Annotated in this window: 61 protein-coding genes, 1 tRNA gene and 2 pseudogenes (2 of these 64 only partly in view); 36 read left to right on the forward strand and 28 right to left on the reverse strand. The window is 62.2% G+C overall.

The window, feature by feature from the left end:
• Nucleotides 1-267 carry the 3' portion of a sodium-translocating pyrophosphatase gene (locus AC1DZP_RS29255; RefSeq protein ID WP_095081313.1) on the forward strand. The gene continues 1875 nt to the left of window position 1, outside the view, so 267 of the gene's 2142 nt are visible here — the last part of the coding sequence; its start codon lies off the left edge, out of view; it ends in the stop codon at nt 265-267.
• Between the two features lie 213 nt (nt 268-480).
• Here the strand turns inward: AC1DZP_RS29255 and AC1DZP_RS29260 are convergent, their stop codons facing one another.
• Nucleotides 481-996, reverse strand: a complete 516-nt coding sequence (locus tag AC1DZP_RS29260) for an outer membrane protein assembly factor BamE (protein WP_457152675.1) — start codon at nt 994-996, stop codon at nt 481-483.
• 114 nt (nt 997-1110) lie between these two features.
• Here AC1DZP_RS29260 and AC1DZP_RS29265 point away from each other — a divergent pair, with 114 nt between their 5' ends.
• The 7 genes from AC1DZP_RS29265 to AC1DZP_RS29295 all read left to right on the forward strand — a co-directional run bounded on the left by AC1DZP_RS29265 (nt 1111) and on the right by AC1DZP_RS29295 (nt 5862).
• Nucleotides 1111-1653 (forward strand): ubiquinol-cytochrome C chaperone family protein, encoded by a 543-nt coding sequence (locus AC1DZP_RS29265; RefSeq protein WP_477307204.1) that lies wholly within the window; start codon nt 1111-1113, stop codon nt 1651-1653.
• A gap of 3 nt (nt 1654-1656) precedes the next feature.
• The gene (locus AC1DZP_RS29270) at nt 1657-2205 is read left to right on the forward strand and encodes a YceD family protein (protein WP_477307206.1); all 549 of its coding nucleotides are present in this window, start codon (nt 1657-1659) and stop codon (nt 2203-2205) included.
• Between the two features lie 113 nt (nt 2206-2318).
• Nucleotides 2319-3389, forward strand: a complete 1071-nt coding sequence (gene plsX / locus AC1DZP_RS29275; RefSeq protein ID WP_477307208.1) for a phosphate acyltransferase PlsX — start codon at nt 2319-2321, stop codon at nt 3387-3389.
• Nucleotides 3390-3398: 9 nt separating this feature from the next.
• Complete coding sequence (locus AC1DZP_RS29280) at nt 3399-4370, forward strand: beta-ketoacyl-ACP synthase III (protein ID WP_457155136.1); 972 nt, start codon at nt 3399-3401, stop codon at nt 4368-4370.
• A 103-nt stretch (nt 4371-4473) separates the two neighbouring features.
• Nucleotides 4474-4797, forward strand: coding sequence for an integration host factor subunit alpha (locus AC1DZP_RS29285; protein ID WP_095081181.1), 324 nt, complete (start codon nt 4474-4476; stop codon nt 4795-4797).
• Nucleotides 4798-4928: 131 nt separating this feature from the next.
• Nucleotides 4929-5468, forward strand: coding sequence for a MerR family transcriptional regulator (locus AC1DZP_RS29290; protein ID WP_477307211.1), 540 nt, complete (start codon nt 4929-4931; stop codon nt 5466-5468).
• Between the two features lie 91 nt (nt 5469-5559).
• A complete protein-coding gene (locus AC1DZP_RS29295) occupies nt 5560-5862 on the forward strand; it encodes a hypothetical protein (RefSeq protein WP_477307212.1) in 303 nt (100 codons plus the stop codon).
• Between the two features lie 74 nt (nt 5863-5936).
• Here the strand turns inward: AC1DZP_RS29295 and AC1DZP_RS29300 are convergent, their stop codons facing one another.
• The gene (locus AC1DZP_RS29300; RefSeq protein WP_457153466.1) at nt 5937-6143 is read right to left on the reverse strand and encodes a hypothetical protein; all 207 of its coding nucleotides are present in this window, start codon (nt 6141-6143) and stop codon (nt 5937-5939) included.
• A gap of 191 nt (nt 6144-6334) precedes the next feature.
• A complete protein-coding gene (locus AC1DZP_RS29305) occupies nt 6335-6949 on the reverse strand; it encodes a hypothetical protein (protein ID WP_477307214.1) in 615 nt (204 codons plus the stop codon).
• A 284-nt stretch (nt 6950-7233) separates the two neighbouring features.
• Between AC1DZP_RS29305 and AC1DZP_RS29310 the strand changes: the two genes are divergently transcribed.
• Both AC1DZP_RS29310 and AC1DZP_RS29315 read left to right on the forward strand, forming a co-directional pair.
• A complete protein-coding gene (locus AC1DZP_RS29310; protein ID WP_095081186.1) occupies nt 7234-7518 on the forward strand; it encodes a helix-turn-helix domain-containing protein in 285 nt (94 codons plus the stop codon).
• A 173-nt stretch (nt 7519-7691) separates the two neighbouring features.
• Nucleotides 7692-8150 (forward strand): YbaK/EbsC family protein, encoded by a 459-nt coding sequence (locus tag AC1DZP_RS29315; protein ID WP_457153464.1) that lies wholly within the window; start codon nt 7692-7694, stop codon nt 8148-8150.
• Nucleotides 8151-8185: 35 nt separating this feature from the next.
• Here the strand turns inward: AC1DZP_RS29315 and AC1DZP_RS29320 are convergent, their stop codons facing one another.
• Nucleotides 8186-8758, reverse strand: a complete 573-nt coding sequence (locus AC1DZP_RS29320; RefSeq protein ID WP_477307217.1) for a hydratase — start codon at nt 8756-8758, stop codon at nt 8186-8188.
• Nucleotides 8759-9723: 965 nt separating this feature from the next.
• Between AC1DZP_RS29320 and AC1DZP_RS29325 the strand changes: the two are divergent.
• From AC1DZP_RS29325 to AC1DZP_RS29345, 5 genes and pseudogenes are all read left to right on the forward strand, one after another.
• Nucleotides 9724-9949: pseudogene (locus AC1DZP_RS29325) on the forward strand (YbaK/EbsC family protein); the annotation flags it as partial.
• Nucleotides 9950-10045: 96 nt separating this feature from the next.
• Nucleotides 10046-10122: transfer RNA gene (locus tag AC1DZP_RS29330), tRNA-Pro, on the forward strand.
• Nucleotides 10123-10427: 305 nt separating this feature from the next.
• Complete coding sequence (locus tag AC1DZP_RS29335; protein WP_477307219.1) at nt 10428-10823, forward strand: hypothetical protein; 396 nt, start codon at nt 10428-10430, stop codon at nt 10821-10823.
• A 538-nt stretch (nt 10824-11361) separates the two neighbouring features.
• Complete coding sequence (locus tag AC1DZP_RS29340; protein ID WP_457153652.1) at nt 11362-11589, forward strand: hypothetical protein; 228 nt, start codon at nt 11362-11364, stop codon at nt 11587-11589.
• Between the two features lie 47 nt (nt 11590-11636).
• Nucleotides 11637-11828: a hypothetical protein gene (locus AC1DZP_RS29345; RefSeq protein ID WP_457153653.1), complete on the forward strand. Its 192-nt coding sequence runs from the start codon at nt 11637-11639 to the stop codon at nt 11826-11828.
• Nucleotides 11829-12179: 351 nt separating this feature from the next.
• Here the strand turns inward: AC1DZP_RS29345 and AC1DZP_RS29350 are convergent, their stop codons facing one another.
• The 4 genes from AC1DZP_RS29350 to AC1DZP_RS29365 all read right to left on the reverse strand — a co-directional run bounded on the left by AC1DZP_RS29350 (nt 12180) and on the right by AC1DZP_RS29365 (nt 16821).
• Nucleotides 12180-13487: an O-antigen ligase family protein gene (locus AC1DZP_RS29350; RefSeq protein ID WP_457153654.1), complete on the reverse strand. Its 1308-nt coding sequence runs from the start codon at nt 13485-13487 to the stop codon at nt 12180-12182.
• Nucleotides 13484-15022, reverse strand: a complete 1539-nt coding sequence (locus AC1DZP_RS29355) for an undecaprenyl-phosphate glucose phosphotransferase (protein ID WP_457153655.1) — start codon at nt 15020-15022, stop codon at nt 13484-13486. Before AC1DZP_RS29355 ends, AC1DZP_RS29350 begins: the two co-directional genes overlap by 4 nt.
• A gap of 96 nt (nt 15023-15118) precedes the next feature.
• The gene (locus AC1DZP_RS29360; protein WP_457153656.1) at nt 15119-16249 is read right to left on the reverse strand and encodes a glycosyltransferase family 4 protein; all 1131 of its coding nucleotides are present in this window, start codon (nt 16247-16249) and stop codon (nt 15119-15121) included.
• Between the two features lie 8 nt (nt 16250-16257).
• Nucleotides 16258-16821, reverse strand: coding sequence for a polysaccharide biosynthesis/export family protein (locus AC1DZP_RS29365; RefSeq protein ID WP_095081215.1), 564 nt, complete (start codon nt 16819-16821; stop codon nt 16258-16260).
• Between the two features lie 259 nt (nt 16822-17080).
• Here AC1DZP_RS29365 and AC1DZP_RS29370 point away from each other — a divergent pair, with 259 nt between their 5' ends.
• Nucleotides 17081-19390, forward strand: coding sequence for a GumC family protein (locus AC1DZP_RS29370; RefSeq protein WP_477307222.1), 2310 nt, complete (start codon nt 17081-17083; stop codon nt 19388-19390).
• Between the two features lie 13 nt (nt 19391-19403).
• On the opposite strand, the gene AC1DZP_RS29375 is transcribed toward AC1DZP_RS29370, so the two are convergent.
• On the reverse strand, nt 19404-20240 hold the full coding sequence (locus tag AC1DZP_RS29375; protein ID WP_477307223.1) for a GNAT family N-acetyltransferase: 837 nt from the start codon (nt 20238-20240) through the stop codon (nt 19404-19406).
• Nucleotides 20241-20341: 101 nt separating this feature from the next.
• Nucleotides 20342-21571: a GNAT family N-acetyltransferase gene (locus AC1DZP_RS29380; RefSeq protein ID WP_477307225.1), complete on the reverse strand. Its 1230-nt coding sequence runs from the start codon at nt 21569-21571 to the stop codon at nt 20342-20344.
• 91 nt (nt 21572-21662) lie between these two features.
• Between AC1DZP_RS29380 and AC1DZP_RS29385 the strand changes: the two genes are divergently transcribed.
• A complete protein-coding gene (locus AC1DZP_RS29385) occupies nt 21663-22721 on the forward strand; it encodes a polysaccharide deacetylase family protein (protein WP_477307227.1) in 1059 nt (352 codons plus the stop codon).
• A gap of 23 nt (nt 22722-22744) precedes the next feature.
• Here AC1DZP_RS29385 and AC1DZP_RS29390 read toward each other — a convergent pair whose 3' ends face one another.
• On the reverse strand, nt 22745-22960 hold the full coding sequence (locus AC1DZP_RS29390; protein WP_457152663.1) for a DUF2842 domain-containing protein: 216 nt from the start codon (nt 22958-22960) through the stop codon (nt 22745-22747).
• Between the two features lie 186 nt (nt 22961-23146).
• Here AC1DZP_RS29390 and AC1DZP_RS29395 point away from each other — a divergent pair, with 186 nt between their 5' ends.
• Nucleotides 23147-24238 (forward strand): COX15/CtaA family protein, encoded by a 1092-nt coding sequence (locus tag AC1DZP_RS29395; protein WP_457152662.1) that lies wholly within the window; start codon nt 23147-23149, stop codon nt 24236-24238.
• A 123-nt stretch (nt 24239-24361) separates the two neighbouring features.
• On the opposite strand, the gene AC1DZP_RS29400 is transcribed toward AC1DZP_RS29395, so the two are convergent.
• From AC1DZP_RS29400 to speB, 4 genes are all read right to left on the reverse strand, one after another.
• A complete protein-coding gene (locus tag AC1DZP_RS29400; RefSeq protein WP_477307229.1) occupies nt 24362-24685 on the reverse strand; it encodes a hypothetical protein in 324 nt (107 codons plus the stop codon).
• 82 nt (nt 24686-24767) lie between these two features.
• Nucleotides 24768-25610, reverse strand: coding sequence for an aminoglycoside phosphotransferase family protein (locus tag AC1DZP_RS29405; RefSeq protein WP_477307301.1), 843 nt, complete (start codon nt 25608-25610; stop codon nt 24768-24770).
• Nucleotides 25607-26533 (reverse strand): N-acetyl-gamma-glutamyl-phosphate reductase, encoded by a 927-nt coding sequence (gene argC, locus AC1DZP_RS29410; RefSeq protein WP_095081229.1) that lies wholly within the window; start codon nt 26531-26533, stop codon nt 25607-25609. Before argC ends, AC1DZP_RS29405 begins: the two co-directional genes overlap by 4 nt.
• Before the next feature lie 31 nt (nt 26534-26564).
• Nucleotides 26565-27575: an agmatinase gene (speB, locus tag AC1DZP_RS29415; RefSeq protein ID WP_095081232.1), complete on the reverse strand. Its 1011-nt coding sequence runs from the start codon at nt 27573-27575 to the stop codon at nt 26565-26567.
• Nucleotides 27576-27699: 124 nt separating this feature from the next.
• Between speB and AC1DZP_RS29420 the strand changes: the two genes are divergently transcribed.
• The 3 genes and pseudogenes from AC1DZP_RS29420 to AC1DZP_RS29430 all read left to right on the forward strand — a co-directional run bounded on the left by AC1DZP_RS29420 (nt 27700) and on the right by AC1DZP_RS29430 (nt 31196).
• Nucleotides 27700-28908, forward strand: coding sequence for an acyltransferase family protein (locus tag AC1DZP_RS29420; RefSeq protein WP_477307231.1), 1209 nt, complete (start codon nt 27700-27702; stop codon nt 28906-28908).
• Between the two features lie 94 nt (nt 28909-29002).
• A pseudogene (locus AC1DZP_RS29425) lies at nt 29003-29722 on the forward strand (PI-PLC domain-containing protein); the annotation flags it as partial.
• A gap of 85 nt (nt 29723-29807) precedes the next feature.
• Nucleotides 29808-31196 carry an MFS transporter gene (locus tag AC1DZP_RS29430; protein ID WP_477307233.1) on the forward strand — a complete coding sequence of 463 codons (1389 nt, stop codon included), beginning with the start codon at nt 29808-29810 and terminating at the stop codon, nt 31194-31196.
• 78 nt (nt 31197-31274) lie between these two features.
• Here the strand turns inward: AC1DZP_RS29430 and AC1DZP_RS29435 are convergent, their stop codons facing one another.
• Nucleotides 31275-32153: an aldo/keto reductase family oxidoreductase gene (locus AC1DZP_RS29435; RefSeq protein ID WP_477307235.1), complete on the reverse strand. Its 879-nt coding sequence runs from the start codon at nt 32151-32153 to the stop codon at nt 31275-31277.
• Nucleotides 32154-32247: 94 nt separating this feature from the next.
• On the opposite strand from AC1DZP_RS29435, the gene AC1DZP_RS29440 reads away from it, so the two are divergent.
• Entirely contained in the window at nt 32248-33147 is a 900-nt protein-coding gene (locus AC1DZP_RS29440; RefSeq protein ID WP_477307237.1) for a LysR family transcriptional regulator, read from the forward strand.
• A gap of 202 nt (nt 33148-33349) precedes the next feature.
• Here the strand turns inward: AC1DZP_RS29440 and rpsI are convergent, their stop codons facing one another.
• The 5 genes from rpsI to AC1DZP_RS29465 form a co-directional block, all read right to left on the reverse strand.
• Nucleotides 33350-33832, reverse strand: coding sequence for a 30S ribosomal protein S9 (gene rpsI / locus AC1DZP_RS29445; RefSeq protein ID WP_457152847.1), 483 nt, complete (start codon nt 33830-33832; stop codon nt 33350-33352).
• Nucleotide 33833: 1 nt separating this feature from the next.
• A complete protein-coding gene (gene rplM / locus AC1DZP_RS29450) occupies nt 33834-34298 on the reverse strand; it encodes a 50S ribosomal protein L13 (protein WP_010915638.1) in 465 nt (154 codons plus the stop codon).
• A 258-nt stretch (nt 34299-34556) separates the two neighbouring features.
• Nucleotides 34557-34955 carry a type II toxin-antitoxin system HicB family antitoxin gene (locus tag AC1DZP_RS29455; protein ID WP_477307239.1) on the reverse strand — a complete coding sequence of 133 codons (399 nt, stop codon included), beginning with the start codon at nt 34953-34955 and terminating at the stop codon, nt 34557-34559.
• Nucleotides 34956-34974: 19 nt separating this feature from the next.
• A complete protein-coding gene (locus AC1DZP_RS29460; RefSeq protein ID WP_477307241.1) occupies nt 34975-35163 on the reverse strand; it encodes a type II toxin-antitoxin system HicA family toxin in 189 nt (62 codons plus the stop codon).
• A 47-nt stretch (nt 35164-35210) separates the two neighbouring features.
• Nucleotides 35211-35660, reverse strand: coding sequence for a PaaI family thioesterase (locus tag AC1DZP_RS29465; protein ID WP_477307242.1), 450 nt, complete (start codon nt 35658-35660; stop codon nt 35211-35213).
• A 212-nt stretch (nt 35661-35872) separates the two neighbouring features.
• Between AC1DZP_RS29465 and AC1DZP_RS29470 the strand changes: the two genes are divergently transcribed.
• The 6 genes from AC1DZP_RS29470 to AC1DZP_RS29495 all read left to right on the forward strand — a co-directional run bounded on the left by AC1DZP_RS29470 (nt 35873) and on the right by AC1DZP_RS29495 (nt 40434).
• A complete protein-coding gene (locus tag AC1DZP_RS29470) occupies nt 35873-36694 on the forward strand; it encodes an enoyl-CoA hydratase (RefSeq protein WP_477307244.1) in 822 nt (273 codons plus the stop codon).
• Between the two features lie 2 nt (nt 36695-36696).
• Nucleotides 36697-37119, forward strand: a complete 423-nt coding sequence (locus AC1DZP_RS29475; protein WP_477307246.1) for a VOC family protein — start codon at nt 36697-36699, stop codon at nt 37117-37119.
• Between the two features lie 160 nt (nt 37120-37279).
• Nucleotides 37280-38044 (forward strand): GNAT family N-acetyltransferase, encoded by a 765-nt coding sequence (locus AC1DZP_RS29480; protein WP_477307248.1) that lies wholly within the window; start codon nt 37280-37282, stop codon nt 38042-38044.
• Nucleotides 38031-38552 carry a CoA-binding protein gene (locus tag AC1DZP_RS29485; RefSeq protein WP_477307250.1) on the forward strand — a complete coding sequence of 174 codons (522 nt, stop codon included), beginning with the start codon at nt 38031-38033 and terminating at the stop codon, nt 38550-38552. Before AC1DZP_RS29480 ends, AC1DZP_RS29485 begins: the two co-directional genes overlap by 14 nt.
• A gap of 250 nt (nt 38553-38802) precedes the next feature.
• Complete coding sequence (locus AC1DZP_RS29490) at nt 38803-40083, forward strand: O-acetylhomoserine aminocarboxypropyltransferase (RefSeq protein WP_095081250.1); 1281 nt, start codon at nt 38803-38805, stop codon at nt 40081-40083.
• A 6-nt stretch (nt 40084-40089) separates the two neighbouring features.
• A complete protein-coding gene (locus AC1DZP_RS29495; protein ID WP_095081251.1) occupies nt 40090-40434 on the forward strand; it encodes a cupin domain-containing protein in 345 nt (114 codons plus the stop codon).
• Between the two features lie 70 nt (nt 40435-40504).
• On the opposite strand, the gene AC1DZP_RS29500 is transcribed toward AC1DZP_RS29495, so the two are convergent.
• Genes AC1DZP_RS29500 through AC1DZP_RS29510 form a run of 3 tightly spaced genes read right to left on the reverse strand, consistent with a single transcriptional unit; the run spans nt 40505 to nt 43585 of the window.
• Nucleotides 40505-41221 carry a transporter substrate-binding domain-containing protein gene (locus AC1DZP_RS29500; protein ID WP_477307253.1) on the reverse strand — a complete coding sequence of 239 codons (717 nt, stop codon included), beginning with the start codon at nt 41219-41221 and terminating at the stop codon, nt 40505-40507.
• Between the two features lie 24 nt (nt 41222-41245).
• The gene (locus tag AC1DZP_RS29505; RefSeq protein ID WP_477307255.1) at nt 41246-42286 is read right to left on the reverse strand and encodes a hypothetical protein; all 1041 of its coding nucleotides are present in this window, start codon (nt 42284-42286) and stop codon (nt 41246-41248) included.
• A 48-nt stretch (nt 42287-42334) separates the two neighbouring features.
• The gene (locus AC1DZP_RS29510) at nt 42335-43585 is read right to left on the reverse strand and encodes a cytochrome P450 (RefSeq protein WP_477307303.1); all 1251 of its coding nucleotides are present in this window, start codon (nt 43583-43585) and stop codon (nt 42335-42337) included.
• A gap of 103 nt (nt 43586-43688) precedes the next feature.
• Here AC1DZP_RS29510 and AC1DZP_RS29515 point away from each other — a divergent pair, with 103 nt between their 5' ends.
• The gene (locus AC1DZP_RS29515; RefSeq protein WP_477307257.1) at nt 43689-44792 is read left to right on the forward strand and encodes an NAD(P)/FAD-dependent oxidoreductase; all 1104 of its coding nucleotides are present in this window, start codon (nt 43689-43691) and stop codon (nt 44790-44792) included.
• A gap of 23 nt (nt 44793-44815) precedes the next feature.
• On the opposite strand, the gene AC1DZP_RS29520 is transcribed toward AC1DZP_RS29515, so the two are convergent.
• Together AC1DZP_RS29520 and AC1DZP_RS29525 are read right to left on the reverse strand one after the other, a co-directional pair.
• Nucleotides 44816-45010 (reverse strand): hypothetical protein, encoded by a 195-nt coding sequence (locus tag AC1DZP_RS29520; RefSeq protein WP_477228808.1) that lies wholly within the window; start codon nt 45008-45010, stop codon nt 44816-44818.
• A complete protein-coding gene (locus AC1DZP_RS29525; protein ID WP_477307259.1) occupies nt 45003-45593 on the reverse strand; it encodes a hypothetical protein in 591 nt (196 codons plus the stop codon). Before AC1DZP_RS29525 ends, AC1DZP_RS29520 begins: the two co-directional genes overlap by 8 nt.
• A gap of 329 nt (nt 45594-45922) precedes the next feature.
• Here AC1DZP_RS29525 and clpP point away from each other — a divergent pair, with 329 nt between their 5' ends.
• From clpP to AC1DZP_RS29545, 4 genes are all read left to right on the forward strand, one after another.
• Nucleotides 45923-46552, forward strand: a complete 630-nt coding sequence (clpP, locus tag AC1DZP_RS29530; RefSeq protein ID WP_095081259.1) for an ATP-dependent Clp endopeptidase proteolytic subunit ClpP — start codon at nt 45923-45925, stop codon at nt 46550-46552.
• 295 nt (nt 46553-46847) lie between these two features.
• Nucleotides 46848-48122 (forward strand): ATP-dependent Clp protease ATP-binding subunit ClpX, encoded by a 1275-nt coding sequence (clpX, locus tag AC1DZP_RS29535; protein ID WP_023759839.1) that lies wholly within the window; start codon nt 46848-46850, stop codon nt 48120-48122.
• Between the two features lie 306 nt (nt 48123-48428).
• Complete coding sequence (gene lon, locus AC1DZP_RS29540) at nt 48429-50840, forward strand: endopeptidase La (protein ID WP_184870800.1); 2412 nt, start codon at nt 48429-48431, stop codon at nt 50838-50840.
• 302 nt (nt 50841-51142) lie between these two features.
• Nucleotides 51143-51415 carry an HU family DNA-binding protein gene (locus tag AC1DZP_RS29545; protein WP_023798342.1) on the forward strand — a complete coding sequence of 91 codons (273 nt, stop codon included), beginning with the start codon at nt 51143-51145 and terminating at the stop codon, nt 51413-51415.
• Nucleotides 51416-51429: 14 nt separating this feature from the next.
• On the opposite strand, the gene AC1DZP_RS29550 is transcribed toward AC1DZP_RS29545, so the two are convergent.
• A complete protein-coding gene (locus AC1DZP_RS29550) occupies nt 51430-51672 on the reverse strand; it encodes a hypothetical protein (RefSeq protein WP_477307261.1) in 243 nt (80 codons plus the stop codon).
• 77 nt (nt 51673-51749) lie between these two features.
• Between AC1DZP_RS29550 and AC1DZP_RS29555 the strand changes: the two genes are divergently transcribed.
• On the forward strand, nt 51750-51932 hold the full coding sequence (locus tag AC1DZP_RS29555) for a hypothetical protein (protein WP_457153672.1): 183 nt from the start codon (nt 51750-51752) through the stop codon (nt 51930-51932).
• Nucleotides 51933-52100: 168 nt separating this feature from the next.
• Here the strand turns inward: AC1DZP_RS29555 and AC1DZP_RS29560 are convergent, their stop codons facing one another.
• Nucleotides 52101-53123 (reverse strand): aldo/keto reductase, encoded by a 1023-nt coding sequence (locus AC1DZP_RS29560; protein WP_477307265.1) that lies wholly within the window; start codon nt 53121-53123, stop codon nt 52101-52103.
• A gap of 175 nt (nt 53124-53298) precedes the next feature.
• Here AC1DZP_RS29560 and AC1DZP_RS29565 point away from each other — a divergent pair, with 175 nt between their 5' ends.
• On the forward strand, nt 53299-53865 hold the full coding sequence (locus AC1DZP_RS29565; RefSeq protein ID WP_477307267.1) for an SIS domain-containing protein: 567 nt from the start codon (nt 53299-53301) through the stop codon (nt 53863-53865).
• A gap of 3 nt (nt 53866-53868) precedes the next feature.
• On the forward strand, nt 53869-54037 hold the 5' end (the start) of the coding sequence (locus AC1DZP_RS29570; protein WP_477307269.1) for a creatininase family protein. It continues 575 nt past the right edge of the window; 169 of the gene's 744 nt are visible here — the first part of the coding sequence; its start codon is at nt 53869-53871; the stop codon falls past the right edge of the window.

The raw sequence follows: 54037 nt of genomic DNA on the forward strand, positions 1-54037 counted from the left end.
GGCGTCATCGTCAACGGCCTCTTCGTCGCCATCTCGATGACCTCCGGCGGTGGCGCCTGGGACAACGCCAAGAAGTCGTTCGAAGACGGCTTTGTCGACAAGGACGGCGTCAAGCACCTCAAGGGTTCCGAAGCGCACAAGGCTTCGGTGACCGGCGACACGGTCGGCGATCCCTACAAGGACACCGCCGGTCCGGCCGTCAACCCGGCAATCAAGATCACCAACATCGTCGCGTTGCTGCTGCTGGCCGTGCTCGCGCACGGCTGAGCCATTGGCCCCAAGACAAAACCCGCGGGGAGCGATCCCCGCGGGTTTTTTGTTGCGTCGATGACCGGCCGCCCTTCAGTTCGTCCCTTTGGCGAGGCCTCGCTGCGAGCCTTGCCGACTGATCTTCCATAACAAAAACCCGCAGGATCGCTCCCGCGGGTTTTTGGTCGCCTGAGATGGTGCTGCTCTCCTCGAGGGAAGGCAGGTCTGAGATCAGGGAGTGCCGCCGCCCGGGATGCCGGGGGCCAGCTTGCTGGCGCCGTTGATGATCTGGCTGAGGAAGTTCTGGTCCTTGCCGCCGGTCGGCGTGGTGCGTGAGATGAAGTCGAACACCTTGCCGTCCTTCAAGCCGTAATTGGCGATCTGGGTGACGCGACTGTCGGGGCCGAAATAGACCGCCAGCACATGCTGGTCAATGAGGTGCGGCTTGTCGAAGGCGACGTAGCGCTTGCGCGTCTGCGAAATGTAATAGAAGGCCTCGTTGTCGAAGGTCGCCGTCGTCGACGGCGTGCCGAGCGCCAGAAGCACCTGCTCGCGGCTCGATCCGACCGGAACCAGGTCGATCGCCTGCTGATCGATCACATAACCCTGGGTGAGGGTTTCGCTCGGGCTGAGGTCACCGATCATCTTGGAGGTGTGGCAGGCGGACAGCGCCGAAACAATCACCAGTAGCGAGATCGCACCGGCGGGCCGGGACGAGAAGGTCGACTTGAAATTCAGCGCGCGCAACAACAACTCCATTAGCTGGCCGCAACTTGCGCTGGGCCGCAAAACCGGTAAACCAGCTTGCAGGCCGATGCAACAAGGCCACTTCAACAAACGGTCCCCGGGAGACCATCCCCAATGTTCCAGCGCATTTTTGGCCGCGAACGCCATGCCAACCGCGCTATCACCGAGGCGCTCTACGCACAAATCGTGGCGGCGGCGCGGCAGACTGTGTTTTATTCCCATTGGAATGTGCCCGATACGCCGCTTGGCCGCTTCGAGATGGTGTCGCTGCACATGTTCCTGTTCCAGCACCGGTTGCGCCGCGAGGACGGCGTGGCGCAAGAGGTTGCGCAGGTGCTGATCGACGAGTTCTTCCTCGATGTCGATCATTCGCTGCGGGAATTGGGCATTGGCGATGTCGGCGTGCCCAAACGCATGAAAAAGCTGGCAAAGATGTTCTATGGCCGAACCGCCGCCTATGACGATGCCCTGGAAAGAAACGACCATGACGGGCTCACCGCGGCCCTTGCCCGCAATGTCCGGCCCGACACCGGCGCCTGGCCGGAAGCGTCGCTGCTGGCCAACTATGTCACCGACGCCCGCGATCAGCTGGCCACCCAGCCATCCGAATCGATAGTCTCCGGCACGGTGGCGTTTCCCGTCGCCAACGGAGGTTGATCGATGAAACACATTGACCCGCAAAGCCCGGTATCGTTCCGCGCGAACATCGCCCGTCTGCCGCAGAAGGGGTTGCCGGTGGTGATCGAGGCTGACGCCGCGCAGCGCGCGGCGCTGGCCGAGGAGCACGGGCTGCTTTCGGTCGAAGCCTATCGCGCCGAGCTTCTGGTGACGTCATGGAAGCGCAATGGCGTGAAGGTCAGCGGTCGCGTCGAAGCCGACATCACCCAGGCCTGCATCGTCACGCTCGAGCCTGTCGAAGCGCATATCGACGAGCCGGTCGAAGCGCTGTTGCTGCCCGAGGACTCCAAGCTCGGACGGCAGGGTTTCGATGACGGCGGCGAGATCCTGCTCGACGCGGACGGACCGGACGCTCCCGAAACATTTTCCGGCGACACGATCGATGTCGGGGCGCTCGCCGAACAGTTCTTCGGGCTGGCGATCGACCCATATCCGCGCAAGCAGGGCGCGTCTCTGGATGCCGGCGGCGAGAGCGAACCGGCGGAGAATGAATTTCAGCAAAAACTGCGATCCTTGCTGGGAAAATCCTGAAAACCATGCCCGCGACGGAAAAGTCGGTTGTGCGGCAGCCCAAAACCGCTATTTTCGCCGAACCTTCGCGACCACTAAAGCGACCTGCCGCCTAACCGTGAGATGAATACCGCGTGATCAGGATTTCCATCGATGCCATGGGCGGCGATCACGGACCAGCCGTGGTCATTCCGGCGCTCATGACGGTCGCGACCCGCCGTCCCGACATCCGCTTCGTCATCTTCGGACGTGAAGAGGTGGTGCGCCCTGAACTGGCCAAATTCCCGAAGCTGGCCGAAATCAGTGAATTCTTCCACTGCGAGATCGCCGTCAGGATGGACGACAAGCCTAGCCAGGCGCTGCGTCACGGCCGCTGGAAGTCGTCGATGTGGAAGGCTGTCGAGGCGGTCAWGGCAGCGTCGGCGGACGCCTGTGTCTCTGCCGGCAATACCGGTGCGCTGATGGCGATGTCGAAATTCTGCCTGCGCACCATGGCCACCATCGAACGGCCGGCGATTGCAGCGCTCTGGCCGACGACACGTGGCGAAAGCGTGGTGCTCGACGTCGGCGCCACCATCGGTGCCGACGCCCATCAGCTTATTGATTTCGCCATTCTCGGCACCGGTATGGCGCGCTCTGTCTTCGGCATCACGCGACCGACGGTTGGCCTGCTCAATGTCGGGGTCGAGGAGATCAAGGGCCAGGAAGAGGTCAAGGAAGCGGGGCGCATGCTGCGCGAGGCCAACATGGCCTCGATGAATTATCATGGCTTTGTTGAAGGCGACGATATCGGCAAGGGTACGGTCGACGTTGTGGTGACGGAGGGCTTCGCCGGCAATATCGCCCTGAAGACGGCCGAAGGAACGGCGCGGCAGATAGCGGGCTATCTGCGCGCCGCGATGAGCCGCACCCTGATGGCCAGGATCGGCTACGTCTTCGCCAAGGGCGCTTTCAACCGCTTGCGTGAAAAGATGGATGTCGGGCGCTCGAATGGTGGCGTTTTCCTGGGATTGAACGGGATCGTTGTGAAGAGCCACGGCGGAGCTGATTCGGATGGTTTCGCCGCGGCGATCGAATTGGCCTACGATATGGTTCGCAACAATCTGCTCGACCGCATCGAGGCGGATCTGGACCTGTTTCATGCGCGCAATCCGCATACTCAGACATCTAGGAAATCCGACGTCGTTATCGACGCAAAGGAATAGGAAAGAACTTTGATCAGATCAGTCGTGCGCGGCACGGGCGCCGCGCTGCCCCGCCGAATTATGAAGAATGCCGATTTCGAAGGCATGGTGGAAACCTCCGACGAATGGATCGCCCAGCGCACCGGCATCCGCCAGCGCCATATCGCCGGTGATGACGAGACAACGGCTTCGCTGGGTGAAGCGGCGGCGCGTGCCGCACTTGCCGATGCCGGGCTGACGCCAGCCGACATCGACGTGATCGTGCTGGCGACCTCGACGCCCAACAACACTTTTCCGGCCACCGCCGTCGAGATCCAGAACCGGCTCGGCATGCATCACGGTTTTGCTTTCGACATGCAGGCGGTCTGCTCCGGCTTCGTCTATGCGGTGACCACGGCCGATCTCTACATCCGTGGCGGCCTGGCCAGGCGCGTGCTGGTGATCGGCTCGGAAACGTTCTCGCGCATCCTCGACTGGAGCGACCGCTCGACCTGCGTGCTGTTCGGTGACGGCGCCGGTGCCGTGATCCTGGAGGCCGGCGAGGGGGCTGGCGGGATCGCCGATCGTGGCGTTCTGGCGGCCAGCCTGCGTTCCGACGGCACCCACAAGGAAAAGCTCTTTGTCGACGGCGGGCCATCGACCACGGGCACGGTCGGCCATCTCAGGATGGAGGGTCGCGAAGTCTTCAAGCATGCGGTCGGGATGATCACCGACGTCATCGAGGCGACGTTCTCGCAAGCCGGCATTTCGGCCGATGATCTCGACTGGTTCGTGCCGCATCAGGCCAATAAACGAATTATTGACGCTTCCGCCAAGAAGCTCGGGATAGCCGAGCAAAAGGTGGTGGTGACGGTCGATTTGCACGGTAACACGTCGGCTGCTTCCGTGCCGCTGGCGCTGTCGGTGGCCGTCGCCGACGGCCGCATCAAGAAGGGCGATCTCGTGCTTCTGGAGGCCATGGGGGGCGGCTTCACCTGGGGTGCTGTTCTGGTTCGCTGGTAAGTGCCGAACGGTCCGGTTTCGGTCCTTGACCTTGCCGGATCAATTACTTAGGCTCTGCCGTTGTTGTGCCGAATTTAATGTTTTGAGCTGATGGGACGGTCGCATGGGGGGAAAGACACTTACGCGCGCCGACCTTGCCGAGGCTGTTTACCGGAAGGTCGGCTTATCGCGCACTGAATCGGCCGAACTTGTCGAAGCGGTGCTGGACGAGATCTGCGAAGCGATCGTGCGTGGCGAGACGGTGAAGCTGTCGTCCTTCGCGACATTCCACGTCCGTTCCAAGAACGAGCGCATCGGCCGCAATCCCAAGACTGGCGAAGAGGTGCCGATCCTGCCGCGCCGGGTGATGACCTTCAAGTCGTCGAACGTACTGAAGAGCCGCATCTTGCGGTCCCATCAAAGCGGCAAGGCCAAGGGCAGTAAGTAGCCTCGCTCGGCTCAGCGGTTGAAAACGGCGCCGCGCCATGACGCCGGGCTTGAATATTGTTTCACAAACCGCTGAAATGAGGCCCGATTCGGCAGGTAGGCCGGATCATCGTCCAGCGTGAGGATTCGCCCATGGACAAGAGCCCCGACGCCTTTCGTACCATCAGCGAGGTCGCCGAAGATCTCGACCTGCCGCAGCACGTGCTGCGCTTCTGGGAAACGCGTTTCAATCAGATCAAGCCGATGAAGCGCGGTGGCGGCCGCCGTTACTACCGGCCGCAGGATGTCGAACTGATCAAGGGCATCCGCCATATGCTCTACGACCAAGGCTACACCATCAAGGGCGTGCAGAAGCTGCTGCGCGAGAACGGCAATCATTTCCTGGTCGCCATCGGCAATGGCGACATGGCCGCCGTCGAGGCGATCTCGCAGCGCCGGCAGGCCGATCAAGTGCTGTTGACGCCTGCGGCCCAGCCGCGCGGCATGGATGACGAACTGGTTGGCCAGCCGCGCGTCAAACCCAGCCGCCGCTTTTTCGGCCTGGGCAAGAGCGACGAGGACGGTCCGGTTCAGCCGGACGCGTCGAAACTCTCGCGCGACAATCGCGCCCTGCTGCAGGAAGCGCTGTTCGACCTCCTGGAATGCAAGCGACTGCTCGATCAGGTGCGCTGACCGCCAACTGAGCAATGTCGGCCGGTCGAAAACCGGAACCCGCCTTGGCGTGAGGCGTTACGTTTCCTTCTGCAATTGAAGGAAAAACGTCATGGCATCATATTCGACCCTCTCGGACATCGACCTCGACAAGCAGGTCGCGGCTCTCACCAGGGAATTGGCCAGCCTGAAGAAGGCGGTGTCCAGACGCGGCGGCGCCTATTACGAAGACGGTCGCGATGCCGCGCTCGACACCTATGCCGATCTTGCAGGGCGTCTGCGGGATGCGATGCCGGCCATACGCAAGCAAGGCAGGGTCGTCGAGAAATCGGCGCGCGACCATCCGGCCGCGGCCGTCGCGGTCGGCCTTGTCATGGTCGGTCTCGTTGCCAGTCTGCTGTTCAGCCGGCGCTGAATCGTATCGCATTGCCACGAGAAGACCAGCCTTGAACAGCCAAGGCCGGTCTTCTCGTTGGCAGTCTGGTATGCCTAGGCCTTCTTCATGTCGTGGTGATGATGATGGTAGTGGTGATGGTAGTGATGGCGGTGATGGACAGGATGGTAGGGATGATGATGGTGGTGATGATGCTGTGCCATCGTGGCCGGAGCGGCATCCGCACTCGTCGCGCCGATCACCGGCACCGTGAAAGCAAGTGCAACCGCAAGCCCGAGGGCCGAGAGGAGGGACGTCTTCATGGGTCGTTTTCCTTTTTTAGCAAGTCGATCGAGTCGATGACCCGATCGCCGCGAATGGGATTACGCTCCTGAATTTTTTCCTCGTTATTTCCCGGCTGTAGAATTTTGTTTCTCGACTGTTTCTAAGCAAATCGGGCTTCCACCATCATCATCGCCAAGGCCGAAAGGCCATGCTTTCCCGCCTGTTTTGCCTACATTGGCGGGGCCACGCCATTGTTTCCAACCACCACGCGGCCGGAACTCAGCGTGCCGTCAGCCGCTCGCTCAGCCGTGACGACGACCGTCGCACCTGGCTTGAGGTCGGTCGGCGTGGCCGGCGCGAAGGTCACGACAGGTGTGGTGTCGGGTATCGAAATCTTCTTCGTCTGCCCATTGTCATAGGTCAGCGTGACGGCTCGGCCGTTTATGTCGGTGACGTCGGCCACGGTGCCGTTGGTCATGCGGCTGTTGGGCTGCAGGTCCCAGGGGCGGTCGCCCTCGCCAGTGCCTTTCAAGGCTGCCGGAAAGACCACAACTTCCAGCGCGCCGCTGCCGCCATCGGCTTTCGATACGGAGGCGATGCCGAGGAAATCGCCTTGCTTGATGTCCTTCACGGATGCGCTGGCGATGCCTGATATCTTCCAGCCGGCATTGAGCTTGATGGCGGAGGTATCACCCTGGCGGGTTTTCACGGTGAGCAGCGATGGCTCGAAACTGGCCACAGTGCCGCGCACGCGCAGCGTGTCCGCCGCTTGGGCACCGCCGACACCGGCAGCGGAAAGGCTGGAAATCGTGCCGAGCACGACGATGATTGTCTTCAAGTTCATTATAGAAATCCTTCCGGGAACGGCTGGCTGGAACCGGATGGTTTTCAGGCCAGCGACTCAGGGAATAACGAACGGGCGCGTCGAAACTGCCGGACAAAGCGTGATTGCACGGTCAAAACAACTTGATCGCGACGTGTGCGCAATCCGGCCGCGCAAGGCGCCTGCTTCACGATAGCGTGACGGTCAGATTGGTACTTGGCAAATCGCTGGCGAGCGGGCATGTTCCCGGTCGTCTCAGGCAACTTCGTCATTTGATCAAACTCTTTCAGCTTACGGAGTTGCCAATGCCCAACACTGCAAAAAGCGAAGCCCTCTCCGAATCGGTAGCCAATGAGATCGGGCCGGATTACAGCACCCTCAGAGCGATGCGGGAGACCCGCGGCTACAGTGTGGAAAAGCTTTCCCTGACATGCGGTCTGGCTGCCGACGAGATTGAGGATATCGAGAGCGGTAAGGTGACCGATCCGTCGAAGCTGCGTCGTATTGTGTCCGCGCTTCGACTTCCCCAGGACGCTTTGATCGCTTCGGCTGTGCACACGCCGGCCGCGCAAGGTCGATCCCTGGCATAGTTCAACGACAGGCATGCCCGACAACCCGCCAAGGAATAGCCTTGGCGGGTTTGTTTTTGTGGTGCGGCGGCCGCCCTGCCGGAGCCGGGGCTTGTCGAATTGTATGTGGCACGTGTTTATACGCGCGGCAGCTCAGTCCGCTGTCCAACATTCCTGAACTATGGGTTTTCGATATGAGCCTGGAATCCGTTCGCGCCTTCTTCGCCGCTCACGCGCCCGACATCGAAGTCATCGTGACCGAAGCGAGCTCGGCAACGGTGGCACTGGCGGCCGAGGCGCACGGCGTGCTGCCGGCGCAAATCGCCAAGACGATCTGCCTGCGCGTCGGCGAGCGCACCATGCTGGTGGTGACCAGCGGCATCGCCAGGCTGGATAACCGCAAGTGCAAGGACCAGTTCGGCGGCAAGCCGCGCATGCTCGACGCCGCGGAGGTTATCGAAGCAACCGGTCACCCGGTCGGCGGTGTCTGTCCCTTCGGCCTGCCGGCGCCGCTGCCGGTCTACTGCGACATGTCACTGCGCGAATTCGACGAGGTCGTGCCCGCCGCCGGCGCCACCAACGCCGCCGTGCGGCTCAGCCCGCAGCGCATGGTCGATCTCATTGGCGGCGAATGGGTCGATGTCTGCCAATAGCGATCAAGCAATGCTTTGCACCGCGCTGCGTCTGGCTATCGGAATTGGAGTTGCACCGGCTTCAAGGCTATCCCGCGGACGTCTGTAGTCCAGGTTTCGCCAGCCACTGCCGGCATCGCCTCGGTGAGCGTGCCGGTCGTGATGATTTCGCCGGCTCGCAACGGGTCGCTCGAGGAATTGGCTGCGATTTCCGCCAGAAGAAAGCGAAGTGCCTTGAAGGGGCTTCCCAGCACGCTGGCGCCGCCGCCGCTCCGCACCAAGCCGTCCCCGCGCTCTATCGTGATCGTAAAACTTGACAGCTGATCGGCCCAGATCGCGGGATTTTCCGTTATCAGCTGCCGATCACCAATCAACAGCTTGGCATGTACGCCATAGGCGGCCACGGCGTCGGCGGCTGTGAAAACCCACCCTGGAAAGATCGAATGAACAATCTCGAAACCAAGCGCAATCCAGTCGACACAGCCGACAAGTTCATCCTCGCTCATGGAGACATCTGGAACGCTCCCCAGATGCAAGATGATTTCCGGTTCAATGCGTGGCTCGGCCAGGCCCGCCAACGAGTACATTCCGCCCTTCTCCGGCAGATCGCCGACTGTGCTGTCGAACATGTAGTTCCAGATTGGCCCCGAAATGCCATAGCCGCTCCAGACGGAGCGGTTGGTGAAGCCGATCTTGCGGCCGACGACCTTCTCGCCTCTGGCGCCCCGTACCGCGCGAACGCTCGTGGCGACGTCGTATCCATCTGTAAGGCCGAATTGGGGAAAGCGGCTGGAAAAGGTCGGGACCTGTCGTCCCGTACCGAGAAGTGCGATTGCCTCCTGGGCAATCCGATCAAGCATTTGGGCCCGCTTCCGCAGCGTCATGATCTCATTGTATCAGCGGCGGGGAAATTGGATACGGATGCTCCCGAATGATGTCCCCGACGCGACTTTGGTGAAGCTTCGCGATTGGTTCGGCCCCGACGCGCCGGCAAATCCCGGCGCGAGGAGCATGTCACCAGCCCCGATTTTCGTTGAGCCAGTATGCACCAAAACAGCCGAATTGGGATGGGAGACCAAGGCGCCGTTTGGCATCAAATTCCATCTCCGATAGAGACCAGGATGAGTTGTTCTAGGTCACATTGGGCACGATGGTGTACCCATCCTCCACCAATATCAGTCTCATTTCCTGGAAGTGCCTTTTGAAGCCGCTCTCAATTTGGCTTCTCGGATAGCGTCGACCTTGCAAGCAAGCTCGCCTCAGAATGTCGGAATACATCTGGGTGCTGACAAGTCTCAAAGTTTCTTCGGAGATCGGCTTGTAAGGTAGGCCCTCCTCGGACCAGCATTCTCCTGCCGACGCCACCAGCATCGCGGCCAACTGGCTTGCCAAGAACCTCTCCACCTTCGGCCCTTCCGACTATCATATTAGTCATGATTAATATGGCGGGCAACTCTCTCGGAGAGGGGTGGGCCAGATTGCAGCACCCTCAGAGCAATGCGGGAAACCCACGGCTACAATGTGGAAAATCGTTCCCTGATATGCGGTCTGGCTGCCGACGAGATTGAGGATATCGAGAGCGGCAAGGTGACCGCGCATGCTCGACGCCGCGGAGGTTGTCGAGGCAACCAGCCACCCGGTCGGCTGCGTCTGCCCGTTCGGCCTGCCGGCGCCGCTGCCGGTCTATTGCGACGTATCGCTGCGCGAATTCGACGAGGTCGTGCCCGCCGCCGGCGCCACCAACGCCGCCGTGCGGCTCTGCACCGCAGCGCGTTGTTGGCCTTACCGGCGCCGATTGGGTCGCTGTCTGCAAAGGCTAGCTAAGAGGCTCGCCGGCACCCGCGATCGCATCGGCGCGATCGCTGCCGAATTTCGGTTGACCCGGGCGGGGTTATCACGATACATCGCGACCGGTCCGGAGTGTAGCGCAGCCCGGTAGCGCACTTGACTGGGGGTCAAGGGGTCGTCGGTTCGAATCCGGCCACTCCGACCATTTAAAAAACAAGGACTTACCCCCAAAGTCCTACCTTCCAAAAATAGCTGAAAAATCCGTCTGGGTAACAAAACCGACGAATGACAACAAGCAGATACAGGACAAAGCGGCCCAGGTAGCCACCACGGCTCTCCCAAGTAACTGAAGAGCCGTGGCTACCGCCCCCCGGCCTATGCTGCTGCATATTAGAGCCAGCTTACGGAAGTTTGCGTGCAACGCAATATCTTTGTTGCGCTGCACCATGATTTTCTGCCGGCCGCCCATCGCGGTCGGCACTACCGGCCTCGCCGGTTTCTCCAGATGGGATGACCACCCATGACCAACTCATCATTCATCAGCAGACCACGCTTGCTGTGCCGCGAAAGCAGCGGGGAGCCGTTTCACTGCAATACGAAAGAAGAGCGTGCTGCCCTACGCGCCAGGCTGGCCATGAACAAGCAGGACGAGCAACGTCGCATGGACGCCTGAGCGGCTACGACTTCTTTGAGGATCTCGTAGAGGCTGGAATTGTTGAGAACCGCCGCGAGGTGCCGCGCGATTTGGCAGAGGAAACTTGGCGTCGCATTGGCAATGATGTTCTCGATTACATGGTGGAATTCCACCGTGGCTTCGTGCCCCCGGAGCGGCCTATCTGGGCAGAGCGTGAGTTCGGCCCACCCGATAGGAAGAAGCGGCACGCTGGGACGCGCTGGAGGGAATAGGCGTCGCGCAGAATCATCTGCATCTTCCGCGGTCGATGTGGCCGCGGTTTATGGTCGACGCCTGCGGATGAAGAGGATCTCTGAAATAGGATTGCCAACTTGTAACTTGGAAAATGGGGAAAACAAGTATTTACAAGGCCATCTCGCTTGGCTGCTCGATGATTTGGAAATCAAAGATCCCCATGGAAAAGGTGAACGTGCCGCCGTCTGCTTTATCCGGAGTCTACGCCACCCTAAGTCGCGGTTTTAAGGGCGAGGATTTCAACTTGATGTTTAGCAAGAGCGTCTTATTCGTAGAGTACACGGAAACACGCTTGAAGAGAGCGCGCGCAAAATCAAAACGGTCTGTGCCCTCCTTCCTGGCGGCAGTGTCGCTGCGAGCGGATAATGACAATCCGGGAACGGAGTTTTAGGTAGGAGCGCCGGCCGCCTAAATCGGCCACTTCGCTCACCGCTCTGGAAGGGCAGATCTACGGCAAGGTTGTTCAAGTGTTGAGACAGAAGCTCCCTAATCCAGCGTAGGTCGGGCGGCTCTCTGATGCGCGATAGCGAACTGACTGCGCGACCGGGCAAGGGCTGGACACCTTGGGAAGAGGGTCAAGGCGACTCCGACATCGAAAAGATATGGTGGGCGCTCAATCGATTTCCGAATCCGGTCTGCTCAACCACCAAGAAACCCGAAATGCGGATCCCTTTTATTGTGCCCGCCGCAGGAGCAACCGGCGGCAACCACATGGTTCCGTTGTGGACCTGCCTACCGTCGTGACATGATAGCAGTCAAGACTGCCTTCATTGTCTCGCAGGAATGGTCGTATGGACAAGAAAGAAGCCGCCCAGGAGATAATGCAGATCGTAAGAGGCGATCTGGCGAGCGCTAGAGACGCGGCACAAGGACAGCCATCCTGGCGACTGATCGATGAGGCGATGTCCAACCTTAGGCGGATCGCCTCGATTTTGAACCACGATGACAGAGAGCCGCTCAAACCCGCCAATTTTAATTATTAAAGTCTCCGTCTGCCATCCCCGATACCAAGCGCACCGTCACAGCATCGAAACTGCGGTAATCTCGGCTGACTCTGCGCTCTTCTTGAAAGGTCCGAAAAGGAGGTTGACGTGAAGATCAGGACGACAAGACACAATCACCCCGGAGAACCCGGCGTCATTCTGCTAGACCAGTCATTGCAACACATGATCGTGGCGACCGACATACGTGATGGCGCAACGACACTGTTCGGGACGGTAAATCTGCAGGTGAATTATTCCGGGCAGTACGACATCAGAGTCGAATTATCGCCAGGGGAACTGACGCAGGTCTACCAACTACTGGCCAAAATCTTCTCGAGAAAATACAGGAACTTACGAGCGCTCAAACTCCTTGACGCTCGCAAACCAACCGCCTTCTACAGCTCGCCTTCCACCTTGGGCTTTTACCGGGTTCGGCCGCAACAGCCGCTGGTGCCTGTACTCAAGCGCGATGGCGCCCCAGATCAGGCCGAGCAGCAGGTAGACATGGCGCCAGTGATCGATGTCGATGAAGGTGCCGAGCCCGATATTGCCGATGAAGGCGACATAGGCGCACAGCAGATAGGGCTGCCACGGCCGGTCGCGCAGCAGGATGCGGAATCCGGCTGCTATCGTCCAGGCGACGAGAGTCAGGAACGACACGAAGCCGAGCCAGCCATAGTCCATCAGCATCTTCAGCCAGATATCGTGCGTGTCTTCGCCAAAGATCGTGCCGAAGACCAGCGGGCCGATGCCGAACGGATGCTCGAGCGCCATCTGGAACCCGATTGCGTAGCGGGCGAAGCGGCCGAGGCGAGCGGTGTCGTAACTCTGTTCGAGATGGGCGCGGTTGGAAAACATCTCCGACACGCCGGGCAGTTGCAAGATGACGATCATGGCGACGACCAGCAGCGACAGTGCCGCGACCGTCATCACCACCACGCGCAGTCGGAACATGCCGCTGGCGCTCTGCAGGAACAGGCAGCCGGTGAGCAGGACAGCCGAAACGGCGAACATGCCCCAGGCGCCGCGCGAGAAGGAAAAGAAGATGCCGGCGGTTATGATCAGCAGCGGCACCGCCAGCAGCGGCATGCGCGTGACCGGCCCGGTCAAAAGCAGATAGAGCAAATAGATACCGGGCAGCACCAGGAACGGGCCGAACACATTCGGGTCCTGGAAGGCACCGGCGGCCCGGTCGTATTTGGTGAACATCTCGGCGCCCGGAAAGGCGTGGAAATAGCCCGCTATGCCAAGCAGAGAGGTTATCACCGCCGACACGACATAGGCGAAGAAGATCAGCCGGTAGAGGCTGGGTTGCACCGCGGTCACCGAGGCGAAGAACACCGCGGTGAAGGCGAGAAACAGCGAGACGGCGAGATAGAGCGGCGTGTTGGCGAGATCCGCCATCTGCGTCATCGCCATCATGCCACCGATGTTCATCGTCACCAGCAGCACCAGCAGCGGCATTGCCGCGCGCGACAGCCTGAGGCCGAATAGACCCCAGATGGCGATCAGCCCGGCCATGTAGAGTTCATAGGGCGCCGGTTCGCTGATGACGAAGCCGGACAGGAATATGCCGACGAACACCGCGGCTGAGGAAATCAGCGCTATCAGCTTGGCGTTGACCGCGGCCTGCGGCAGCTCATGGGAAATCGCGCTCAATAGGCGTTTTCCGTGTTCAGCAGCCGGGCGGGCGTCAGGAACAGGATCCGCAAGTCGAACAGCAGCGACCAGTTCTCGATGTAATAGAGGTCGTACTCCGTCCGCATGCGGATCTTCTCGTTGGTGTCCATCTCGCCGCGCCAGCCATTGATCTGCGCCCAGCCGGTGACGCCGGGCTTGACCTTGTGACGCGCGAAATAGCCGTCGACCACTTCGTTGTAGAGAAGGTTGTGCGACTGCGCGGCGATGGCGTGTGGACGCGGGCCGACCAGCGACAATGAACCCAGCAGCGAGTTGAAGAACTGCGGCAGCTCGTCGATCGAGGTCTTGCGGATGAAGCGGCCGACGCGGGTGACGCGCGGGTCGTTCTTGGTCACCGTCTGCTTGGCGGTCGGGTCGGCCTTGTCCGTATACATCGAACGGAACTTGTAGACTTCGATGATCTCGTTGTTGAAGCCGTGCCGCTTCTGGTGAAACAGCACCGGTCCCTTGCTGTCGAGCTTGATGGCGATGGCGGTCGCCAGCATCACCGGCGAGAACACGACGATGCCGATCAGGCTGAAGACGATGTCGAAGGCGCGCTTGGCGACCGAATCCCAGTCGTTGATCGGCCTGTCGAAGATATCGAGCATCGGCACCGAGCCGATGTAGGAATATGCGCGCGGGCGAAACTGCAGCGCGTTGGAATGCGCCGACAGCCGGATGTCGACCGGCAACACCCACAGCTTCTTCAACAGCTGCAGCACGCGCGATTCGGCGGTCAGCGGCAGCGATACGATCAGCATGTCGATGCGGGCGATGCGGGCGAACTCGATCAGCTCCGAAATGGTACCGAGCTTGGGATAGCCGGCGACGATGGGCGGTGAGCGCTTGTCGCCGCGATCGTCGAAGATGCCGCAGATGCGGATGTCGTTATAGGGCTGCTTTTCGACCGAGCGGATCAGCATCTCAGCCGCCTTGCCACCGCCGACGATGACGGCGCGCCGCTCCATGCGGCCATCGCGCGCCCAGCGCCGGATCAGCTTCGACATCACCAGTCTGAGGCCGAAGAGGAGAACGAAGCCGATGACGAACCAGGTGCCGAGCAGAAGGCGCGAATAGTCTTCCGACATCTTCATGACGAATGCCATCAGCGCCATGAGGGCGAAAGTGCCGGCCCAGACCAGCAGCACGCGGCCGAAATTGGCGATGGGCCGCATGAGGGCCACGATCTGGTAGCAGTCGGTGACGTCGAGCAGCACCACGGCAAGGAACGACGAAGCGGCGATCGTCAGCGGGTATTGCCAGGCGAGATAGTTGAAGAACCCGACATAGTAGAAATAGATGCCGAGCCCGGACACCAGCAGCAAGCCGAATTCGACCATGCGCAGCACGCCGCTGACCATGATCGGCGACATGGTATCGCGCCTGTACTGCGAGGCGACCTGGCGGGCGACATCGTTCATGCCGCCGGGCGGCGTGTCGCCTTCGGCCGGGCCGTCGAATTTACGCACCGCCTCTGGTGAAAAGCGGCGCGCGGGGTCGATCTCGTTCATGGGGCTTTCCGCAAGCTTCCCTACGGTGAATAGCAAAAGAGAGCTAAGAAAGCCTTGAAACAACAAGTGGCTTTGAAACGGCCTGGGGCTTGAGGCCTATTTGTTGATCGCGGCGAAGTAGGCCTTCTCGATGTCGGCGGCCATCACATCGGCGCCGAAGCGTGCCTTGAGGCTGGCGCCATCCGGCATCAGCTTGCGATAGGCGGCGAGGTCGCCCAGCGCCTGGCTCACCTTGTCGGCAAGCTCGACTGGGCCAGGCCGGATCAGGGCAGGGGAGCCGGAGCCGAAGATTTCCGGTATGCCGCCGACCGACGTGGCGATCATCGGCTTTCCCGCGGCGAGCGTCTCCAGGACGATATAGGGCATGGCTTCGGCCCGCGAGGGAACGATGACGAGTGCCGCCAGCGCGAAAGCCTCCCTGGCCGGCATCGGCGGCAGGAAGCGGACGTAGCCCTCAAGCCCGAGGCGTTTCACCTGGGCGTGGTAGCGGGGTAGGTCGTCGCCGGAGCCAACCATCACCGCGGTCAGCGCGCGGCCGAGCCGGGGGCCGGCGAGGGCCAGCGCGTCGATGAAGATGTCGGGACCCTTCAGGTCGCGCATCATGCCGATATAGAGCAGATCGGCTGCGTCGGCCCCGGTGATTGCGGGCTCGAATTCGGCGGCGCGCAATCCATTGTAGACCAGGGTGTTGGGGATCTGCGGCTCCCCGACCTTGCGGCGATAGGTTCGCCTTTCGTAGTCGGAGACAAAAAGCAGGTGGTCGGTGAAGAGCGCCATGAAGCGCTCGAGCGCGAAGAACAGCTTTCCGGTGGTCGTGTGCTCGTCATAGTGGAGAGAGCCACCATGCGGCGAATAAAGGCGGGCTACGCGAGACCTTGATACCCGCAACAATGAGCCGAACAGACGGGTATAGGCGCCACCCTTGGCGCCGTGCCCGTGCAACACGTCCGGCCGCAATTCCTTGATGATCCTGTAAGTGCGCCAGGCCGACGCAAGGTCGCCCGGGCCGACATGGCGCTGCATCGGCGTGCGATGGATGCCGAGCGCCAGCATATCCTTCATCTGCTCGAACAGACGTTCCTCGAACTCGCCGCCCGTCGTCGAATCGCAGACGATGCCGACAGAATGTCCGGCAGCGACCTGCGCCTCGGTCAGGTCGCGCACATGGCGGAAAATTCCTCCGACGGGTGAGCGAAAGCAATGGACGATCCTGAGGTTGTCCACCACGTGGGTCGTCAGAACAGGCGTTCGCGGACGTAGACCGTATCGCCCGGCAGCAGCGGGTCGGACGTGACCACGCGGCCGGTCATCACCTTACCGTTGATGTCGCGGGTGATGTCGACGCTTTCCTGATTGGCGCGCGGGGTGAAACCGCCAGCGATGGCGATTGCCTTCTGCACCGTCAGGCCGGGGACGTACGAGTATTGGCCGGCAGCACCAACTTCGCCCATGACGAAGATCGGCCGGTAGCGGTCGATCTCGACCGAAACGTCGGGATCGCGCAGATAGCCTTGTCGCAATTTGTCGGCGATTTCCTTTTCCATCTGCTGCGCTGTGTGGCCGCGCGCCGGTACGGCGCCGACAAGCGGGAAGGAGAGGTAGCCGGACTGGTCGACGCTGTAGGTGTTGGTCAGCCCGTCCTGCTCGAACACGGTGACCCGGACGCGGTCGCCGGCGCCAAGACGATAGGGCTGTTCGAGCACCTCGTGGAAGGCTGCCGGCGTCGGCCGGTAGCTGGAACAGCCGGCAAGCATCGATACGGCAAGCAGCGCGCGAAACAGGGAAGCAGTGCTTTTCATGACCGGACAGGTACCTTCGACTGGTCGCTGCAGCCCCGCAGCAACTCTAGGGATCGAGGTCCGTTATCATCCTGTTAGGGTTAATGGCCGGTAAAGGGAGCGGCCGACACGGCGCGCGCCGGCGAGAGTTTTCCGATTTTTTGGCGGTTTTGTTTTGGCGTCCGCCAGTAAACCCTAACGCAAACTTACGGCTATCTTAACGGCTGAGTTACCATAGTTGTTTACGGTGTGTCCTGACCCAGTATCGGAGTAGGGATGCATGTCCGTTCAGTCCGCGGCCGCAGATGTTGACGTCGATCTCAGGCAGCTCTTCGCCAGCCTGGCGAGGAACTGGCTGCGCATCCTGGTCGTCGCACTGGTGGTGACCGGCGCGGCTCTCGCGCTCGCCTCGTTTGCCACGCGCCACTACAAGGCTCAGACCCAGGTAGAGATTGCGCCGCGTGAGTCCGTTTATACGCGGCCGGCCAGCAACAACGACGCCGACAAGCCAATTCTCGATGAACAGGGCGTCGCCACCCAGGTCCAGATCATTTCCTCCAACGAAATCCTCAAGCAGGTCGCGCAAAAGCTTGGTCTGGAGAAGCTGCCCGAGTTCGACGAAGCACTCGACATGTCGCCGTTGAGCCGCGCTCTGGTCCTCGTCGGTCTGAAGAGCGACCCGATGGAAATTCCGACGGAAGAGCGCGTCCTCAAGAAAATGCATGAGAAGCTCAACGTCTATAGCGTCGAGAAGACCCGCATCATTGCCATTGAGTTCTCATCGGAAGATCCCAAGCTCGCGGCTGCCGTACCAGATGCCATTGCCGCCGCCTATATTGCGGGGCAAGGGGCCGCCAAGCTCGAATCGAACAACGCCGCCGCTGATTTTCTGGCGCCGGAGATCGCCGACCTGCAGCAGAAGGTTAGGGATGCCGAGGCCAAGGTTGCCACCTACCGTGCACAATCCGATCTTTTGATGGGCGGCAACAATTCGGTGCTTGCCACGCAGCAGCTTTCCGAACTGTCGAGCGAACTGATGCGTGTGCGCGCCAACCGCGCCTCGGCGGAAGCGACCGCCGACAGCGTGCGCAAGGCGTTGCAGGGCGGCGGTTCGCTCGATGCCGTGCCTGAGGTCTTGTCTTCCGATCTGATCCAGCGCCTGCGCGAGCGGCAGGTCGAGCTCAGGGCCAACATCGCCGATCTTTCCACCACCTTGCTCGACAATCATCCGCGCATCCGGGCGTTGAAGTCTCAGCTTGCCGATCTCGACGGCCAGATCCGCAACGAGGCGCAAAAGCTGATGAAGGGTCTGATGACCCAGGCGCAGACCGCGCAGGCTCGTGAGAACCAGCTTGTCGCCGACGTCAACACATTGAAGGCGGCATCGGCCCGCGCCGGCGAACAGCAGGTCGAGCTTGATGCCTTGCAGCGTGATGCGGCCGCCAAGCGCCAGCAGCTCGAATCGTACCAGGCGAACTACCTCAGCGCGGCGTCGCGCAAGGATCGCAACTATCTGCCCGTCGATGCAAGGGTGGTTTCCCTGGCGCAGGTGCCGTCCGAGCCGTATTTCCCGAAGGTCCTGCCCATCGTCAGTGCCGCCTTCGTCGCATCGCTGCTGGTCATGGCCATCGTGACGCTCCTAAGGGAGCTGTTTTCTGGCCGCGCCATGCGGCCGGCGACCGGTTCCCGCTTCGAACGCATCGATGAGGTCGCGATGCCCCATGTAGCTCAGGCGCTGGATAGGGTCGCGATGCCGGCTGTCCACCAGGAGCCCGCCGTCCTCCAGGACCCTATCCTTCGCCCGGAGATGGGAGAAGGTCCGGCTGACACGAGGTCGGAGCCCTACACAGCCGTGATGCCCTATGCCACCGCGATGCCCGAGATCGATGCGCCTTATGCGCATGCGGCCGAAGCGCCTGATATGGTCGCGATGACCGAAGCAGCGACAGCGCAGGAGACGGCTGCCGAGGCCGAACCGGTGCGTTCCACTCTGGGCGAGATCGACATTGAGAAGGCCGCCGAAAAGCTGATCGCCAGCGGTGCGGCGCGCGCCATATTCGTCTCGCCGGAGGGCGACGAGGCCGCCGCGTCGGCGGTCCTGGTGGCACGCGAGGTCGCCGACGCCGGCCTGCGCGTCCTGTTGCTGGACCTTACCGCTTCGGGGGCCGCCTCGCGGCCGATGCTGGACAGCGGCCTTTTCCCCGGCATCACCAACCTGCTCGCTTCGGAAGCGCAGTTCAGCGACGTCATCCATGCCGATCTCTATTCTGACTGCCACGTCATTCCTGTCGGCACCGCCGATCCGGTCCGCGCCATGCGCGCCGCCGACCGGCTGCCGATCATCATGCAGTCGCTGACCACAGCCTATGATCTGGTGGTGGTCGAATGCGGACCGGCCGACGCGCAAGGCATCAGCCGTCTGGCCGGCGATGCGACCGAGGTGTTGCTGTCCATGCTGGAGCCGGACGATGAAGTGACGCAGGCCGCGGTCAAGCTGATCGAAAGTGGCTATCCCGACCTGACGCTGGTGACGCCGCTCGGCCACGAACCGCCCGGCAATCCGGTGCCGGGACGGCGCTCGGCGGCCTGACGCTCCGCCTGATCTATCCCAATTCTAGGGTCGTCACGCCGAACAGCCGCTGCAGGCCGAGCTCCGGGGCCGGGCCCTTGTACATGCGGGTGGTCTTGAAGGTCGGCGCAAAGCCGGCCGCCTCGAGTGCCGCAATGAAACCGGCCTTTTCGGCGGGAACGTCGATGTGCAGGTCGCCGCCCTCGCAGGCCCCCGCCAGTCCGTCCAGCAGCTGCAGCGCCGTGTCGTCGCTGTCGGCAAACAGCGGGCCGATCTTGAAGCCCGAGCGGCACGGTCGAGCCACGCCATAGCCGGTGGTACCGCGCGGGCTGACCGCCGCCAACGCATGATGCGGCGCCTGCAGCCATCGCTGCAGGAAGGCTCGCCGGGGTGCCGGAAAACAATATCCGTCATAAGCGATGATGTCGGGCACGAGCTTGGCCGTCACGGTGCGCAACCCATCGGCCTTGACCGTCGAACCTGCCGCGCGGCCGCTATAGCGGATGGTCTCGTAGGCGGGTTCGAAGCCCTTGCGCCTGTAATTGGCGCGCTGCTCGGCGACACCGTCGAGGCCGACGGTCCTGCCGGCAAGCCTGCCCATGCCGGCGTCCCACACCGCCTTGCCGTAGCCTTTGCCGCGCTTGTCCGGCCGGCAGATGTAGAGGCCGATGAAGCCGAATCCGCTTCCATAGGCCACTGCCGAGATTGCCGCGACCATTTCGTCGCCGGCAAAGGCGCCGATAAAGCCTGCGGGATCCGCAGCCTGGAACATCGCCGCGTCTTCAAGACCAGGGTTCCAGCCTTCCGCCGCCGCCCAGTCGATGAGAACCGCCAACTCATGCAGTGACAGCGTGCGGATGGTCGGCATCATCGTCCTCACTCCGTGGCGACAAATGCAGGCTTTGACGACATCGAGGCCGATCTCGATCCCTGAGTCAAACCCGCCCTTAGAGAAGCCCTGAATTTCCGAAACTAGCTCTCATTCTCGCCGGTCGTGGGCGCTGCTTGTCCGGCAGTCTTGCGGCGCAGCATCTTGGTCAGCTTCCAGATCGTCGGACTGTTCTTGATGAAGGCTTTGAACCTTGCGCCTTGCCGGAGCGTCACCGCCAGCGCGCGCCCCTTCAGCGTCAAGGGAACCAGCACCTCGAAATGCTGGGTTTCGATATCGCACCATAGCCGCTTGTAGGGCTCGTCGCCGACAGAKAAGTCATAGACGGCAAAACCGGTCTCGCAGGCTTCCTGGATGTTGTCGAAGAACAGGAAGTCGCCGGGACTGGTGTTGCCGAGATCGTCCTCGGCGATCGCTCCGAACTCGCAGATCAGGCGCTTGCCCGAGCGGCTTGATCCGGTGACGGCGCGGAGCTTGCCGGCCACCTCGAGCCCGTGCAGCACGAAGGAGGGCTTGTCCTCGGCAAGCGCGTGCGTGAACAGCGACCGGAAGAAGGCGCGCACCTGCTCGTCGCCAAAGACGTTGGAGATGCCCATCTTGCGGAAGCGGAATTCCTTCATCTCGAAAAAGGCATCGAGCAGCCTGTCCACCTCGTCCGCCGTGCGCGCCTCGATGCGCCGGTGGGCGCCGACGGCCTCGAACTTGCGCATCTGCGAGCGGTGCTTCTTGCGCTTGCGCTTGCCGCTGGCGCGCAACAGCAGCGCATCGAAGCCACCGCCGAGATCGACGGCCAGCGACAAGTTTGGGCTGGCAAAATGGTCAAGCAAGGCGAGTGGATTGGTGACACCGTCGAGATCGGGCAGCAACCGCTCGAGCGCGACGAGATCGATGTCCGGGCGTGCCTTGGCGATGGTCGCCAACAGCGATCGAATGGCCGGGATATCCGCCCTGGCCAGCCACTGCGGATCAGCGGCGACGAAGTTGCCGTTGGCGTGGCGGTCGCCCATGAAGCGGGCGACGCGGTACGGACCTTTCGCGGTGACCTCCAGGGCCAGCGAAAAAACCGGCCGGCCTTCGGCGCTGAGCGTCGCTATGAGCAGATCCGGTCCGACCTGCTCGGCCCAGTTCAGTATCCAGCCGGCACTCTGCGCCGGCGCAAACAGAGCCGAGCGGCAGAACCCGGCATAGGCCGCAAGCCCTTCCGCGGATGTCACGGAAATCGACAGGCCGGCCTGGTCTCCCGGCAAGGCTCGCGGCGACGCCTCGGTCGCAGCGAGCCGATTGCCGTCAAATGACGCTGTTGCGTCAACCATACCTCAATCCTTAGGGCGTACTGATGGCGATTTGGGGAGCCGCATAGGCGCATTCCGTGCTTGGTTTAGCCTAGGCGCAAAAGGTGAATGAATGATCGACGGGGGCGAGGCAATCCGGAAACTGGCGCTGAACGTCGCCCGTTATTCCGGTCTTGCACCGCTGGCCAAGCCGTTCATCGGCGGCATTGGCGCCATACTTATGCTGCACCGCGTGACCGCGACGCCCGAAAAGCCCGATAGCGTCAACCGCCATCTGAACATCGCGCCTGGCTTCCTCGATGCTGTGATCGCCGACATGAAGGCGAGCGGCTATGCCTTTGTTTCCATGGATGAAGCGGTCGAGCGCATCAAGGCGGGCGGCAAGGGTGGCGAGTTCGCAACCATCACCGCCGATGACGCCTATCGCGACAACATGACGGAGGCGCTGCCGGTGCTGGAGAAGCACGGCGCGCCGATGACCATCTATGTCGCGCCCGGGCTGATCAACGGCACCGCCGATTTGTGGTGGGATGTGGTCGAGGACATCGTCAACGCGCGCGACAGCCTCACCCTGACGCGGCCGAATGGCCCGCTGGTGATCGACTGCTCGACCCCTGCGAAGAAGTTACAGGCCAATATACGCCTGCATGTCTATCTCACCTCCGAAGTCCGCGAGGAAGCCCTGCAAGCCGTGCTGCGTGACCTGGCTCGCTCGAATGGCGTCGACGCCGACGGCCCGCGCCTGCGGACATTGATGAACTGGGATGAAATCCGCCGCATCGCCACGCATCCGCTGGTGGCGGTTGGCGCCCACACGATCAACCACAGCAATCTGAAGCGGCTTTCCGAAACCGATGCGCGGCACGAGATCGGCGCCGTGGGTGACATGCTGCAGGCCGAACTGGGCGAAAGGCCCAGCCATTTCGCCTATCCCTATGGCTATGCCAGGGCGGTGGGCTGCCGCGAAGTGGGTTTTGCCCGCGACGCCGGCTATGCCTCCGCCGTGACCACGCGCCATGGCGTGCTGCGCGCCGAACATGCCGGGTTCCTGCATGCCTTGCCGCGCATTTCAGTCAACGGCCGCTACCAGAGCCTCGCTCATATCCGCACCATGCTGTCGGGCGTGACCACGCCGCTCGCCAACGCCGGCAAGATGCTCGTGACGATCTGACTGCTGCGGGGCCGGGTTCCGGTTCAGCGCTTCGCCTTCGGCTCCAGCATCAGCCACTTGATGATGCCCATCGCCGGCAGCACCCACAGCAGGCCGCTGAGCAGGAAGAACAGGAAATGCACCCACGGGCTCGACTCCGAGAGCCGGGCGACCGCGAAGATCGATGCGACCAGCGCGTAGATGATGACCAGCGCCACCAGCAGGAACGCTCCGATCAGCTTTTTCAGGCGCACGGGCATGGTTGGCCTCCTGGTCTAGGCCGCCGGGACCTCGCAGGTCCGGCAAGCTCTTGGCTTCGCATAGGCCTTGACGCGACCCTGTGCAACCGGTGAGACGCGGCGCGACGGCGTGCCGCGCCGTCTGGTCTTGCCAGCAAGGGTGCGATGGTCCACCAATCCGCCAAACCAACCTGCCGGGACAAGACCATGGCTGCCATATCAGCTGCCGCGCCCTTCATGGCCCGCGACCGCGACCTGTACAATCGGGCGCTGCTGCGCGGCTGGCTCTATGTGGTGGTGCTGGTGCTGTTTGCGCTGGTGCTGGTCGGCGGCGCCACCAGGCTCACCGGTGCCGGCCTGTCGATCACGGAGTGGAAGCCGATCCATGGCGTGATACCGCCGCTCAACGACGCCGAGTGGCAGGAGGAATTCCAGCTCTACCAGCAGATCCCGCAATATGCCGAGCTCAACAAGGGCATGAGCATCGAGGCGTTCAAGTCGATCTTCTGGTGGGAATGGGCGCACCGCATCCTGGCGCGCAGCGTCGGCCTGGTGTTTGCCTTGCCGCTGCTGTTCTTCTGGGCGACGCGCCGCATCGAGCGCGGCCTGGGGCCAAAATTGGTGGGCATCCTTTTGCTCGGCGGCCTGCAGGGCGCCATCGGCTGGTGGATGGTGGCCTCGGGGCTGGTCGACCGGGTTTCGGTCAGCCAGTACCGGCTGGCAACCCATCTGACGCTGGCGGCGCTGATCTTCACCGCCACCATGGTCGTTGCGCGTGGGCTGGCGCCGCATTCCGAACCCGCCGCCGACCGCTCGACGCAGAGGCTGGCCGGTTTCATCGTGTTTCTGGCGTTGATCCAGATCTATCTCGGCGGCCTGGTCGCCGGGCTCGACGCCGGCCTGAGCTACAACACCTGGCCGCTGATGGACGGCAAGCTCATCCCTGGTGATTTGCTGATCCTCGAGCCGGCGTGGCGCAATTTCTTCGAAAGCCCCAAGACGGTGCAGTTCGTCCACCGGCTCGGCGCCTATACGGTGTTCGTCGTGGCCTTGTGGCACATGATCGCCACGCGTCGGCGCCTTCCTGGAACAACGCACGCCCGCCGCGCCACGCTGCTGTTTGCGCTGGTTTTGGTGCAGGCTTCGATCGGCATCGGCACGCTGCTGATGCACGTGCCGCTGCATATGGCACTGACCCATCAGGGGTTTGCGCTCATCGTGCTGGGCTTTGCCGCCGCTCATTGGCGCGGCACCAAGGGTGCCTATCCCTTGCCGCACGAAATCGCGCTCAGGAGCTGATCCCTAAGAGCAGTTCACCGTTTCACGGAAACGGTGAACTGCTCCATCTCTTTGTTTTGACGCAATTCCGGACGGAAAACCCGTTTCACACTTTTCCTGGAATTGCTTCAGCCGATCGGCCGTTCACATCCAGAATTCGTTTGACGCTGTCGTCTTCTCGCCGTCGAATTCGGCCTGGCGCAAGGCTGCGGCGGATGGCGTTGACTGKTTCTGAGCGGCCTTGGCCGCCTTGTCGGCGTCGGCGGCCCTGAGTGCATCAAGTTTGGCCTGGGCGACAGCGATATCCTGCTGCACCTGGGCGGCCTGGACCTGGTCCTTGATCGCCTTGGCCTGGTCTTCCAGATCCTGGATCTGCTTTTCGAGCGCGGCTTCCTGGGCTGCATTGCTCGATGAACTGGACGAAGCATACTGGGTTGCCTGGGAGGAACCCGAAATCGCGCTGACCATGACAATTCCCTGATGGAGCCACGCAATGTGAGTAGCCCATCATGGTGAACAAGCCCTTACCGTCGCCGGTTGACCGGCTGGATCAGAAGCTTGGCCGCACCGCCCGGATCGCCTTGGCGATCGACAATTCGCGGTTCTCCTCGACCGCGTTGTCGTCTTCGTGATGCCAGGATGCCGACAGGCAACCATAGGCGATCGCATGATCAAGAATGGCGCGCGGAGCCTGGCCCAGCGTTTTGGCGAAGACCTCGGCCATATCCGCGATCCGCTCCGGATCGAGGCAAAGATCGTCCCGGTCGAGCGGGTTGTAGAACATGTTCGCGGCGTCGAAGCCGGGATCGCCAAGCACACCCTTCGGGTCGATTGCCAGCCAGCCGCGCGACCCGTGCAGGATGTTGTCGTGATGCAGGTCGCCATGCAGAGGCATGATATCGTGCGGATCGGCCAGCAACCGATCGGCGATTGCCGCGGCCTCGACATAGAGACTGTCATGGCCGGCGTTGCGGTCGCCCGCGGCTTTCCTGAACAGGCTGGCAAACCGCTCCCTGAGCGGCTGCAACTCGGGCGGGAAGGGGTCTTTCCCAGGCGAAAACAGTTTCGCCATCACTTCGGCCGCGATTTCAGTGGCGGCGTTGTCGCCCTCTTTGTCGAGAACCTGCTGCAGCAGGGTTTCACCGGCATATTCGAGCAGCATGCTGTGGTCGTCGCGGCCAAGCAGGCGCACCGCACCCTGGCCGCGCCGCCAGGCGAGATAATGCTCGCCGCGCAATTCGTCGGCGACATCATCGAAAGGCTTGAGCGCCTTGACGATCGCCGGCGAACCATCCTCCTGCCGAACCTTCCAGATGCGGCTCGAAAAGGTCTCGGCGATGAGTTTGGGCGCGCTGACCCTCCAGCGCGTCGGAAATACTGGTGCGTCCATCAGAGGCCGAGCATCAAGTCCATGTTCTGCACGGCGGCACCCGAGGCGCCCTTGCCGAGATTGTCATAGACCGCCAGCAGCAGAGCCTGTGCGCGTTTGTCGTTGGCGAAGACGTAGACCTTCATCCGGTTGGTGCCGTTGTAGATCTCCGGATCGATCTCCGGCATGCGCTCCAGATGCGCATAGGGCGCCACCTCGACCACACCGCCCTCGATGGCGGCGAAATGGTCGGCAATCGCCGCATGAAGCTCCGCACCCGTCGGCACATGGTCGAGACCACCGAGTTGCAGGGGCACCACCGTAATCATGCCTTGTGCGAAATTGCCCACCGCCGGCTGCATGATCGGATCATGCGACAGCCTGGCATAGGCCCTGAGTTCAGGCACGTGCTTGTGCTGCAAGGTGAGGCCATAGGGCAGGAACTCCGAGGCGTTCTCGCCCTTGGCGACATAGTCCTCGATCATCGGCCGTCCGCCGCCCGAATAGCCGGAAATACCGTTGACCGTGATCGGGAAGTCCGCCGGCAGCAGGCCGGCGGTGACCAGCGGCCGCAGCGTCGCGATCGGTCCCTGCGGCCAGCAGCCGGGGTTGGCGACGCGTTTTGCCGAGGCGATCGTCTTTGCCTGTTCCTTGTCCATCTCGGCGAAACCATAAGCCCAGCCTTCGGCGACGCGATGCGCGGTCGAGGCGTCGATGACCTTGGTGGTGTCGTTGGCGATCAGCGAGACGCTTTCCTTCGCCGCGTCATCGGGGAGGCACAGGATGGCGACATCGGCGGCATTGAGGAACTCGGCGCGCGCCGCCGTTTCCTTGCGGCGCTCGGCAGGAACGGAGATGATTTCCAGGTCACCGCGCTCGGCAAGCAGCGCCCTGATCTGCAGGCCGGTGGTGCCGTGTTCGCCGTCGATGAAGATTTTCGGTTTCATTTGCCTGATCAAATTCCCTGATATTTCAAGACTATATGCCCTGACCGTGATTCACCGCGGCACCGTTGTGGTTGCCGTTGTTGTTCAGCTCTTCCAGCCGGGCCTTTCGTTCGGCCAGCAGGCCGAGATACTGCATGGCCACCATCGAGCCGGCGATCGCCGTTATATCGGCGTGATCATAAGCCGGCGCAACCTCGACGACATCGGCGCCGACAATATCGATCTGGTTGAGCTGGCGAAGCGTCGACAGGATTTTTGCCGAGGACGGCCCACCGGCAACCGGCGTTCCGGTACCGGGCGCATAGGCCGGGTCAAGGCAGTCGATGTCGAAGGTGAGATAAGTCTTCTTGCCGCCGGTGCGGTCGACGATGGCATAGGCGATATCGGACGCGCGCATCTCCTCGATTTCGTGACCGTAGAGGATCTTTATGCCGAACGTGTCGGGCGCGTGGGTGCGGATGCCGATCTGGATCGAGCGGTCCGGATCGATGATGCCTTCATTGACGGCACGGCCGACGAAAGAGCCGTGGTCGATGCGCTTGCCGTCGTCCGGCCAGGTGTCCTGATGGGCATCGAACTGCACCAGGGCGAGCGGCCCGTGGATGGCGGCATGCGCCTTGAGCAACGGCCAGGTGACGAAATGGTCACCGCCGAGCGACAACAGGAAGGCGCCGGATTTGAGGATCTTCGCCGCTTCGCGCTCGATCGTGCCGGGCGTCTTCTGGTGGTTGCCCGAATCGAGCAGGCAATCGCCATAGTCGACCACCGCGAGATGCTCGAACAGATCGCGTGAAAACGGGTATTGCGGGTCGTTGTCGAGGATCGCCGAGGCGCGGCGGATCGCCTGCGGCCCGAAGCGGGCGCCGGGCCGGTTGGTGACGGCGGCGTCGAACGGAATGCCCCATATCACCGCGTCCGCGCCCTTCACGTCCTTCGTATATTTGCGCCGCATGAACGACAGCGCGCCGGAATAGGTCGGCTCGAGGGCCGCGCCCGTTTTGGAGCGGGCGGTGAAGGCATGGTCGATGTTGTTGGTCGCCATTACGGGTCCTTGTTTTTCATCGGGGTGCAACAACTACAGAACCGGCACGGAAGATGCCAGTCACAGCTTGGGGAGACGAAATGGCGCCCCTCAAGTGCCATGGCAAAACAGGATTTGTATCATCATGACGCAGACCGCGTTTCTTAATCCTCCCCGCGCCGTGGTGTCGACCCACAGCGGCACGATTGCCGGCGAACGCTTCCTGGTTCTCGATTCGTGGCGCGGCATCTGCGCGCTGATGGTGGCGCTGTTTCACTTCCCGACCGGTTCGACGATTTCGCAAAGCGCCTTCATCGGTTCGTCCTACCTCTTCGTCGACTTCTTCTTCGTTCTTTCCGGTTTCGTCATTGCCAGCAGCTACGGCAGCCGGCTCAGCCAGCCGGAAGAAGTGGCTCGCTTCGCCCTGATCCGCTTTGGCCGCATCTACCCGCTGCATTTGCTCATGCTGGCCGCTCTCGCCGGCTTCGAGCTGCTGCGGCTGGCGTTGCCGCAACTGCACGGCACCGGGGCAGCTCCCTTCACCGGAGGTTTCGACCTCAGGAGCCTGCTTGCCAATCTTCTCTTGCTGCAAGGCGTCGGCTTCGAGGATCACCTGACCTGGAATGCGCCAAGCTGGAGCATTTCGGCGGAGTTCTTCGCCTATCTGCTGTTTGCGGGCGTGGTCTTCGTCGCCGGCGAGCTCGCCTGGATATGGTTCGTCGGCGCTGCCGTCACCACGCCGCTGTTCCTGCTTGGCTTCTCGACCAATCATATGGATGTGTCCTTCGATTTCGGCTTCATCCGCTGCCTGTACGGCTTCTCGCTCGGCGCCTTGCTTGCCTGGTTTCAGCATGATTCCATTGCAGGGGCGCGACAGGCCCTGGCCAGGGGCGGCCCGCGCATGGCCTGGACCCTTGCCGAGATCGTCATGGTCGCCGTCATCGTGGTTTTTGTCTCGCTGTCGGGCGACAATGATTTCGGCATCGCGGCACCCTTGGTGTTCGCGCTCGCGCTGTTCCTCTTCGCGCATGAAGGCGGCTGGATCAGTGCCCTGCTGAGGACGCCGTTCATGCTGACGCTCGGCGCGCTGTCCTATTCGATCTACATGGTCCACATCTTCGTCCAGGCACGCTTGATCAACATCGCCGGGCTCGTCGAGCGCAAGCTTGGCCTGGGCCTGATCGACGACATCGTGCTGCGCGGCCAGCCGGCGACCGGCTTCGGCGCCGGCTGGACAGGGGCCGTGGCGATCATCGTCATGCTTGTCGCCACCATCGCCGCCTCCTGGATCACCTGGCGTTTCGTCGAGATGCCGGCCATGGCCTGGTTCCGCCGGCTGTCGAAACGCATCTGAACCGAACATGATCCGGAAACGCGGACGCCAGTTTTCGGAAAAGACCATGCTTGAGTAAGACGACCTCTAGCCGGCTTCGTTCACCGGGCTGAAATACACGCTGGCCGAACTGAAGACCTGCCGACTGGTGGTTGAGGGTACCGGCGCCATCACCAATGAGACAGTTTCGACGCTGCGCGAGATGCTGCTGGCGACCAGGGACCAGATCCTCATCAACCTCGACAACAAGCTCGAGGTCGGCGACCTCTCCGGCATGATTGCGGTGGCTCGCGATCTCGGCATGGCCGAACAGGTCATCGTCAAGGAAAACCTTTGGAACGCCACCCGGATTGCCACGGTCAAGGCCGCCATGGATGCCATAGGCGGCGGCTTCCAGTTCATGCCGATCATTGCTGACGACGCGGTGCACGATGCCGCTTTCGCCGAGACGGTCGACCACGCTTTCTCGCCGCGCGCGACCGAGCTGATCAACTGGCGGGCAGGCGCCGAGACGCTGACCGAGACCGGCGGGCCGCTGTTCAGCACGCGCATGCGCGCGGCCGCGGTGCGTGGCAACTGGCACATCTGGGCCGACACCTACGCCATCGTCAACAAGCCAGGCGGCTTCCTCGCGGGCGGCCGCGGCGACGAGCTGGCGGTCCAGGCCAGCCTGCCGCGCGAGACATATGGCTTCTGGGCCGATCGCGGCGCCACCATCATCCAGACCGACGAGCCGAAGGCGGCGATCGACTGGCTGGCGGCGAACGGCTACCGCGTGCCTTACGCCGGACAGGGCGAGCGCATCGAGCCCGCCGCGACCGCCAGCATCAACTGATCTGCCGCCACTGGGATGCCGGCGTTGTTGTCGCAGTGCGTCTGCTGACGGAACGGTGTCAGTTAAGAGCCGTTATCCATGGGACATGTCCGACACCACGCTTTTGAACCGTCCCGCCCATCTCGCCTATGCCTCAACCGTCGCCGCGACCAGTCTCGGCTTCGTGGTGGTGCAACTGGATGTGTCCATCGTCAATGTTGCACTCAACAGGATCGGCTCGGCGCTATCGATGGGCATCGGCGGCCTGCAATGGGTCGTCGACGCCTATACGCTTGTTTTCGCCTCGCTGCTGCTGGCGGGCGGTGCGCTTGGCGACAGGATCGGCGCCCGCCGTGTTTTCGTCGGCGGTATGGCGCTGTTCAGCATTGCCTCGCTGGTCTGCGGCCTGGCGCAAAGTGCCTGGGTGCTGATCGCGGCGCGCGCCGTGCAGGGCGCGGGTGCTGCCTTGTTGATGCCGTGTTCGCTGGCGCTCCTCAACCGCGCCTATGCCTCTGACAAGGCACGCCGGGCACGCGCCGTAGGCCTGTGGACGGCAGCCGGCGGCATCGCGCTGTCGGCCGGGCCGGTGCTCGGCGGCTTCATGGTCGCGTCACTCGGCTGGGCCAGCATCTTTCTCGTCAACCTGCCGATCGGCGCCCTCGCCATCTGGATGGCTTACCGGTTTCTTCAGGAGACGCCGCTCAAGGCCGAGAAGCCGCCGATCGACTGGGCCGGGCAGGGACTTGTCGTCCTGACGCTGTTCGCGCTGACCGGCGCCTTCATCGAAGCCGGCTCGTCGGGTTGGTCGTCGGTCCCGGTGATTGGCGGTCTGTTGCTGGCGGTCGTTGCCGGAAGCTTCTTCCTGATGGTCGAGAGCAGGACAAGGGCCCCGATGTTTCCACTCGGCCTGTTCGCCAGCCGCGTCCCGGCGGTGACGAGTCTCGTCGGGCTGGCGGTGAACCTGACGCTTTACGGCACGATCTTCATGCTCAGCCTCTATTTCCAACAGGAAAGGCATTTTTCGCCTGAGATGACCGGGCTCGCCTTTCTGCCGTTCATGGCGGCCGTCACCGTGTCGAACATCGCCGCCGGGCGCGTTGCCGCAAACTATGGCCCACGGTTGCCGATGGCGATCGGTCTGTTTGTCGGCGCGGGCGGTTTCGGCCTGATGGCGTTGATCCAGGCCGACACGTCGTATCTGTCGCTGCTGTGGCGGCTGTTGTTCCTACCGGTGGGCATCGGTCTTGCCGTCCCCGCCATGACCACGGCGCTGCTGTCTGCGGTGCCAATGGAGATGTCGGGGACCGCCTCGGGGATGCTCAACACCGTGCGCCAGTCAGGCGGCGCCATCGGCGTGGCGCTATTTGGCTCGGCATTGGCGCTGGGCACGATCCACGGCATGCAACTGGCATTCCTGGCCTCGGCGCTTGCGGTGGCCGGCTCGGCGCTCTGCGCGTTCCTGTTCATCCGTGATGCGGACCATTTCGCCGGATAGGAATGCCCAATGCAAAAGGCCGCACACAGGCGGCCTTTTCAAGATCGTTGGTCGAGCACTGCTACCGCAGGATGCCGGTCAGGCCGCGGCGACGCTCGCCATACCATCCAATTCCCTGAGCACCTCATCCGAAAGCGTGAGTTCGGCAGCAGCGAGGTTCTCCCGCAGATGCGCGACCGACGATGTGCCGGGGATCAGCAGGATGTTGGGCGCGCGCTGGAGCAGCCAGGCGAGCGCAACCTGCATCGGGGTGGCGCCGAGGCGTTGCGCCACATCGGAGAGCGTCGAAGACTGCAGCGGGTTGAAGCCGCCGAGCGGGAAGAACGGCACGTACGCAATGCCGTCACGAGCGAGGTCGTCGATCAGGGCGTCGTCGCCGCGATGCGCCAGATTGTACTGGTTCTGCACACAGACGATCTCGGCGATCCGGCGTCCTTCCCTGATCTGGGTAGGTGTCACGTTGCTCAGTCCGATATGCCTGACCAGGCCTTGGCGTTGCAGTTCGGCCAGCACGGTGAGCGGCTCTTCGATCGACCCTTCGGCGGGACCATGCGTGTCGAACATGATGCGCAAATTGACCACGTCGATCACCTCGGGGCCGAGATTGTGCAGATTGTCGTGCACCGCCTGGGTTAGCGCTTCGGCGGAAAAGGCCTGCAGCCATGATCCATCCGCGCCGCGCCGGGCGCCGATCTTGGTCACGATGACCAGATCCTTGGGGTAGGGGGCCAGCGCCTCGCGGATCAGCCGGTTGGTGACGTGCGGGCCGTAGAAGTCGCTGGTGTCGATATGGTCGATCCCTTGCGCAACGGCCTCGCGCAGCACGGCCACTGCCGCGTTATGGTCCTTGGGCGGCCCAAACACACCGGGCCCGGCGAGCTGCATGGCCCCGTAGCCGAGCCGCTTCACGGTGTGGCTGCCAAGGGTGAAAGTGCCGGCCTGTTGGATAGTGGACATGATGATTGATCTCCTTTGAGGCGGCGAAGATAGGTGCTGCTCAATCTTGTGATAATCAGGTACAATCCACACAGGCTGTACGGAATTACGAACAATGATGGATCTCGGTGATCTGAACGCCTTCGTGGCGGTGGCGCGCGCCGGGGGCTTTCGCGATGGTGCGCGCGCCAGCGGCGGCAGCGCCTCGGGCTTGAGCGAAGCGGTGCGTCGCCTGGAAGTGCAGCTCGGCGTCAGGCTGTTCAACCGCACCACGCGCAGCGTTGTCCCGACCGAGGCCGGTCTCAGCCTGCTGGAGCGGCTGGGTCCGGCGCTGTCGGAGGTGGAGGCCGCCCTCGATGTGGTGAATGGCTTTCGCGACAGGCCGGCGGGCTCGTTGCGTCTCAATGTGCCGGTCAGCGCCGCGCGGCTGATATTGCCCGACATCGTCCCAGGCTTCCTCGCCGCCTTCCCCGGTATCCGGCTGGAGGTGATCGCCGACGAGAATTTTGTCGACGTGCTGGCGGCCGGCTGCGACGCCGGCATCCGCTACGACGAGCGGCTGGAGCAGGACATGATCGCGGTGCCGATCGGACCGCGCCTGCAGCGTTTCGCCACCGCCGCCAGCCCTGCCTATCTCGATCGCCATGGGCGGCCGCAACATCCGGGCGACCTGCTCGGCCATGCCTGTGTGCGCGGCCGCTTTGCCAGCGGCGCGATGCTGCCGTGGGAATTCGAGCGCGACGGCGAGGTGGTGCGCATCGATCCGACAGGGCCGCTGATCGTGCGGATCGGCGGGGCGACCGATCTGGCCGTCGATGCGGCCATCGCCGGCACCGGCATCATCGGCCTGTTCGAGGGCTGGCTTCGCCCTCACTTCGAAAGCGGCGCGCTTGAACCGATTCTCGAACCGTGGTGGCAGAGCTTCTCCGGGCCGTTCCTGTATTATCCGGGCCGCCGCCTCGTGCCGGCCCCGCTGCGGGCGTTCATCGACTATATCAAGGCCGGCAGACCCTGACACCTGCGCCAGGCATGAATTGCGCCGGCGCCATCACCCCACCCGGCGCCGACCTCCCCATCGAGGGGAGGTAGGGTGCCGCGCTCTTTACTTCCCCTTGATGGGGAGGTCGCGCCGAAGGCGCGGGTGGGATGATGGCGGAGCCGCAAAACAAAAAGGCCGCCCGAAGGCGGCCTTTTCGATTGGCAAAACTGCGGAGCGCTTAGCGCTTCGAGAACTGGAAGCTGCGGCGGGCTTTCGCCTTGCCGTACTTCTTGCGCTCGACGACGCGGCTGTCGCGGGTCAGGAAGCCGCCCTTCTTGAGTACGGCGCGCAGCGCCGGCTCGTAGTAGGTCAGCGCCTTGGAGATGCCGTGGCGCACCGCGCCGGCCTGGCCCGAGAGGCCGCCGCCGATGACGGTGGCGACGATGTCGTACTGGCCTGAACGGTTCGAGGCGATGATCGGCTGGTTGAGGATCATCTGCAGGACCGGACGCGCGAAATAGGTCGCGAATTCCTTGTCGTTGACGATGATCTTGCCGGAACCCGGCTTCACCCAGACACGCGCGATGGCGTTCTTGCGCTTGCCGGTGGCGTAGGCGCGGCCCGACTTGTCGAGCTTCTGGACATGGACGGGTGCCGCGGCCTGCGTGTTGGTGTTGCCGGTGGCGGCGCCCAGTTCTGCGAGCGAGGAAAGCTCAGCCATCTTATGCGACCTTCTTGTTCTTGGAATTCAGCTTGGCCACGTCGAGAACTTCGGGCTGCTGGGCGACATGCGGATGCTCTGCACCTGCATAGACGCGCAGGTTCTTCATCTGCCGACGGCCGAGCGGGCCACGCGGGACCATACGCTCAACGGCCTTCTCGACGACACGCTCCGGGAAACGACCCTCGAGCAGCTGGCGCGCGGTGCGCTCCTTGATGCCGCCGGGGTGGCCGGTGTGCCAGTAATAGACCTTGTCGGTGAACTTCTTGCCGGTGAACACCACCTTGTCGGCATTGATGACGATGACGTTGTCGCCGTCGTCGACATGCGGGGTGAAGGTCGGCTTGTGCTTGCCGCGAAGATGATTGGCGATGACAGTGGCGAGACGGCCGACGACGAGACCCTCGGCGTCGATCAGGATCCACTTCTTCACCACATCCGCAGGCTTCTGCGAAAAGGTTGTCATGTTTTCTGCTTTCGGTTCGGACCTTCACCAGGGAAGGCGTTTCTTGTTGCTTGGATTGGCGAAGGGCGCTTGCCCGCCGCCAATAACAAAACGGCGGCCTTTGCGGGCCGCTGCTTCGTGAGGGCTTATAGGCGAGGGCAGCCGTCGCGTCAAGGCCATTGGAAGGACCGGTGGCAGGAAAAGTATAGCAGAAACAACGCGTTGGGTAAAAGGTATCATTTTACCACACTCATTTACGGCTCCTGGCCTTGATAGATCTCAGTGCTTTGCCTCGATTTCCTTGCGAGCCGCGCTGGAAAGGAATGCGGATCGCGTAAGGCCTCGCTCAAGCGCGGCAGCGTCGATCGCACGCAAAACGCCGCGCTCGAAAGTCACGTTCGCCCTGACGACGGCGCTGTCATTGTCGATGAGCGGCACCGAGACCAGATAGCCGCCTTGGGCAAGCGCATCGCGTATGTCGGGGAGGGCGACAATCACTTCGTGGCTGGACGGTTCGGGAACGGGCATGTCCTCTGCCCACAATTGCAAGGCTTCAACGGCGTTGGGTACGATGTCTTCGGCTTTGTCCACAGCGGAAAAGCAGCCGGGAATGTCCGGAAAGCGGATGCCGAACGCGCTGTCGGGATCTTTCTCCACCAAGGCGAAATAATTCTTCATCGTGGCCTCCGGACGTCTACTATCTGATCCAACCAGCTTGCTTGGCGATCGCGCGAGCAGTGCCGGTTGGCAGGTCCTTCTCGGGATGCGGAACAATCAACACGATCTCACCCTTGCGGAATTTGTGGTGCGAGCCGCGCACTGAAATCAGATCGAACCCGTCCTCTTTGAGGCGCTTTACGATCTTGCGGCTGTCACGTTCAAGCAATAGTCACCTATGCGCATATATATACACATCTAACGAGAGTTCAATCGTCAGGACCGCTTCGGCGGGATCGAATAGGTTCCGGTGGCATGCGCCACGGTGTGTCCGTCCGGGCCGGCGACGATGTCGATGTCGAACACCATCAGGCTCTTTCCCAGCTTCAGGATCCGGCAATGCCCATCGATCGGCCCGGCCTCGGCCTTGCGGACGAAGTTGATGTCGAGGTTGACTGTAACGGAAAGCGCGTCCGGCCCGGCATGAGAGAGCACGCAGACATAGCCGCCAATATCGGCGAGCGTGAACAGCGACGGACCCGACACTGTGCCACCAGGGCGCAGGTGCCGCTCGTCGGCATTGAGCCGCACGAGGCAACCGCCCGGAAACACGTCGATCGCCTCGTAATGTTTGTACTGGTCGTTGAGCTGGGGATAGACGCTTCCCATCAGCACATTGACTTCCACCGCGGTCAGCACCGGCTTGAGATTGCTCTGGGCGGGCATGGCGGTCTCCCTCGTATGCGCCTGTTTGAACGCGGCCGGGTGTTCTGGCAACACCGTTTCAGCCTTCATTGATGACAATCCTAAGCCACCGGGACAAATGCAGGGCAGCCTTGTCGCTTGTGCCAGCAATCTGTTTGATGGTGTTGGACGAGGCGCGATGGCGTACTAGATTGAAGCATCCACCCACGATCCTGAATCGCGGAGAAACGACCATGGCTGAAATCCTTGCCATCAAGCCTGCCGCCGTTGAAGGTCCGGTTGTCGCACAACTGGAAAAGGGCGTGCTGCGCCTCACGCTTGCCAATCCGCCTGCCAACGCTCTGTCGCTGTCGGTGATGGCGGCGCTGATCGCGGAACTCGAGCGCGCCAAGGCCGACAAGGCGGTTCGCGTCATCGTTCTCTCGGCAGCCGGCAAGGTGTTCTGCGCCGGCCATGATCTCAAGGAAATGACGGCGCGCCGTGCCGATGCCGATCATGGCAAGGCCTTCTTTGCGGAGACGTTTGCGGCCTGTGCCACGCTGATGCAGGCGATCGTGCGTCATCCCTTGCCGGTCATCGCCGAAGTCGACGGCCTTGCCACCGCCGCCGGGCTGCAACTGGTCGCCAGCTGCGACCTGGCGATTGCGTCGCATGAAGCCACCTTCTGCACCCCGGGCGTCAACATCGGGCTGTTCTGCTCGACGCCGATGGTGGCGTTGTCGCGCAACGTCTCGCGCAAGCATGCGATGGAGATGCTGTTGACCGGCGAGACGATCGATGCGGCAACCGCCAAGGAATTCGGCTTGGTCAATCGCGTCGTGCCGCGTGAATATCTGAATCAGATTGTCACCAAATACGCGCAAACCATTGCTTCCAAATCATCTTTGGTGGTCAAGACCGGCAAGGAAGCCTTTTACGCGCAGGCTGAGATGGGATTGGCCGACGCCTATGCCTACACCGGTCGGATCATGGTCGACAACATGCTGGCGCGCGACGCGGAGGAGGGCATTGGCGCCTTCATCGGCAAACGCAAGCCGCAATGGACGGACGAGTAATCGTGGAACCACGCATCTCCATCATCACCATCGCGACCGACGATCTCGACCGCGCCGTGCGCTTCTACGAGGCGATGGGCCTGAGCCGTCATGCCGGCATCACCGACGGCGTCGCCTTTTTCCAGATGGGCGGCGCCATTCTCGGCCTGTTCCCGCGCGCCAGCGCCGAGGAGGATTCGGGCGTTGCCTTCACTGGGGCGCCGTCCGCCGTCTACCTCGCTTACAACACCCGCTCCGATGCCGAAGTCGACGAGGTTCTCGCCATGGCACAGAAAGCCGGCGGTCGCATCGTCAAGCCGGCAGGTCGCGCCTTCTGGGGCGGCTGGTACGGCTATTTCGCCGATGCCGATGGGCATGTCTGGGAAGTGGCGAACAATCCAGCTTTCCCGATCGCGGAAGACGGCACGATTTCGCTGCCCGATTAATGGCTTGTCGCAAGCAGCTGACGCGGCTCAAGGCAGCCTATCTCAAGCGCATCCTGCTTGACCCGGCGCGGGTGGGGAAAAATATCCCTGGAACCTGCCGCCGTTTCGCGGCCACGATTTCGCAGGCCTTTATGGAGGAGGCGCTGAGGGAGAATGATGCGTGATCGCCAATGACGACGATCTCAACTGGCGCAGCGAACAGGCGTGCCGCGAAGCCTGGCCGGCAGCGGCCGAAACCGTCGTCGACGGCTGGCTTCTCAGGCGCTCCGGTGGCCGGACCCGGCGCGCAAACTCGGTCAATCCCCTGCGTGGCAAGCGCGGTGCACCCGACAAGGTCATCGACGCCGCCGAGTCCTTCTATGTCGGTCACGACCAGACGCCGCTGTTTCGGGTGCCTGATATCGCCGATGAGCTCGAAGCCGCACTCGACCATCGCGGTTATCAGCCCGAAGGCGGAACCATCCATCTGTATGCCGGTATCGACGACCTGGCGGAGATCCGCGACGGGCGCGTCACTGTATCGCCGGTGCCCGCCGAAGACTGGCTCGCAGCGCGGTTTCGCATAGGCGCCTACGACGACATCGATCGCCGCGTCTTTCGCGAGATGACGGGGCTGATCGCCGGCGAACGGGCGTTCGTGTCCTGTGAACGCGACAGCGAAATTGCCGCCCTGGCCTATGGCGTCATCCGAAACGGGCTGATTGTGGTGGAATCGGTTGAAACCGACGGCCGCTTCAGGCAGCAAGGCCTGGGCCGCAAGACTGTCGGCCGCCTGATCGACTGGGCACGACGGGCGGGTGCTGACGCGGCATGCCTGCAAGTGGTGGCCGACAATGCGCCAGGCCGCGCGCTCTATGCTTCGCTTGGATTCAGCCGTGAACTTTACCACTACCACTACCGCAGGAAGCCGCATGAACCACGATAGTTACGACAACACCCACATCGCCGGCATCCTCAATTCGGTGAAGACCATCGCCATGGTTGGCGCGTCCGCCAATGACGTGCGGCCAAGCTATTTCGTGCTGAAATATCTGCTGGCCAAGGGCTTTTCGGTGTTTCCGATCAACCCTGGCCAAGCTGGCAAGCAAATCCTCGGCCGTATGACCTATGCCAGGCTGGCCGATGTTCCCGAACCGATCGACATGGTCGACATCTTTCGCGCGGCGTCGGCAGTGCCGGGCATTGTCGATGAGGTGTTGCGGCTCGATCCCTTGCCGAAAGTCCTTTGGATGCAGCTTGGCGTACGCCATGACGAGACAGCCGCACGCGCCGAGGCCGCCGGCATCAAGGTGGTGATGAACCGCTGCCCCAAGATCGAATATGGGAAGCTGTCCGGCGAGATCGGTTGGACTGGTGTCAATTCCGGCGTGCTGTCATCGAAGAAGCCACTGATGCGCCCCGGGTTCCAGAGTTTCGGCGTTCGCCAGAAATGATGCATGTCGCCCAAAAGTGCGCAGCGGCTTGGGATAACGACATGCATCCAAAAGGAGCCTCCAAGGCGCGTCGGATAAAGTCCTTCAAACGCGGCGCGCCTTAGAAGCAAAAATTATTCCGCAAGGCCGTGCATTTTCTCGCGTCCCGGCCGTAGATCGTTCGCCGAAGGGCATTTTCTTCTTTGCATTCGCGTCCGGGCTTCGCCAAGAATGCCCGGCCATTTCAAGAGTTTCAAAAAGAGAGGTTTCGATGACCCGCACGCCCGGTTTCAACACGCTCGCCGTCCATGCCGGCGCCAAGCCTGACCCGGCCACCGGCGCCCGGGCCACGCCGATCTACCAGACGACCTCCTTCGTCTTCGACGATGCCGATCACGCCGCCTCGCTGTTTGGGCTGAAGGCCTTCGGCAATATCTACACCCGCATCATGAACCCGACGCAGGCAGTGCTGGAAGAGCGCATCGCGGCCCTCGAGGGCGGCACGGCGGCTCTTGCGGTCGCCTCCGGCCATGCCGCGCAAGTGATCGTGTTCCACAATCTGATGCAGCCGGGCGACAATTTCGTCGCCGCCAACAAGCTCTATGGCGGTTCGATCAACCAGTTCGGCCATGCCTTCAAGAATTATGGCTGGGAGGTGCGCTGGGCCGACACCAATGACATCTCGACCTTCGAGAGCCAGATCGACGACAGGACCAAGGCGATCTTCATCGAGAGCCTCGCCAATCCGGGCGGCACCTTTGTCGATATCGAGAAGATCGGCGACATCGCGCGCAAGCACGGCCTACCGCTCATCGTCGACAACACGCTGGCCTCGCCCTACCTGATCCGCCCGATCGAGCACGGCGCCGACATCGTCGTCCATTCGCTGACCAAATTCATCGGCGGTCACGGCAATTCGATCGGTGGCGCCATCGTCGACGGCGGCACCTTCGACTGGTCCAAGTCGGGCAAGTACCCGATGCTGTCGGAACCGCGCCCCGAATATGGCGGCCTTATCCTGCACGAAACGTTCGGCAATTTCGCTTTCGCCATTGCCGCACGCGTGCTTGGCCTGCGCGATCTCGGCCCGGCGATTTCGCCGTTCAACGCCTTCCTGATCCTGACCGGCCTGGAAACCTTGCCGCTGCGCATGCAACGCCACTGCGACAACGCCGTGACCGTCGCCGCCTGGCTGTCCAATCACCCCAAGGTCGCCTCGGTGAATTATCCGGGCCTGCCCTCAGACAAGAACCATGCGCTGCAGAAGAAGTACTCGCCGCAAGGCGCCGGCGCCGTGTTCACCTTCGGTCTCAAGGGCGGCTATGACGCCGGCGTCAAATTCGTCGAGGCGCTGGAACTGTTTTCGCACCTTGCCAATGTCGGCGACACCAAGTCGCTGGTCATCCACCCGGCCTCGACCACGCACCGCCAGCTTTCCGACGAGCAGAAGGTCAAGGCCGGAGCCGGTCCGGACACTGTGCGGCTTTCCATCGGCATCGAGGACGTCAACGACATCGTTGCCGACCTCGAACAGGCGCTTGCCAAGGTCTGATCGATCATGACCGCGTTTCTTTCCGTCGACATCAAAAACGTCGAACCCGAATCTGGCGCGCCCGCGCCGGATCGGCTGATCTCGGGCGATCCGAAATTCCGCACCTGGAACGTCGAGGAGCGTGACGGTGGCCTCTATGCCGGCATCTGGGAATCGACCCCGGGCAAATGGCGCATCGTCTATGACGAATGGGAATTCTGCCACATCCTGTCCGGCGTTTCGGTGATCGCCGAAGAAGGCGGTGCGGCGCGCACCGTCAAGGCCGGCGACAGCTTTGTTCTCAGGCCCGGCTTCAAGGGCAGCTGGGAAGTGCTTGAAACGACCCGCAAGGAGTATGTGATCAAGCTCTAATGCATGTCGCCCAAAAGTGGCCCCGGTTTTGGGAGGACGACATGCATAAAAACAGGCATCCGCGCCGGGGTCAGACGATGCGATCGATATCGCTGTCCGAAAATCCGTATCGCGCCATCATCTGCCGGTGCCAGTCACCGCCCAGCAATTCATCGAGGCAAGCATCGATATCCCTGAGCAGGGCGCCGTTGCCCTTGGCGATTGCGAAGGCACCTGCCGATGGCTGTTTTTCGCTGGCCGGGACCTCGACAAGGCCAAGCGGCATTTCGGGCCGCTTGGTCAGATAGCCACGATGCGCCATCGCAACGCTGGCATAGGCGTGCACCACGCCGTTGGCGACTGCATCCGCTGCGTCGGCCTGGGTTGCAAACATCCTGATCTGCTCCGGCGCAATCCCGTTGTGCAACGCCGTGAGATGCTGCACCTGGTCGGTAATGACGCCAAGCAAAGCCGTCCGGTCCCTGGCAATGGACTGGTAGCCGCCAAAGCCGCGCGGATTGTCTTTCGCAACCAGCAACCCATCCTGCAACGCCCAGATCGGCCGTGTGAAGTCGACAAGCTGCTGGCGCTCTTCGGAGACGAACAGGCCGGTCGTCATGGTCCAGCGGCCCTCGACCAACCCTGGCAGCAGTTCAGCGAATTCGGTCTCGATCGTCGTGAAGCCCGCCAATCCGAGCATTTCACCGAGCCTGCGTGCAAGCTCGACGTCACAGCCTGAGACCTCGCCCGATGCACCGGTGAAGCAGAATGGCGGCTCTTCCAGGAAGGCGAACTTCAGCTCCGTCATATGTTTGGGCAAACCGTCGCCATCCTATTTCGCCGGGAACTGGCTGAGGCAGGCCTCCGATGCCTTGTCGTGGAAGGTCAGGGCATTGGGGTCCGCTGCCTCGATATCGGCGTCGGAAATCTCGTTGCGATAATACTGCGCCACCAGATCAAGCCCCGCCTGGCTGATGCCCTGGGTCGGCATTTCGCGCGCAAGGCAGCCGCAAAGGCTGAGCGCTCGGTCCGGTGAGCCAATCTTGTGGTTGGTGAGGATGAAATCCTGTGCCGGACAGGCATCGAGAAAGCTGTCGAAATTCAGCTTCTGCTGCGGCTGGTCGCCATGATTGAAGTACGCCGGCGGCCATTGGCTCTTGCCGCTGGCGACATCGCAGCCGGTGCCGACGTCCTCGGCATTTTTCAGAAGCGCCTGCCAGGCAATCTCTTTCGCGCCCGTCGGATATTCGAAATTCTCGCCCAGCGATGCGGTGTACATATCGAGATCGGGCTGCGTGAAGCCGGTCACCTGAAACCGGCTGAACCGGCATTGGCATTCAGCGCTCACGCGTTCCGCTTCACCCTCCGCCGGCTGCTCGTTGGATCTGCTTTTCTGGCAGGCCGCCATGAAGGCGGCGCCATCGAGCGACGAGGCAGGAAACGTAGAGGCGTCGACATAGCGTTTTCCGTCCCAGCCGATCATCATCTGGTCGGACTGGATGTCGAGAAAACCGTTTCGTTTGAAGGCGCTGAGCCCGATCTTGTCCTGCGGCACCAGCCTTGCACCGGGAATGTCGCCGAGGACTTCCTGGTAGCTGTCGCCTTCGAGGACGAAAAGGAAGTTGCCGCAATGGATGCCGTCGCAGCCCGGCGCATAGCGATAGGCGAAGATCTCGGGAAAGCCGTCGAGGTTGAGATCGACCTCGACCGCAAAGGATGGCGGCGGGAAATCCTTCGCTCCGGTCTGCCGCTCCAGCAGGCCGGCCGCCATTTTCTGGGCGATCGCCACGCTATTTTCCCACGGGATATTCTCCGGCTGTTGCTGGGCGTGCGCCACACCCAGGCATGACAGCATTACCAATGCGAACGCCATCGCCGGTCTCGAAAACAACCACATGTCGCAGCCCCAGGCCCGCGATCGTCAGAAGCCGACGGCGAGCGTTTCCAGCCCATGGAAGTGGTAAGTGTCGCGGAAGCGCGGCGGTTCGGCAAGATGCAGCTTTGGCTGCCGGTCGAACAAGGTTTTCAGCGATACCTGCAATTCGAGCCGGGCCAGCGGCGCACCGATACAGAAATGGATGCCGGCGCCGAAGGATACGTTCTTCTGGTCGGCGCGATCCGGGTTGAAGGCGATCGGTTCGGCGAAGGCGCGCGGGTCATGATTGGCCATGCCAAGCAGGAGCCCGATCGTCTGGCCCGGCTGTACGACGATGCCTGGCGCGACTTCGAACTCCTGATAGGCGTAGCGCGTGAACATGTGCAGTGGCGCGTCGAAGCGCAGGCACTCCTCCACTGTCGCCGCGGTCGCTTCGGGTGAGCTGAAGAAGCGACGGGGATCGCCACCTTGCGCCAGGATCGAGCGCACGGCGTTGCCGGTCTGGTGCACGGTCGCTTCATGGCCGGCATTGAGCAGCAGGATCGCCGAGGACACCATCTCGTCCTCCGACAGCTTCTGGCCGTCCTCCTGCGCCGAGATCAGCAGCGACAGCAGGTCGTCACCGGGGTTCTTGCGCCGCTCGGTGATATGGCCGCGCAGGAAATCGGCAAAATCGCCTGCAGCGCGGTTGGCCGTCTCCTCGGTTTCGCGCGTGCGGCTATGCATGTACATGGCGACCATCTGGTGCGACCAGTCGAGCAGTTGCGGCCCCATCTCGACCGGCACGCCGAGCATTTCTGCAATGATGGTGATCGGCAGCGGCGCCGCAAAGGTGGGCAAGAGGTCGACAGCTCCGTCGGGTTCGAAACGGTCGATCAACTCGTTGGCGAGCGCTTCGACACGTGGCCGCAGCCGTTCGACCTGGCGCGAGACGAAGGCGCGGTTGACCAGCGTTCTCAGCCGCGTGTGCACCGGTGGCTCCAACTCCAGCATCGAATTGGCCTCGATGCCGTCGAATGCCCTGAGATGACTGCGGTCCTGGCCGACACCGCGCCTGTCTGGAATGCCGGCCGGGTTCTGGCGGCCGAAGCGGCGGTCGCGCAGCAGCCGGTTGACCTCGTCGAAGCCGCCAAAGCACCAGAAGCCGAACTCTTCCCAGAAGAATGCATTCGAGGTGCCGTGCAGAAAGGCATAGGCCTCGTAAGGATCTTGAAAAAAGGCAGGCTCGTGCGGATCGAGCCGCAAGTGGCGAGTGGCTGGATCAAAGGCCAGATAAGGTGGTGTCAATTTGGTCATGCCAGACCAATAGCGCGGCTTGCCAGCCCGGTTCCAGACCGTATGTTGCGCCCGATAGCCCAATGCGTTGAGCCAGCCATATGGCTGCGGAAAGACTGAACTGATGAATGTGATCGTTGTCGGCGCGGGCATTGCCGGTCTTTCCACCGCGTGGTCGCTGGTCAAGGCCGGCCACAGCGTTTCGATCGTCGAACAGGGACCGATCCCCAACCCGCTGGCGGCATCAGGCGACCATCACCGCATCATCCGCCGCGCCTACCGGGCCGGTACCGGCTATGGCCGGCTGATCACCGAAGCCTATCAGGCCTGGGACGAGATGTGGGCCGATCTCGGCGAAAGCCACCTCGATCCGAGAGGTTTTGTCTGCATCTCGCGTGAGCCGGGAGACGAGGCCGAGGAATACCGCGAGGGCCTGGAGGAGGGGAATTTCCCCTTCGACTTGCTGGAGCCGGATGCGGCCGCGCAACGCTGGCCGTTTCTTGAGGCTGGTTCGTTCCGCTATGCCTATTTTTCGACCGAAGGCGGCGCGCTGCACTGCCGCAAGATCGCCTCCGGCCTGGCCAAATGGCTGCGGACCAATGACGCCAATGTCTACGAGAACAGCAAGGTCGTCGAAATCGACGAGGAAACCGGCCACATCGCGCTCGAAAGTGGCGAAACCATGCAGGCCGATCGCATCGTCGTCGCCGCCGGTGCCTGGGTGCTGAAACTGTTCCCGGAACTGGACGGCGAACTGAAGACCTATCGAACGGCACTTGCCTATGTCGAACCGCCGGCGGACCTAAAGGCCGCCTGGCTGGCAGCGCCGGTCGTCCTCGATATCGGCGGCACGGTCGACGGCTACGTTATCCCGCCCTCCGGCGGCGCCGGCATGAAATTCGGTTCCGGGCTCCACAGGGTGCCGACCAGCGACGCCGATTGGAACCGTGAGCCGGTGCCGGGCGAGGGGGAGGCGATCCGCAACCTGTTTTCGCCGCCGATCGCCCGCATCGATGAGTATGAGGTGACCGAGGTCGTCACCTGCGCCTACACTTTCACCGCCGACGAGAAATTCATGGCGCACGAGAAGGGCAGATGCCTGATCGTCTCGGCCTGCTCCGGCCATGGCTACAAATTCGGTGCTGCGGTCGGCCGGCGCGTTGCCGCTGCCATTGGTGACGGCGACATCGCCGGCCTGAAGGCATGGCTGCGGGCGGAGGTGGCCTGAACGGACCCTCGTAAGACAGCGCGCTAGCCGGAGGCGTAAAAGAAAAGCGCCACTGCTGCGATCGTTAGAAAACCGAAGAACGCCGCATAAGGGTAGTATCCATCGGGTCCAGATGGGCTTTTCCATTTTAGCACCGCCGCGTCGTACAGGTCGTGTCGCAGGAAGAGATAAGCCGCAGCCGCACCAAAGGCGATGACGATCCAGCCAAGACTATCCATTGCAGTGCCTGGGAATATGCACGCGCCGCCAGCCGGATGACCCTTCGCGGACCAGCACGCGCCGCGCGACCGTCCGGTAAGAGGCGGGAACATTGATGATGCGCCTTTGCTCCGGCTGCACCAGAACCTCCTCGGCGATGCTGTCATACTGCGCCGGGGTAACGACACGCCGTGTGCGTTCGGGCTGGATCACCACGGTCTCGGCGACACGCCCGTAGCGCGCCTTGTGCCAGATCTTGCACAGCACCTTGCGGCCATGGATGACGCGCCATTCCCAGGAATAGCCGCCATCATCGATCTGGACCGTATGGTAGACGGTGCGGGTGACCGCAGGCACGACCTCGTAGGTCACTTGCGCCGGAACCGTCATCACCACGCGTTCGCGGGTGCCATAGATGGCCGGGATATAGTCGACCTGCTGGCCGGGCGGACTGACCAGCACGTCTTCGTAGACCGTGTCGTAGACATCAGGCGTGCGGACCGGTTCATAGCATTCGACGGAGCGGCCGCCGGCCGCCGTTTGCGAAATCGTGCCGAGCACGGTCAGCCCGGCAATGGCGAAGCATGCGGTTTTCCTGAACATGACACTCCCCCTGTTGAACGGCACAATGACGGTTCAACGTTGGATTGTAGGGGAAGCGGCGTCGGGTAAAAGGGGGATTTGCCGTATTTCGTTAAGCAATTCGGTTAAGAAATTGCTACGAATGGTGATGACATCGCCAAACGATGACGACACGGGTCGGTGATGCCCGTGAATAACCTTGATTCGACTTACCCAGATGGCTAGGACGGGTCGGCCTTGCACAAGGATGAGCCGGCATCCTATTTACGGAATGACGATCCAGAACCGATTCTGACCGATCTGCCAGCCTTCCCGGCGCCGGAATCCCACCGCGAGATAAGAGATAACTGATGAAGAACCCCGTCGAAACCTACATGAACCTCGTTCCGATGGTGGTCGAACAGACCAATCGCGGCGAGCGGGCCTACGACATTTTCTCGCGCCTCCTCAAGGAGCGCATCATTTTCATCACCGGTCCGGTCGAGGACGGCATGGCGACGCTGGTCTGCGCGCAGCTTTTGTTCCTGGAAGCCGAGAATCCGAAGAAGGAAATCAACCTCTACATCAACTCGCCGGGCGGCGTCGTCACCTCGGGCATGGCGATCTACGATACCATGCAGTTCATCAAGCCGGCAGTGTCGACGCTCTGCATCGGCCAGGCGGCCTCGATGGGTTCGCTGCTTTTGACCGCCGGCCACAAGGACATGCGGTTCGCCACGCCGAACGCTCGCATCATGGTTCACCAGCCTTCCGGCGGCTTCCAGGGCCAGGCGTCCGACATCGAGCGCCATGCCCAGGACATCATCAAGCTGAAGCGTCGCCTCAACGAGGTCTACGTCAAGCACACCGGCAAGAGCTACGAAGAGATCGAAAAGACGCTCGACCGCGACCATTTCATGACCGCCGACGAAGCCAGGGATTTCGGCCTCATCGACAAGGTCATTTCGTCGCGCGAGCCGGTAGAAGGCGCCGTGGCATAAGGGCTAGTTGGCAGTTGGATGGCGGCATCACGCGCTTTTGGCGCATCTTGCGGCATTTCGGCCACAATTGGCTGTTCCCTCGGGGGCCAGGATTGCCTACGTTAAGGCTATGTTGAGTTTCGGCGGCTTAGCTTTATGCGGGGCTGTCGCGAATCATTGCCACGTTTTCTGATTTGTGTTTCGTACGGAATGCGTTGCAGGAGCCGGACACTGGCGGCGGCGGATTCCCGCGATAGATGAGAGTATGCGCCCTTTCAGCCAGACCATCGGCGGGCGGCCATGAAAGGACATGAAAATGAGCAAGGTCGGCAACAACAGCGGCGATTCCAAGAATACGCTCTACTGCTCGTTTTGCGGCAAAAGCCAGCACGAAGTGCGCAAGCTGATCGCCGGTCCGACGGTCTTCATCTGCGACGAGTGCGTCGAGCTCTGCATGGACATCATCCGCGAGGAGAACAAGACCTCGATGGTGAAGTCGCGCGAGGGCGTGCCGACACCGCAGGAGATCCTCAAGGTTCTCGACGATTATGTCATCGGCCAGCCCTACGCCAAGCGCGTGCTGTCGGTGGCCGTCCACAACCACTACAAGCGCCTCGCGCATGCCGGCAAGAACAACGATGTCGAGCTTGCCAAGTCAAACATCCTGCTGATCGGCCCGACCGGCTGCGGCAAGACGCTGCTGGCCCAGACGCTGGCCCGCATCATCGACGTGCCCTTCACCATGGCTGATGCGACGACGCTGACCGAAGCCGGTTATGTCGGCGAGGATGTCGAAAACATCATTCTCAAGCTGCTGCAGTCGGCCGACTACAATGTCGAGCGGGCGCAGCGCGGCATCGTCTACATCGACGAGATCGACAAGATTTCGCGCAAGTCCGACAATCCCTCGATCACCCGCGACGTGTCGGGCGAGGGCGTGCAACAGGCGCTGCTGAAGATCATGGAAGGCACGGTCGCCTCCGTGCCGCCGCAGGGCGGCAGGAAGCATCCGCAGCAGGAATTCCTGCAGGTCGACACCGCCAACATCCTGTTCATCTGCGGCGGCGCCTTCGCCGGGCTGGACAAGATAATCTCGGATCGCGGCCGGAAGACCTCGATCGGCTTCGGCGCCATCGTCGCTTCGCCCGAGGATCGCCGCACTGGCGATGTCTTCCGCCTGGTCGAACCCGAGGATCTGTTGAAATTCGGTCTTATCCCCGAATTTGTCGGCCGTCTGCCGGTCCTGGCGACCTTGGAGGACCTCGACGAGCCGGCGCTGATCCAGATCCTGACCGAGCCGAAGAACGCGCTGGTCAAGCAGTATCAGCGGCTGTTCGAGATGGAGAATGTCGACCTGACCTTCCACGAGAACGCCCTGTCGGCGATCGCCAAGCGCGCCATCGAGCGCAAGACCGGGGCGCGCGGCCTGCGCTCGATCATGGAAGCGATCCTGCTCGACACGATGTTCGAACTTCCAGCGCTCGAAGGCGTGCGCGAAGTGGTTATTTCGGAAGAGGTGGTTACCGGCAGTGCCCGGCCGCTCTATATCTACTCCGAGCAGAAGGAAAAGAAGGGCAATGTCAGCGCCTGACATGAGCCCACAGCGGAATTTTGAAACGGCGCCGCAAGGCGCCGTTTTGCTGTCACGCAGGGTTTTGCGGCTGCGCACGGTCTTGCAGTCACAAATCTGTCACTTGCGGGCAAGTTGGAGGAGCGGATTTGTACGGGCCTCTTGATCTTTGTGGATCGTGCATCCAACTAACTGGAGAAGGCCGAGGTGCCCGATTTCTGTGCTGTAAAACTCCCGTCATAAACGGTGGTAGGCGGAACGATCCCCGGTCGTTAATATGAGATTCGCGGTTGGCTGATTGGCGGCCGCGACATGAAAGGTTGGACAATGGCCAAAATATCCAAGGCTCCCAGCGACGGCGTCTTCGCAGTCCTCCCACTGCGCGACATCGTGGTGTTCCCGCACATGATCGTTCCGCTCTTCGTCGGGCGTGAAAAGTCGATCAAGGCGCTGGAAGAGGTGATGGGTCAGGAGAAGCAGATCCTGCTTGCCACCCAGATGAATGCAGCCGACGACGATCCCGAGCCCGATGCCATCTTCGACATCGGCACGCTCGCCAATGTGCTGCAATTGCTGAAGCTGCCGGACGGTACCGTCAAGGTTCTGGTCGAAGGCGCCTCGCGCGCGAAAATCGTCTCGTTCACCGACCGTCCCGACTTCCACGAGGCCCGCGCCACGGCGCTGGTCGAGCCGGAAGAGGAAGAGGTCGAGGTTGAGGCGCTGGCTCGCTCGGTGGTCACCGACTTCGAGAACTACGTCAAGCTGAACAAGAAGATCTCGCCAGAAGTGGTGGGTGCCGCCAGCCAGATCGACGACTATTCCAAGCTCGCCGACACGGTCGCGTCGCATCTCGCCATCAAGATTCCTGAGAAGCAGGAAATGCTGGCCACGCTCTCGGTCAAGGAGCGGCTGGAAAAGGCGATGGGCTTCATGGAAGCCGAAATCTCCGTCCTGCAGGTGGAGAAGCGCATCCGTTCGCGCGTCAAGCGCCAGATGGAGAAGACACAGCGCGAATACTACCTCAACGAGCAGATGAAGGCGATCCAGAAGGAACTCGGCGAAGGCGAGGACGGCCGCGACGAGGCTGCCGAGATCGAGGCGCGCATCAAGAAGACCAAGCTCTCCAAGGAGGCCCGCGAAAAGGCGGAAGCCGAGTTGAAGAAGCTCCGGACGATGTCGCCGATGTCGGCGGAATCGACCGTCGTGCGCAACTATCTCGACTGGATCCTGTCGATCCCGTGGGGCAAGAACTCCAAGGTCAAGCAGGACCTGGCTTTCGCGCAGAACGTGCTCGACACCGATCATTTCGGTCTCGACAAGGTCAAGGACCGCATCGTCGAGTACCTTGCCGTGCAAAGCCGCCAGAAGAAGCTGAAGGGGCCGATCCTGTGCCTCGTCGGCCCTCCCGGCGTCGGCAAGACCTCGCTCGGCAAGTCGATCGCCAAGGCGACCGGTCGCGAATTCATCCGCATGGCGCTCGGCGGCGTGCGTGACGAGGCCGAGATCCGTGGCCATCGGCGCACCTATATCGGCTCGATGCCCGGCAAGGTCATCCAGTCGATGAAGAAGGCTAAGAAGTCCAACCCGCTCTTCCTGCTCGACGAGATCGACAAGATGGGCCAGGACTTCCGGGGCGATCCGTCGTCGGCGTTGCTCGAGGTGCTCGATCCGGAACAGAACTCGACGTTCATGGACCATTACCTCGAGGTCGAATACGACCTGTCGAGCGTGATGTTCGTGACGACGGCGAACACGCTGAACATCCCTGCGCCCTTGATGGACCGCATGGAGATCATCCGTATCGCCGGCTACACCGAGGACGAGAAGATCGAGATCGCCAAGCGGCACCTGATGCCGAAGGTGGTGCGCGACCATGCGCTGCAGCCGAAGGAGTTCTCCGTCGGCGAGGACGCGATCCGCGCCATCATCCAGACCTACACCCGTGAAGCGGGCGTCAGAAGTCTGGAGCGCGAGTTGATGAAGCTCGGGCGCAAGGCGGTGACCGAGATCCTGAAGACGAAGAAGAAGACGGTCAACATCACGGCGGCGAACCTCGCCGACTACCTCGGTGTCCCGCGCTTCCGCTTCGGCCAGGTCGAGGCTGACGATCAGGTCGGTGTCGTTACCGGGCTTGCCTGGACGGAAGTCGGCGGCGAGCTGCTGACGGTCGAAGGCGTCATGATGCCCGGCAAGGGCCGCATGACGGTGACCGGCAACCTGCGCGACGTGATGAAGGAATCGATTTCGGCGGCGGCCTCCTATGTCCGCTCGCGCGCCATCGATTTCGGCATCGAGCCGCCGCTGTTCGACAAGCGCGACATCCACGTGCACGTGCCGGAAGGTGCGACGCCCAAGGATGGACCGTCGGCTGGCGTGGCGATGGCGACCGCGATCATCTCGGTGCTGACGGGCATTCCGATCAAGGCCGATGTGGCGATGACCGGCGAGATCACGCTGCGCGGCAGGGTGCTGCCGATCGGTGGCCTCAAGGAGAAGCTGCTTGCCGCGTTGCGCGGCGGCATCAAGAAGGTGCTGATCCCGGAAGACAACGCCAAGGACCTGGCGGAGATTCCGGACAACGTGAAGAACGGCATGGAAATCATTCCGGTCTCGCGGGTCGGTGAGGTGTTGCGCCACGCGCTGGTGCGTATGCCGGAGCCGATCGAGTGGGTCGAACCTGTCAATCCGCCGGCGACGACCGACACCGCGGACGATGCCGGCAAGACGCTTGCACATTAGAGCGGCGGCGCGCGTCCACCTGGACGCGCAAAGGACGCTCTGACACTCGGGACTTGCGCATGGTCCCTTCCGAAAACCGGCTACGGTTTTCGGGGTCATGCGTAAGTTTTCGCTAAGGTTGCAGTGCACAAACAGAGAGCCGGGCTTCGCGCCCGGCTTTTTCATGTGAAAAACCCCGGAATTCCGGGCTTTTTCCGCTTTTTCTTGGGCATTTCGACTTGGTTGCGGGAACGCTTCTTTCTAAAGTCCGTTTCCTGCCGGATGAGTCGTAAGTTCCGGTGTTCTCATGGAAGGGAATTTTTATGAACAAGAACGAACTGGTGTCCGCTGTCGCCGACGCCGCGAGCATTTCGAAGGGTGACGCACAGTCGGCGGTCGACGCGGTGTTTTCCGTGATCACCGGCGAACTGAAGAAGGGCGGCGATGTCCGGCTTGTCGGCTTTGGCAATTTCACCGTGTCAAAGCGTGCGGCTTCGACGGGCCGCAACCCGCAGACAGGCGCCGAAGTCCAGATCCCGGCGCGTACCGTGCCGAAGTTCTCGGCCGGCAAAGGCCTCAAGGACGCGGTCAACTAAGCGACTTTTTCTTTTCAGAGACCAGAAAAGCCGGGCTTGCCCGGCTTTTCTTTTTTGTGCCCGACGCCGGTACACGCGACAAGAAGAGCCGGCTTGCCCGGCTTTTCTTTTGCCGGGCCTGGAGTGGACGATCTCTGGGTCATGCCGTCCCGGAAAATGAGGGCGCGAAGCAGCCAAACTCGCACGTCCGGAGAACCGGGATGAAGGGGCGCTTGGCGCGATTCCGCTTTTTGCGCTCGACCGAGGGTCCTGGCCATACTATCCTGCACCCTAGGACATTGGCGGCGCTGCTCCACGTCGGGAAGAGGTTCCCCATGCCTAGGGGTGTTCGGAAATGAACCTGTTGATCGACAAGCTTGCCGGATTGGTCTTTATCGTCATTGGCTTCCTGCTGGCGGCATCGGGTTACCGGGCCGCATCGACGGGATATATGGCTGCCGGGATCGTTCTGCTCGCCATCGGAATTGCACTGGTGGTACGCAAGGTGTTGCGGCGAAATCAGGACAATCAACAGTGATGGCCGCCAGGGGTAGAGGGCTGACCCCCTGGCTCCGCACGATCCGGGATGATCTCAAAACACGCCTGGGTCGTGTACCGTGAACGGATTCAGGCGACGCGCTTTGGGTCTTTACTCTTATGCATGCCGTTATCCCAAAACCGGGTCCAATTTTGGGCGATACGTGCACTAGCCATTCGGCGCGTCGGCGCGCATCAGGCCTTCCTGCTTGAGATCGGCCCAAAGCGCTGCCGGCAGCTTTGCGTCGAGCAGCGAGCGGTTGCTCTCGACTTCGCTCGGCCGCTGGCCGCCGGGGATCACCGAAACCACCGACGGGTGCTGCAGCGGGAATTGCAGGGCAGCCTCGATCAGCCGCACGCCATGGCGCTTGCAGACGGCGTCGATGCGCGCGACGCGCTCCATGATATCCTGTGGCGCCTCGGAGTAGTTGTAATACGCGCCGGGCTTCGGCCCCGTCGCCAGAATGCCGGAGTTGTAGGGACCGCCCAGAACGATGCCGATGCCGCGTGCCTGGCAGAGCGGCAGGAAGGACGCCAGCGCCTCCTGTTCGAGCAGCGTATAGCGCCCGGCAAGCAGGAACAGGTCGAAATCGCCGCGCTCGGCCAGCGTCTGGGCAACCTGCCACTCATTGATGCCGCCACCGAACGCCTTGATCACGCCCTGGTCGCGGAGCGACAGCAGCCCGTAATAGCCCGAGCGCATGAACTCCTCGATACGCCGGTCGGCCGCTTCCTTGCTGCCATGGGTGAAGATGTCGACATCGTGCACGAAGAGGATGTCGATGCGGTCGACGCCGAGGCGCTCAAGCGAGGCTTCGAACGAACGCATGACGCCGTCATAGCTGTAGTCGTAAACCTCGCGGCGCGACGGCGTGTCGAAGAACTTGCCGATGCCGGTGCGCTGTTCCGGCGGGCAGGCGCGCATGATGCGGCCGACCTTGCTCGACAGCACATAGTCATCGCGCTTCTTGGAGCGCAGGAACGGATTGAGGCGCGTTTCCGACAGGCCCAGCCCATAGAGCGGCGCGGTGTCATAGTAGCGGCAGCCGGTCGCCCAGGCGGCCTCCAGCGTGGCGTTGGCGTCCTCGTCCGAGACGGCACGGTAGAGATTGCCGAGCGGCGCGGTGCCGAAGCCGAGCTCGGTAAAAGGGATGCCGCCATTGCCGGTGCGGTCGAAGTGCCGTGTCTTCATATTCTGCTGTCTGCCTCACTTGATTTGTCTGACATGACACTATCATGCCTGTGGCTCGGCAAAAGCGTTGCGGATCGTTGGACACGCATTTTCGCGGTTGCTAGCATGAGCGAACCAAGCTGTTCGTCGAAGCAAGAGCGACAATCCCCGGGATGATTTCGATGCCAGGTTCGCCGTGACCGACAACAGCGAAAATCCGTTCAGGACCGCGCTTGGCGAGCTTGACAGCGTGCTGGCACGCGTCGACGGCAGCCGCATCGACGCCGCCTGCAAGATGCTGGCCGGCGCCAAACAGATCGTCGTCTACGGCTGTGGCCGGGAGGCCTTACAGGTCAAGGGCTTTGCCATGCGGCTCTATCATCTCGGCCTGCCGGTCTCGGTGGTCGGCGACATGAACACGCCGCCGCTGGGACCGGGCGATGTCTTGCTGGCCAGTTCAGGACCGGGAGAAACCTCGACCGTGCTGACCCTGATGCAGGTCGCGCACGGTGCCGGCGCAACGAACCTGCTGCTGACAGCCCAGGCCGAAAGCCGTGCGGCAAAGCGTGCCGATTTCACGCTGCTCATCCCCGCGCAGACCATGGCCAACGACCAGGGGACCAAGAAAACGTCGGTGCTGCCGATGGGCTCGGTGTTCGAAGGGGCGCTGTTCCTGCTGTTCGAGGTGATGGTGCTGAAGCTCAGGGAATTGATCGGCGCTTCGCCGGAAGCGATGCGCGCCCGCCACACCAACATGGAATAGATCATGCGCTACGAACTGATGCTGCCGCACCAGATCCGCAAGGCGATCGCGGAGAACTGGCCGGTCGCCTTGCCACTCGGCGTGCTCGAATACCATGGCGAGCACATGGCCGTCGGCATGGACACGCTGGCCGTCATCAAGACGCTGGAGCTGTTCGAGAAGGAGCGCGACA

This window comes from Mesorhizobium sp. P2_F8 (assembly GCF_056403655.1).

Bases quoted from the DNA above. Each gene is read 5' to 3' on its own strand.
- AC1DZP_RS29270 (WP_477307206.1), top strand. From the start codon at position 1,657: ATGAAACACATTGACCCGCAAAGCCCGGTATCGTTCCGCGCGAACATC.
- AC1DZP_RS29310 (WP_095081186.1), top strand. From the start codon at position 7,234: ATGCCCAACACTGCAAAAAGCGAAGCCCTCTCCGAATCGGTAGCCAAT.
- AC1DZP_RS29385 (WP_477307227.1), top strand. From the start codon at position 21,663: ATGATCGACGGGGGCGAGGCAATCCGGAAACTGGCGCTGAACGTCGCC.
- AC1DZP_RS29465 (WP_477307242.1), bottom strand. From the start codon at position 35,660: ATGCCCGCCCAGAGCAATCTCAAGCCGGTGCTGACCGCGGTGGAAGTC.
- lon (WP_184870800.1), top strand. From the start codon at position 48,429: ATGGCCAAAATATCCAAGGCTCCCAGCGACGGCGTCTTCGCAGTCCTC.
- AC1DZP_RS29370 (WP_477307222.1), top strand. From the start codon at position 17,081: ATGTCCGTTCAGTCCGCGGCCGCAGATGTTGACGTCGATCTCAGGCAG.
- AC1DZP_RS29550 (WP_477307261.1), bottom strand. From the start codon at position 51,672: ATGGCCAGGACCCTCGGTCGAGCGCAAAAAGCGGAATCGCGCCAAGCG.
- AC1DZP_RS29420 (WP_477307231.1), top strand. From the start codon at position 27,700: ATGACGCAGACCGCGTTTCTTAATCCTCCCCGCGCCGTGGTGTCGACC.
- AC1DZP_RS29430 (WP_477307233.1), top strand. From the start codon at position 29,808: ATGTCCGACACCACGCTTTTGAACCGTCCCGCCCATCTCGCCTATGCC.
- clpP (WP_095081259.1), top strand. From the start codon at position 45,923: ATGAAGAACCCCGTCGAAACCTACATGAACCTCGTTCCGATGGTGGTC.
- AC1DZP_RS29470 (WP_477307244.1), top strand. From the start codon at position 35,873: ATGGCTGAAATCCTTGCCATCAAGCCTGCCGCCGTTGAAGGTCCGGTT.
- AC1DZP_RS29485 (WP_477307250.1), top strand. From the start codon at position 38,031: ATGAACCACGATAGTTACGACAACACCCACATCGCCGGCATCCTCAAT.
- AC1DZP_RS29290 (WP_477307211.1), top strand. From the start codon at position 4,929: ATGGACAAGAGCCCCGACGCCTTTCGTACCATCAGCGAGGTCGCCGAA.
- rpsI (WP_457152847.1), bottom strand. From the start codon at position 33,832: ATGGCTGAGCTTTCCTCGCTCGCAGAACTGGGCGCCGCCACCGGCAAC.
- AC1DZP_RS29560 (WP_477307265.1), bottom strand. From the start codon at position 53,123: ATGAAGACACGGCACTTCGACCGCACCGGCAATGGCGGCATCCCTTTT.
- AC1DZP_RS29515 (WP_477307257.1), top strand. From the start codon at position 43,689: ATGAATGTGATCGTTGTCGGCGCGGGCATTGCCGGTCTTTCCACCGCG.
- AC1DZP_RS29435 (WP_477307235.1), bottom strand. From the start codon at position 32,153: ATGTCCACTATCCAACAGGCCGGCACTTTCACCCTTGGCAGCCACACC.
- AC1DZP_RS29510 (WP_477307303.1), bottom strand. From the start codon at position 43,585: ATGACCAAATTGACACCACCTTATCTGGCCTTTGATCCAGCCACTCGC.
- AC1DZP_RS29320 (WP_477307217.1), bottom strand. From the start codon at position 8,758: ATGTTCGACAGCACAGTCGGCGATCTGCCGGAGAAGGGCGGAATGTAC.
- rplM (WP_010915638.1), bottom strand. From the start codon at position 34,298: ATGACAACCTTTTCGCAGAAGCCTGCGGATGTGGTGAAGAAGTGGATC.
- AC1DZP_RS29345 (WP_457153653.1), top strand. From the start codon at position 11,637: ATGGACAAGAAAGAAGCCGCCCAGGAGATAATGCAGATCGTAAGAGGC.
- AC1DZP_RS29365 (WP_095081215.1), bottom strand. From the start codon at position 16,821: ATGAAAAGCACTGCTTCCCTGTTTCGCGCGCTGCTTGCCGTATCGATG.
- AC1DZP_RS29305 (WP_477307214.1), bottom strand. From the start codon at position 6,949: ATGAACTTGAAGACAATCATCGTCGTGCTCGGCACGATTTCCAGCCTT.
- AC1DZP_RS29265 (WP_477307204.1), top strand. From the start codon at position 1,111: ATGTTCCAGCGCATTTTTGGCCGCGAACGCCATGCCAACCGCGCTATC.
- AC1DZP_RS29545 (WP_023798342.1), top strand. From the start codon at position 51,143: ATGAACAAGAACGAACTGGTGTCCGCTGTCGCCGACGCCGCGAGCATT.
- AC1DZP_RS29395 (WP_457152662.1), top strand. From the start codon at position 23,147: ATGGCTGCCATATCAGCTGCCGCGCCCTTCATGGCCCGCGACCGCGAC.
- AC1DZP_RS29455 (WP_477307239.1), bottom strand. From the start codon at position 34,955: ATGAAGAATTATTTCGCCTTGGTGGAGAAAGATCCCGACAGCGCGTTC.
- AC1DZP_RS29285 (WP_095081181.1), top strand. From the start codon at position 4,474: ATGGGGGGAAAGACACTTACGCGCGCCGACCTTGCCGAGGCTGTTTAC.
- AC1DZP_RS29315 (WP_457153464.1), top strand. From the start codon at position 7,692: ATGAGCCTGGAATCCGTTCGCGCCTTCTTCGCCGCTCACGCGCCCGAC.
- AC1DZP_RS29500 (WP_477307253.1), bottom strand. From the start codon at position 41,221: ATGACGGAGCTGAAGTTCGCCTTCCTGGAAGAGCCGCCATTCTGCTTC.
- AC1DZP_RS29375 (WP_477307223.1), bottom strand. From the start codon at position 20,240: ATGATGCCGACCATCCGCACGCTGTCACTGCATGAGTTGGCGGTTCTC.
- AC1DZP_RS29520 (WP_477228808.1), bottom strand. From the start codon at position 45,010: ATGGATAGTCTTGGCTGGATCGTCATCGCCTTTGGTGCGGCTGCGGCT.
- AC1DZP_RS29355 (WP_457153655.1), bottom strand. From the start codon at position 15,022: ATGAACGAGATCGACCCCGCGCGCCGCTTTTCACCAGAGGCGGTGCGT.
- speB (WP_095081232.1), bottom strand. From the start codon at position 27,575: ATGGCGACCAACAACATCGACCATGCCTTCACCGCCCGCTCCAAAACG.
- argC (WP_095081229.1), bottom strand. From the start codon at position 26,533: ATGAAACCGAAAATCTTCATCGACGGCGAACACGGCACCACCGGCCTG.
- AC1DZP_RS29490 (WP_095081250.1), top strand. From the start codon at position 38,803: ATGACCCGCACGCCCGGTTTCAACACGCTCGCCGTCCATGCCGGCGCC.
- AC1DZP_RS29525 (WP_477307259.1), bottom strand. From the start codon at position 45,593: ATGTTCAGGAAAACCGCATGCTTCGCCATTGCCGGGCTGACCGTGCTC.
- clpX (WP_023759839.1), top strand. From the start codon at position 46,848: ATGAGCAAGGTCGGCAACAACAGCGGCGATTCCAAGAATACGCTCTAC.
- AC1DZP_RS29505 (WP_477307255.1), bottom strand. From the start codon at position 42,286: ATGGCGTTCGCATTGGTAATGCTGTCATGCCTGGGTGTGGCGCACGCC.
- AC1DZP_RS29335 (WP_477307219.1), top strand. From the start codon at position 10,428: ATGACCACCCATGACCAACTCATCATTCATCAGCAGACCACGCTTGCT.
- AC1DZP_RS29300 (WP_457153466.1), bottom strand. From the start codon at position 6,143: ATGAAGACGTCCCTCCTCTCGGCCCTCGGGCTTGCGGTTGCACTTGCT.
- AC1DZP_RS29295 (WP_477307212.1), top strand. From the start codon at position 5,560: ATGGCATCATATTCGACCCTCTCGGACATCGACCTCGACAAGCAGGTC.
- AC1DZP_RS29495 (WP_095081251.1), top strand. From the start codon at position 40,090: ATGACCGCGTTTCTTTCCGTCGACATCAAAAACGTCGAACCCGAATCT.
- AC1DZP_RS29340 (WP_457153652.1), top strand. From the start codon at position 11,362: ATGCGCGATAGCGAACTGACTGCGCGACCGGGCAAGGGCTGGACACCT.
- AC1DZP_RS29390 (WP_457152663.1), bottom strand. From the start codon at position 22,960: ATGCCCGTGCGCCTGAAAAAGCTGATCGGAGCGTTCCTGCTGGTGGCG.
- AC1DZP_RS29555 (WP_457153672.1), top strand. From the start codon at position 51,750: ATGAACCTGTTGATCGACAAGCTTGCCGGATTGGTCTTTATCGTCATT.
- AC1DZP_RS29440 (WP_477307237.1), top strand. From the start codon at position 32,248: ATGATGGATCTCGGTGATCTGAACGCCTTCGTGGCGGTGGCGCGCGCC.